Origin of the sequence: Pseudomonas sp. B3(2017) (assembly GCF_002113595.1) — a bacterium.
Taxonomy (GTDB): Bacteria; Pseudomonadota; Gammaproteobacteria; order Pseudomonadales; family Pseudomonadaceae; genus Aquipseudomonas; species Aquipseudomonas ekonensis.
This window is the reverse complement of record NZ_NEIU01000009.1, coordinates 57,672-115,342: the sequence shown is the minus strand read 5'-3', so window position 1 is coordinate 115,342 and position 57,671 is coordinate 57,672. Positions and strand designations below refer to the sequence as shown.

Sequence of the window (57,671 nt, the reverse complement as noted above, 5' to 3'; positions counted from 1 at the left end):
AGGATCTCGACATCACCCATCAACTGTTCAAGAACTTCGTGGCCCGCTATCGTCCGCAACTGGCCATCGACGAGGTGGCCACCGGCGAGATCTGGCTGGGCGTCGCCGCGCTGGACAAGCAACTGGTGGACGAACTCAAGACCAGCGACGAGTACCTGGCCGAGCGGGCCAGGCAATCGGAGCTGTATCACCTGCACTACGCCGAACGCAAAAGCCTGCAGGAACGCATCGGCATGGCGGCCAGCGGTTCGGTGGACCGTGTGCTGCTGAACTGGTGGAGCCGCTTGACCCAGCAACGGTTCTGGTGAGTCCCGTCAGGCGCCTTGTCCGCATCGTCGCAGACAGGGCGCCAGACACATTCAAGTGTTGAATGTGCGGTGCTTATCTATTTCAAACTTCCATATTGTTGTTGCCTGACTCGGTTCAATGATCAGGTATTCCCGCTTTTTCCATGAATGTCTAAACCATAAGCTGTTTGTTCAAAATGGCATGAAAGGTTGTTTTACATGGAAGTTGAAAAGACCCACTCCCCTCCGCAGATGACCCCAGCTCAGCAAGGCGTATTCTTCGACCTGCTGAAGAATCAAATACCGGCCTGGGTGCTGGAATCATCGCAAGAGTCCAGGGCGGCGCTGTATGGAAGTCTGAAATCCGGTTTCCGTTCCCGATTCGCGGTGCTTGAAGAGTTGCGTGCCTTCAAAAGTCCGGAAAGTTTTTGTGCGCCGCTGCTCGCCAAGGCGTTGTCGGCAAAGCTGGTCGAGCCTGTACAGGTTGAAGGCGTCATTTTTCAACATGTTCGCTCCACCTCAAGCCTGCTCGGACTGAGAAGGAAACTGGTGCTGCCAATCGACCGCGATCTGTTGGGGGCCGCTTGCGAAAACTTCGAACTCAGCGAAACTCGCGCAGAAAACTATCATGAAAGTTCATTGATCTATATTCCGGAACGGGTCAGCGGACACCCCCACAGGATTCTCCCGATCCGGCCCCATGAGTTTGCGCAACTTTGCCGTGTGCTGGATCTGGGCAAAAGCTATCAGGCCCATGTGTCTGAGTTCTTTGGAAACAAGACGCAACTTGGCAGGCTGCGAAAGAAGGCGGTCGCTTGCCTGAAAGACCGGTTTGAGGTTGAACGGCATCTCGCGTATATGCAAAGGCATATAGGAAAGGATGTCTATGAGATGTTGAGGTCCGTCGTCGAGCGCAAGCCGTCGATCATCTTGGGCAAGAACACCTTGGGCTATCAACAGCTGAAGATGCTCGACACGACACTCAATGGCCCGATGTTCATCGGGCCCGTCAGTGAACATGAAGATGATGACTACCGGTGTGTTGTGTACGTGCCCGGAGATCCATTGCACCCCTTGAAGGAATATGCCTCGTTCTCCCACTTCGAGGGAGAGCTGAGCCGTCGCTTGAAGTCACCTGCATTCCGCCAGTTCTTCATGCGCTTCATCAAACTGGAGGATCGGGCCGAGTTTCTTGGAAGCCTGGATCAGAGCCTTTCAGTCAAGGTTTCCCTCTGGAGCAACAATTACGTGCAGGTCGATGGACTTGACCTGGACGCCGAAAGCAACAACGACCTGTTTCTGGCGATCTATCGACAGCATGCCGAGAAAGTGCTGGCCGATGCCCGCTTGCTCGTTGTCCCGACCGACGACGAGGATGAGAAAAGCCGGCTGGCGAGGCTCGAAACCTACAAGGCCATTGGCATCAATGCGTTGCTGTTCATGGGGGCATTCGTTCCGATAGTGGGCGAGGTCCTGTTCGCCGTCGCCGGCATCCAGCTGCTGGCGACGGTCTACGAAGGGGTTTCCCATTGGGCCGCCGGGGAACAGGAACTGGCGGCGGACTGCCTGTTCGATACCATCGAGAACCTGATCTTGATGGCGGCACTGGGTACGGCCGCCAAGGGGGGAAGCAGCCTCTTCAAAGTCGTGCGCCAGAGCGATTTCGTCTTGAGCTTGCGCAAGGTGCCGATTTCGTCCAAGGGTATGCGCTTGTGGAAGCCCGACCTTACGCCTTATCGCGCAAGGCAAAGTCTTCCCCAAGGACTTGAGGTGAGCGAGCAGGGGCTTGTCACGTTTGGCCAGGACCGATACTTGAATATCGGCGCGGATCACTTTGCGGTCCAGCCCAAGAAAGACACGAATGTCTGGGAAGTGCGCCCGCAACAGTCCGAACGCTATCTGCCGGTACTCGAAACCAACGGAGCCGGTGCGTGGCGGCACGACTCCGAGCTGTTCCAGGACTGGAGTCCGCTGACGTTGTTCCGGCGCCTCGGTTACCGCGCAGAACGTGTGCCGGATGCCCAGGCCTCGCAGATTCTGGGTGTCGTCGGCGTGGGAGAGCCTCAACTGCGCCGATTGTTTGCCGAACGCCGCAAGCCGATGGCGACATTGGAGGACACGGTCAGGCGATTTAGCGCCGACAGTGCCGTCAATCGGTTCATCGAGCAGATGGGCAAGCCGACATCCGCCCCTGCGGCGGATGCTGACCTGCAACTGTTCCTGCTGACCGCTTCCGCGAAATGGCCAAGAGACACGGCCGTGAGCGTTGTCGACGCCCTTGGCAACGAACTCAAGCGCTACGGCCCGGCAACGGCGGAACAAGAGCTGAGGCTCGGCCAAGAGCTATTGCGTAAGGGAACGTTTTACCCATCGCTGTTGGCAGGCCTCAAGGCCCCGCAACGACATCGGCTGCTGGGCATCACATCCCAAGACTCGGCCAGCCACACTGCAGCGCTCGTGGAAATGCTAGCCAACGACGCCGAACGCTTGCGGCTGAATGTGTTTGAGCGGTTGTATGAGCGCACCGACATCAGCAGTGAACCGTTGGCGGCTGCGGTGAAGCAAGCGTTCCCCGAATTGCCGGGGGCGGTCGCCGATGAGTTGGTTCTCAATGCCGACGCCAGTGAGTGGCAACAGCTCGAAGCCGGCAAGCTGCCATTGCGCATCGACGAGGAGGCGCGGCGATACACGCAGGTGGTGAACTTGAATCGCGCGTATGAGGGGCTCTACCTGGATGCTCCGCGTGACTTGAGCACTGACCTGATAGTGCTCGACACCTTGGCCAGGCTGCCGGGTTGGCCGGAGGATGTGTTCTTCGAAATCACGGAGCAGAACGCGGCCTCCAGCGACAGGGCCCAGACGGGCCCGGCCGAAGCCCGGCACAAAGTGTCGTTCAAGGCGCTTGAGGCGCGTTACCGGGCGGTCGATGCCAATGGGCAATTGCTGGCAGAGTCCGCCTCGAACACCCGCGCGCATTATTTCCAGACGTTGTGGCAGAGCCTGCCTGCCCACGCAAGAAAGGCGCTGGGTGTAGAGAGAGACGAGTCGGGCGCGCAGTTGCGCCAGAAAATCACCACGTCGGCCCTGCAACAGCGTGACGATATCGCCCGTTTGGTGGCTGGGCAGTCGTGGCGGGCAGGTTATCGTTCGCCAATGGGATTGGCCGACCCTCGCGGTGAACCTGTGGTGGAGTTCAAGCAATCGACTCCCGCCTCCGCGATCGCCGAAGTGGCAGCGCTGCGACAGCGGGCCCGTGAACTGTACCCCTTGCACTCACTTGCGCGGATCGAAAGTTTTCTGATGACGCTGGGCGACGACGAGGTGCTGGCGACGCGATCCCTCGAAGCGCTCAGGCAGCAATACCTGAAGATGCGCAATACCCTGGAGCAGTGGATAAACAGCCAAACCCATTACCAGAAAGCGGATGACGCCCGGCACACGGTTCCCCGGCGCAGCAAAGCCCTGGCTGCGCAGGCGATCCTGCGGGCATGGCGCAAAGAGCCGGGAACCGTCGGGCAGCTCCCTGAAATATTCGACAGACTGACGTTCGATGCGCAGCCGCTGGGATCGCTGCCGACGATCATCGCAGACTTCAGGCACATCGGCGCACTGGAAATGAACAACGTCGGAGAGAGCGCGGGGCTGAATGCGTTTCTGAAAAACTTCCCGAACCTGCACACGCTGAGCCTGACCGGAAACGGCCTGACCCGGCTGCCCCTGGCGATCCATGACATGCCGCGCCTGACCCACCTGGACCTGAGTGACAACCAGATCGTCCTGACGGCAGAGGCAGCGGCCGCATTGGGTGCCAAAGAACATCTGCAATCGTTGAACCTGAGTTTCAACCCCGGCCTCAGGCGGCTGCCGTCCTTTGCTTCGATGCGCAACCTGCAGCATTTGGCCTTGCGCGGCAGCGGAATCGACGAATGGCCGACGGGCCTTGAAGAGCATCCGATGCTTCGGACCCTTGACCTGCGCGACAACCAGATCAAAGTGCTGGCGGACGCGATCTTCAAGGCGCGGACGGAGCTGAACCAAGGCACCAACATCGACGGCAATCCGTTGTCGGCCAAGGCGCTGGAGGATATTGCCCGATATCAGCAGTCCACCGGCGTCAATCTCGGCGTGATCACCGTCGACTATACCCATCCGCCCGTCGACCTGTTGCCCGACAGTGGTCCCGGCGCCCATTGGGAGAGCGGGCTGGCGCAGGAGGACATTGCGCAGATGCAGGCCGCATGGGCCTCGTTGTCGGCTTATCCACGTTCCCGGGACTTCTTCCTGGTGCTCGATCAGATGCGCGATTCGGCCGATGACGTGCGTGAGCATTCGAACCTGGCCGCTCGCGTCTGGAACCTGCTGCGGGCGGCCGCGGAAGATGACAGCTTGCGCAGCGAACTGTTTCGCATGGCACGGATCGGACGGGTCAGCGCCGATGAGGCCGGCAGTGTGTTCAATGATCTGGAGATCAGGGTGCTGGGCTATCGCGCCATGAGGGCGGCACGCACGGGCGAGCGATCGCTGGAGGGCGAACTGGTGCGGTTGCTGCGAGGGCTGTTTCGCCTGCAGGAACTGAAGAGGCAGGCTCAGATCGAGATCGGCCATCGCCTGCGCGACAACACCCTCAGCCGCCGGCAGGCGTCGGAACTGAGCCTGATCTATCGGGTCAGGCTGGCGCGCCGCCTGGAACTTTTGGCCCAGCCAAGTGCGATCGACACCGCGTTCGACGTCGACGTGACCGAGCAGCAACTGGACAAGGCTTACGCAGAAGTGGTCAAGGCGGAAAACTCACCCGCGTTGCTTGATCTGATCGATACCCAGCCTTTCTGGACGGAGTATCTGCATTCGACCCATCAAGAGCTGTTCTTCGGCGTGGAGGAACGCGCCGCCCAAGCGTTTGCCGAGCTGGAGACGCAAAACGATCTGTCGCGTGAGGCCGCGACGCAGAGGACGATGGCGATCGTGGACAATTTCCGCAATGAAAACCGGAGCCTGTACCAACGACTGACGCAAGAGGCGCTGGCTCGGCATCCGGGCCTGGCGCTGCCCGAACCGGCGACGGCCGGGCTCCGATGAACGCTCTTGCCCTCGTCGGCGCCTGAACGAACCGTGGTCCTGCCACGGTTTTTCTTTGCCCGGCGCTTGCGGGCGACAAGGAGAAAAATCCATTCGGTGCCGCTGACCGTTCCTACTTTCAAATCACATGCGTCGGGTTACGTTGCGCTATCTCCAGCACCGCAAAGGATTGCATTGCGACCATGACCGACAACAACGACGAATCCCTTTCCCTGAACCCTCCCGGCCCGGACATGCGCTCGGCGCTGAACGCCACGGTGGCGTCGGCGCTGCCCTTGACGCCGGAAGCCTTCGGCATCGCCCGGATCCGCGCCCGGTGGGGCGCCGACATCGACCCGCAGACCGCCCGGATGGTCACGCTCGACTACGACCGTGACTGGGATCAGGGCAAAAACGGCGTGCATCACGGCAAGGTGCGGCGTTCGCACACGCTCATCCGGGCCTTGCTGGACAATGACCAGACCGTGGCGGACGGCGCGTTCGGCGAAAACCTGTTCGGCCTGTATACCCCGCCGGACATCGGTCCGACCGTCGTGATCCAGGACGAAAGCGCAGCGGACGCGACGAATGAGCCGGGTTGGCTGCGCGACTACGAAGGCATCTACCGCCAGACCACGCCTCAGGTCTACGGCCCTGCCACGCAATTGCCCATCCGTGCGGCGGACTTCAAGCGATGGGTCTGGACCCTGGAGCTGCGCCCGCTGTACCAGGACTACCTGGACAGTGTCTGGCCGTCGGACAGGATCCTGTTGGCCGATGCTCCCTATCCCTTGAGAACCACCGTGAAAGCGGCCTTCATCATGAGTGCCTTTCTCCAGCGCAGAGAGCGCAGCCTGAGCCGTGAAGGGTTGGCGCTGGCGTTGCGTTGCGCCGGTCTGGCGCCGGATCTGCGCTGGAAAGATCTGACCTTCGCGCAATTGCAGGCAGCCACCCGGCCGGCGGAAGGGATCGAAACCGGGCGTCTGGCCATCTACCGCTATACGTCAAAGGACATCTGGTACTTCCATGACCGTGCCAGCCACCGGGTGCTTCTGCACATTCCCGGCAACTCGTCGCCGCTGCACGAATTCACGGACACCGGCCGGTTGCGCCAATGGCTCGCGGCTCAAGGCCGGACCGAAGGAGGACGGCGGGCATTGGGGACGCATTTTGCCGAGGACGACATCGAGGACGGGCTGTTCCACGCCGGTGTCCTGACCGCGCTGGACGGCATCGGGCTGTATCCGAAGGAGCACTGGCTGGGCCGGACGGCCGGATTCTTCAACAATGACGGTTACTGGAACCCCGACGACTACGTCGTGCTGGAGCCGTTCAAGGGACGCTGCGATCCGTTCGCCCAATGGGTGCTGACGATGAAACAGGACGCGCTGGCCAGTGCCGACGGCATCCGCGACGACGCCCAGGTCAATCGCGATGAACTCAGCGCCGTGGTCGAGCCGGTCGTGCAATGGATCAACCGTCTGGCGCCGTTGGCCTTGTTCGTGCCCGGGGGCGAGGGCGTGCTGGCGCTGGCGGGGCTGATCGATGCGGGCTATGGCCTCGATGCCGCCGTCAACGGCAGCTCCGCGCCAGCCCAGTCCGAAGGGCTGGCGCGCACGGTGTTCGGCCTGCTGAACGCGTTGCCGGTGGCCGGGGAGCTCGCGGCGGTGAAGAGTGAAGCGCGGGCCTTGCGGGCGTCGGAGGAGGGGGCTGCTGTCCTGCTGCCGGCCGGCAAGGTCTCCGGCGATGCATGGGTGCCTGCCGCCGCGCGCCTGGCTGCGCTGCGCGGACTGGGCGAGCCTGTCGCCGCCTTCACCGATGAGGTGCTGATGCAGATCGGCCGGGTGATCGACTGGAGCGATGAGGAGCGGCCGCTGACCGGCGACGGTTCGACACCGTTTCCTTTGCTGGCGGACGCCATCGACCGGTTCAGGCTTGAGCAGAGCATTGATCCGACGCTGGATCCCGCCGTGCGCACAGAGCAGTTCAACAGGCGCTACCGGGCGCTCCAGCGCTCGGAGCACGCGTGGGTGCGGTTGTGTCAGGAACAGTACCCGGGATTGCCCAAGGCGGCCATCGAACAGCTACTCGCACGCCTGGACATCGATGCCGCACGTCCTTTCGATCCGAATGAAGCCCGGCGTGCGCTCCGGGCGCTGGACGGCAAGGCCCGTCAGTACCAGGCCCATGCCCGCCTGGATCAGGCCTATGCGGGGCTGTACCTGCGCGCCGTGAACCATCCCGACACGGACAGGCTTGCGCTGCACACCCTGAGGCATCTGCCGGGCTGGCCATCGGGTGTGGCCGTGCAGGTACTGGACAGCTCGATCAGCGGTCGTGTGCTGGAGCGTGCCGGGGTGCCGGGCGGCCATGACATCCGCCGGTTGATCAAGGCAGGCAGCCGTTACCGCGCCAGTGATGGGGCACCGGATGAAGCCGGCGATCTGTACCGGGCCTTGTCTGCCGTGCTGACGGAACAGGAGCGTTCCTCGCTGGGCCTGGCCTCGGCGGATCCTGCCGGTGCCTTGCGCCTGAAGCTGGGCGAGCATGCGTTGCCCCGCGACGAACTGCAGCGGGGCCTGCGGCGAACGGACGCGGGCCTGGCGTTCGAGTCCTGGGGGCGGCTGGCGGGGGGCGGCTTTCCCACAACCCTTGAAGGGCGGAGCTTGACGGTCGAGGTGGATCGCCTGCAGGTCCAGGAACTCTATCCCGAGTTCGACGCTGCCCAGGCGGATGCCTGGCTGCTTCAGGCCGGCCCGCAGGCGCAGTCGACGCTGGCGGCGTTGCGCCTGGAGCTGGATCAGCTGAACCTCGACCTGAATGACTGGATCGGCCTGTCGGCGACCGACGTCGATGAAATGGACATCGACTTTCTGGCGCCGGGCGACGCCGAGGCGGCGCACATGCCTCCGGCGCAACTGGCCGAGCACAACCAGAACCTGCTGGAGGAAGCCATTGCCCAGGAACGCGTCATGCGCACCGAACTGGCCCAGGAGTTGATCGCCATCTGGCAGAAGCGGCCTCCCAGGGTCAATCGTGTGACGGCCGGTGAGCAGAGGGAGGTGTACCGTCTCGATCTGGATTTCGAGGACTATTTGCGCCTGCCGACCACCCCGGTCCGTTTCGGGGAAGTGTTCGAGCTGTCGATGCGAGGCTTGCATGTGATCGAGCAGGAAAGCCTGGACGGTTTCCTCGAGAGCTTCCCGAATCTGCGCACCTTGAACCTGGAAAGCGTGGACATCCGTCGCCTCAACGGCAACAACGTGCTGGAGGGGGCATTGCCGCCATCGATCCTGAGGATGCGCCATCTGACCCGGCTGAACCTGCGCTCGACCTTCCTGGAGCTCAAGGAGTCCACGGCCTCGCAGTTCCGGGAACTGACGCACCTGCAAGAGCTCGACCTGAGCGACAACCCGCTCACGGAGGCGCCGGTGGTGCTGGGGATGGGCGAACTGCGCGTCCTGAACCTGAGGAATGCCGCCATCACCCGATGTCCCGTCGGGATCCCGGAGCAGCCTCGCTTGGCCCTGCTGAACCTGGCCGAAAACCGGATCGAACGGGTGCCTGCGGCGGTGTTCAGCCAGGCCGTCTCGCGTCAGCGGGTCATGCTCTGGGGCAATCCGCTGTCCGACGAAGAGACGCTGGAAAGGGTCGTCGAACACCGCAGGCGCACCGGCATCAACCTGTGGCTCGATCCCTCCCGGGAGGAAAGCGGCGCAGAACCCTGGCTTGGGGAAGGCAATGAGGTGCTGAACCGGGCACGCCGGTCGATATGGGCGAGCGTGGCCGCGAAACCGTCCGGCCCGGATCTGCTGCGGATGGTGAGCGGTTTGAGCCTGACGGCGGACTTCCGGGTGGCCTATCGGGATCTTCAGGTGCGCGTATGGTTGCTCCTGGTGCAGGCCGATGCCAGCGATGAGCTGTGGGGATTGTTGAGCGGTTGGCTGGCGAGTGCGTTCGGCGATGCCGAGAACCCGTTCGTGGCGTTCGAGGCGTTGGAGGGCCGGGTGAAGTTCTACAGGGACTGGGTGGCGTCGGGGCGGCCTGTGCCGATGATCGGCTGAGCCGGTGGTGCGTCGTTGTCCTGCCCGCTTCGGTCAAAGCGGGCAGGACGGACGTTCAGCGGCGACGGAACAGCGGCAGCGGTTCGTCGGTGGCGGCCTGGTAGGTCACCGAGAAGTCCTTGAGGCTTTCCAGGGCTTCGTAGGGATCCTTGTCGGCGCGCAGCGCGTAGGCGTCGAAACCGCAGCGGCGCATGTAGAACAGCTGGTCGCGCAGCACGTCGCCGATCGCCCGCAGTTCGCCCTTGAAGCCGTAGCGGTCACGCAGCAGGCGGGCGTTGGAGTAGTTGCGCCCGTCCGTGAAGGCCGGGAAGTTCAGGGCGATGACCTGGAACTGGTCCACGTCGTCGCCGATCTCCTCGGCTTCTTCGTCCGCGTCCAGCCAGACGCCCAGGCCGCCGTCGCGGGCCTTGAGCGCATGGGCGTGGTCACGCCACAGGGCCAGCGGCACGATCAGGTCGTCGCAGTTGGAGATGCCGTCGAGGGTCGAGTCCTTGGGCAGCAGGTGCCAGGTTTCGTCGATGACCTCGTTGTTCTTAATGATTCGCTGCATAGACGCGTTCCTTGAAGAGGTCGATGCCGATACGCTGGTAGGTGTCGATGAAACGCTCGTCTTCGGTGCGCTGTTCCACGTACACGTCGATCAGCTTGGAGATCACGTCGGGCATGTCTTCCTGGGCGAAGGACGGGCCGAGGATCTTGCCCAGGCTGGCGTCGCGGCTGGCGCTGCCGCCGAGGGACACCTGATAGAACTCTTCGCCTTTCTTGTCCACCCCGAGGATGCCGATGTGGCCGACGTGGTGGTGGCCGCAGGCGTTCATGCAACCGGAGATGTTCAGGTCCAGCTCGCCGATGTCGAACAGGTAGTCCAGGTCGTCGAAACGGCGCTGGATCGATTCGGCGATCGGGATCGACTTGGCGTTGGCCAGGGAGCAGAAGTCGCCGCCCGGGCAGCAGATGATGTCGGTCAGCAGACCGATGTTCGGCGTGGCGAATCCTTGCTCGCGCAGCTCGCCCCACAGGGTGAACAGCTGGCTCTGCTCGACGTCGGCCAGGATGATGTTCTGCTCGTGGGAGGTGCGCAGCTGGCCGTAGCTGTAGCGCTCGGCCAGGTCGGCGACGGCGTCGAGCTGCTTGTCGGTGATGTCGCCCGGCGCGACGCCGGTCGGTTTCAGCGACAGGGTGACGGCCACATAGCCCGGCTTCTTGTGGGCCAGGGTGTTGCGGGTGCGCCAGCGGGCGAAGCCCGGGTGCTCCTTGTCGAGCGCGGCCAGTTCGGCGGCCTGGTCGTCCAGGGCCTTGTAGTCCGGGTCGACGAAGTGTTTGGCGACGCGATGCACTTCGGCTTCGGTCAGGGTGGTCTGGCCGCCGCGCAGGTGCTGCATTTCGGCTTCGACCTTTTCGGCGAAGACCTCAGGGGTCAGCGCCTTGACGAGGATCTTGATCCGCGCCTTGTATTTGTTGTCGCGACGGCCGTAGCGGTTGTAGACCCGCAGGATGGCGTCGAGGTAGCTCAGCAGGTCCTGCCACGGCAGGAACTCGTTGATGAACGCCCCGACCACCGGAGTACGGCCCAGGCCGCCGCCCACCAGCACGCGGAAGCCCAGCTCGCCGGCGGCGTTGTGCACCGGCTCAAGGCCGATGTCGTGGACTTCGATGGCGGCGCGGTCGGAGGTCGAACCATTGACGGCGATCTTGAACTTGCGCGGCAGGTAGGCGAATTCCGGGTGGAACGTGGTCCACTGGCGGACGATCTCGCACCACGGGCGCGGGTCGATCAGTTCGTCGAAGGCGACGCCGGCGAACTGGTCGGTGGTGACGTTGCGCAGGCAGTTGCCGCTGGTCTGGATCGCGTGCATCTGCACGGTGGCCAGTTCGGCGAGGATGTCCGGGATGTCTTCCACCGCCGGCCAGTTGAACTGCACGTTCTGCCGGGTGCTGATGTGGGCGTAGCCCTTGTCGTAGTCGCGGGCGATCTTGGCCATCATGCGCACCTGACGCGAGGTCAGCTGGCCGTAAGGCACCGCCACCCGCAGCATCGGGGCGAAACGCTGGATGTACAGGCCGTTCTGCAGGCGCAGCGGCCGGAATTCCTCTTCGCTCAGCTCACCTGCCAGATAGCGTCGGGTCTGATCACGGAACTGCTTGACGCGGTCCTCGATGATCCGCTGATCGTATTCGTCGTATACGTACATATAAGTCCTGTTCTCAGGCTTGGGCCACTCGGAAAACGCTGCTTTTGTTTGCTTGCTTGAGACCGAGGGATGCTCTGCAATTCTGCGCGCACGGCCGCGCACTCCCAACGGAGCCGGGGCAATATACCCGTTTGCGTTTATGCGCAAAAGTGATGTTTGAGTATATGTAAAGAACCAAATCGCCTAACAGGGGCGGGTATCCGCTAACCCACATTTGTCGTGCGGACAATCATCGTCTTAACTGTGGTCGAGTCTTCTGCAATCACCGACAAAACCGACAAGAGGCGATGCAATGAGCAACCCAACCAAAGCAAGGAAGAGCGACAGCACCGTTGATGCCTGGGCCATTCTGTTCCTGATCATTCTGGTCGTGGGCACGGCGGTGTTCTGGGTCAGTCATCAATAAGCGACCCGTCCGGGCCCGCTACCGACGGTTGTCGGACAAATTGCAGGATCAAGCGCCAGTGGCCGGTTGATCGAAGGCTATAATGCGCCGCCGTTTTTCCTATGGGCCCGGATGTTTCATGTTGAAGATTCTCCACCTCAGCCTGCTGCTGTTCGGCGCGGTTTTCGGATCCTGCGCGCGGGCGGAATCGGTGCTGTTCCTCAATCCGGGCACGGAACAGGAAGCCTTCTGGGTAAGCTATTCGCAATTCATGCAGGCCGCCGCCCGGGATCTGGGCATCGACCTTGAGATCGTCTATTCCCAACGCCTTCCCGAACAGACCCTGGCCCAGGCACGGCTGGCGCTGCAGGGCACCCGCCGTCCGGATTACCTGATGTTCGCCAACGAGCAGTACGTGGCGCCGCAGATCTTGCGCATGGCGTACAACAGCGGCGTGAAGCTGTTCATGGTCAACGCTGCCTTGACCCCCAATCAGCAAAGCCTGGTGGGCGAGCGCGCCGACCGGATCGGCAGCCTGGTGCCCAACGACGAGGAGGGCGGCTACCTGATGATGAACGAGCTGATCCGCCTGCATCCGGCGGTGGCGCCCGGTGAGGAGATCGAGTTGCTGGCGTTCTCCGGGCTCAAGATCACGCCGTCGGCGCAACTGCGTGAAAGCGGCATGCAGCGGGCGCTGGCCGAGCATCCCCAGGTACGGCTGCGCCAACTGGTCTACAGCGGCTGGACACGCCAGCGCGCCTACGAGCAGGCCAAGCAGTTGCAGGCGCGCTACCCGAAGGTGTCGCTGGTGTGGTCGGCCAATGACGAAATGGCGTTCGGCGCGATGCAGGCCTTCGCCGAAGCGGGCAAGGTGCCGGGCAAAGACGTGCTGTTCAGTGCGGTCAATACTTCGCCTGCGGCCTTGCAGGCGTTGCTCGACGGTCGTCTGAGCGCGTTGCTCGGCGGGCATTTCACCTTGGGCGGCTGGGCGCTGGTGGAATTGCACGACCATGCGCAGGGCGTGAACCTGGATCGGTACGGCGGACGCGACCGGCAGATCCCGCTGATGCAGTTGATCGACAAGGCCCAGGCCCGGCAGATGCTGGCCATGGGCAATTCGCCGGACTACGGCGTGCCGTTCCGCAAGCTGTCGGCCAAGGGGCGGCCGGCGTCCTACCGTTACCCCTTCAGCCTGCAGACATTGATGCACTGATCCGCGTCAGACCCCCGCCAGATGCACCACCAGCTTGACGATGGCGAACAGCGTCAGCGCGAACAGCGCCGTAAAGGCAATGCCGAGGATCACGAAGTGGCTGGGCTTGCCGTGGGTGAAGTCCCGGGCGCGGTTCTTCCCGCTCTGCACCCCGAACGCGGCGGCCATGACGCTGTGCACCATCTGCCAGAAGGTCGGTGGCTTGTTGTCGACTGGATCGTCCATAAATCCCCCGTCTGTGTGTTTGCCCTTTGAGCATAGCCAATCCTGCTCCCGTTGCCTGGAGCCTTGGCCGAGCCCGCACGGCGCGGGGACGATGCGGGGGAGGGAAGCCCGGAGAGGCCGGCCCTTGCGCCTTGGGCGGGCACAAGGGCGGCGAGGCCGGTCTCAGTCGTCGTAGCCCAGGTTCGGCGCCAGCCAGCGCTCGGTGACGCTCAGTTCCTGGCCCTTGCGCGAGGTGTAGCTCTGCACCTGATCCTTGTCGACCTTGCCCACGGCGAAGTACTGCGCCTGCGGGTGGGCGAAGTACCAGCCGCTGACCGCCGCCGCCGGGAACATCGCGTAGTGCTCGGTGAGGAACACGCCGCTGCGGCCGGCGCGCATCTCGCTGGACTCGGGGTCGAGCAGGGCGAACAGCGTGGCCTTCTCGGTGTGGTCCGGGCAGGCCGGGTAGCCCGGTGCCGGACGGATGCCGGAGTACTGCTCCTTGATCAGCGCTTCGTTGTCCAGGGCTTCGTCCTTGGCGTAGCCCCAGTGCTCCTTGCGCACCTGTTCGTGGAGCCATTCGGCGCAGGCCTCGGCCAGGCGGTCGGCCAGGGCCTTGACCATGATCGCGTTGTAGTCGTCGCCGGCGTCCTGGTAGGCCTTGGCCACTTCCTCGGCGCCGATGCCGGCGGTGGTGATGAAGCCGCCCACGTAGTCGGTCACGTCGCTGTCCTTCGGCGCGACGAAGTCGGCCAGGGAGAAGTTCGGCTTGCCGTCGGTCTTGATCGCCTGCTGGCGCAGGTGGTGCAGGCGGGCCAGCGGCTTGCCGTCGTCGCCGTACAGCTCGATGTCGTCGTCATGCACCTGGTTGGCCGGCCAGAAGCCGAACACCGCGCGGGCGCTGATCAGCTTCTCGTCGATCAGTTTGCTCAGCATTTCCCGGGCGTCCTTGTACAGCACGGTGGCGGCCTCGCCGACCACTTCGTCCTCAAGGATGCGCGGGAACTTGCCGGCCAGGTCCCAGGAGATGAAGAACGGCGTCCAGTCGATGTATTCGGCCAGCACGTTCAGGTCGATGTCGTCCAGCACTCGGGTACCGGTGAAGGTCGGCTTGACCGGCGCGTAGGCGGCCCAGTCGAACTGCGGTTTCTTGGCGATGGCGGCCGCGTAGCTCAGGCGCTCGGTGCGGGCGCTGCGGTTGGCGGTGCGCTCGCGCACGTCGACGTATTCGGCGCGGGTCTTCTCGACGAAGCCGGCCTTCAGCTCTTTGGACAGCAGCTGGGTGGCGACGCCCACCGCGCGGGAGGCGTCGGTGACGTAGACCACGGCATCGTTGCTGTACTTGGGCTCGATCTTCACGGCGGTGTGCGCCTTGGAGGTGGTGGCGCCGCCGATCATCAGCGGCAGGTGGAAGTCCTGGCGCTGCATCTCGCGGGCCACGTGCACCATTTCGTCCAGCGACGGGGTGATCAGGCCGGAGAGACCGATGATGTCGCACTTCTCGTCGCGGGCCACCTGGAGGATCTTCTCCGCCGGCACCATCACGCCCAGGTCGACGATGTCGTAGCCGTTGCAGCCCAGCACCACGCCGACGATGTTCTTGCCGATGTCGTGCACGTCGCCCTTCACGGTGGCCATCAGGATCTTGCCCTTGGCCTCCGGCTTGTCGCCTTTTTCCAGCTCGATGAACGGGATCAGGTGAGCCACGGCCTGCTTCATCACGCGGGCGGACTTCACCACCTGCGGCAGGAACATCTTACCGGCGCCGAACAGGTCGCCGACGATGTTCATGCCCGCCATCAGCGGGCCTTCGATGACCTCGATCGGCCGGGCGAACGACAGGCGCGACTCTTCGGTGTCTTCGACGATGTGGGTGGTGATGCCCTTGACCAGCGCGTGTTCCAGACGCTTGTTGACGTCCCAGCTGCGCCACTCTTCGGTTTCGGCTTCCTTGACGCTGCCGTCGCCCTTGAACTTGTCGGCGATGGCGAGCAGGGCGTCGGTGGCGTCGCCGTTGCGGTTGAGGATCACGTCCTCGACGGCGTCGCGCAGCTCCTGCGGGATCTGGTCGTAGATCTCCAGCTGGCCGGCGTTGACGATGCCCATGGTCAGGCCCGCACGGATCGCGTACAGCAGGAACACCGAGTGGATGGCCTCGCGCACCGGGTTGTTGCCGCGGAACGAGAACGACACGTTGGACACGCCGCCGGAGCTCAGGGCGTACGGCAGCTCGTCGCGGATGTAGGCGCAGGCGTTGATGAAATCGACGGCGTAGTTGTTGTGCTCTTCGATGCCGGTGGCGACGGCGAAGATGTTCGGGTCGAAGATGATGTCTTCCGGCGGGAAGCCGACTTCGTTGACCAGGATGTCGTAGGAGCGCTTGCAGATTTCCTTCTTGCGCGCCTCGGTGTCGGCCTGGCCGACCTCGTCGAACGCCATCACCACCACGGCGGCGCCGTAGCGCTTGCACAGCTTGGCGTGGTGGATGAACTGCTCGACGCCTTCTTTCATGCTGATCGAGTTGACGATGCCCTTGCCCTGGATGCACTTGAGGCCGGCTTCGATCACGTCCCACTTGGAGGAGTCGATCATGATCGGGACGCGGGAGATGTCCGGCTCGCCGGCGATCAGATTGAGGAAGGTCACCATGGCCTTCTTCGAATCGAGCATGCCCTCGTCCATGTTGATGTCGATCACCTGGGCGCCGGCCTCGACCTGCTGCAGGGCGACTTCCAGGGCTTCGGTGTAGTTGTCCTCGCGGATCAGGCGGGCGAACTTGGCCGAGCCGGTGATGTTGGTGCGCTCGCCCACGTTGACGAACAGCGAGCTGCGGTCGATGGTGAACGGCTCCAGGCCCGACAGGCGGCAGGCCTTGGGGATGTCCGGGATCTGCCGCGGCGCGTAGCCGGCCACGGCCTTGGCGATGGCTTCGATGTGCCCCGGCGTGGTGCCGCAGCAGCCGCCGACGATGTTGAGGAAGCCGCTCTGGGCGAATTCTTCGATGACTTTGGCGGTGTCCGCCGGCAGTTCGTCGTATTCGCCGAATTCGTTCGGCAGGCCGGCGTTCGGGTGCGCCGAGACGTGGGTGCTGGCCTTGTCCGACAGCTCTTCCAGGTACGGGCGCAGCTCGCGGGCGCCGAGGGCGCAGTTCAGGCCGACGGAAATCGGCTTGGCGTGAGCCACGGAGTTCCAGAACGCTTCGGTGGTCTGGCCCGACAGGGTGCGGCCGGAGGCGTCGGTGATGGTGCCGGAGATCATGATCGGCAGTTCGAGGTTCAGTTCCTCGAACACCCCTTGCACGGCGAAGATCGCGGCCTTGGCGTTGAGGGTGTCGAAGATGGTCTCGATCAGGATCAGGTCGGCGCCGCCCTCGATCAGGCCTTTGGTGGCCTCGGTGTAGTTCTCCACCAGTTCATCGAAGGTGACGTTGCGGTAGCCGGGGTTGTTCACGTCGGGCGACAGCGAGCAGGTGCGGCTGGTCGGGCCGAGGACGCCGGCGACGAAGCGCGGCTTGGCCGGGTTCTCCAGGGTTTTCGCGTCGGCCACCTTGCGGGCCAGGCGGGCGCCTTCTACGTTGAGTTCGTAGACCAGCTCTTCCATGCCGTAGTCGGCCATGGAAATCCGGGTGGCGTTGAAGGTGTTGGTCTCCAGGATGTCGGCGCCGGCATCCAGGTAGGCCTTTTCGATGCCGCCGATCACGTCGGGGCGGGTCAGCACCAGCAGGTCGTTGTTGCCCTTGACGTCGCTCGGCCAGTCGGCGAAGCGCTTGCCGCGGTAATCCTGCTCTTCGAGCTTGTAGCTCTGGATCATCGTGCCCATGCCGCCGTCAAGTATCAGGATGCGCTCTTTGAGAGCTTGCTTGAGGGCCTGGAGGCGGACGCTGCGATCGGACATTGGGACTACTCGAAAAGACCATGACGAAGGGCCGGAATCATAACAAACCTGCGCGGATTTAGAGCAGGCGGCGCATTTGCATGAATATCGCTCATGTTGGAGCGGGCGTACCGGCGGTAGAATCGCGCGGTTTTCTTCAGGATCGGAATCAGGGATATGTTGAACCGCGTCATCGGCACCGTGTTGCTGCTTTTAAGCTTTGGCGCGGGGGCGCAGGGGACGGCCATTTCCTACACCCGCGACATCCAGCCGATCTTCACCGAGAAGTGCGTGGCCTGCCACGCCTGCTACGACTCCGCCTGCCAACTGAACCTGGGCAGCGGCGAGGGCGCGGCCCGCGGCGCCAGCAAGATGCCGGTCTACGACGGCGAACGCACCCAGGCCGCGCCGACCACCCGGCTGTTCTATGACGCCTTCGGCAAACGGCAATGGCAGGAGAAGGGCTTCTATTCGGTGCTCGACGCCCAGGGCAGCCAGGCCGCGCTGATGGCGCGCATGCTGGAGCTGGGCCACAAGACGCCCCTGCAACCTAACGCCAAGCTGCCCGAAGACATCGTGCTCGGCCTGCAGCGCGAGAACCTCTGCGCCATGCCCGCCGAGTTCGAGGGTTATGCCCAAAGCCATCCGACCGAAGGCATGCCGCTGGCCGTGACCGGCCTGACCCAGCAGCAGTACCAGACGCTGCAGCGCTGGCTGGCGTCCGGTGCGCCCATCGACGAGCAAGGGCTGACGCCCAGCGCCAAAGAGGCGATGCAGGTCGTGCAGTGGGAAAACCTGCTCAACACCCCCGGCGCCCGGCAGAGCCTGGTGGGGCGGTGGCTGTTCGAGCACTGGTTCCTGGCGCACATCTACTTCAAGGACGGCGAGCCGGGTCACTTCTTCCAGTGGGTGCGTTCGCGCACGCCGACCGGCCAGCCGATCGACCTGATCGACACCCGTCGCCCCAACGACGACCCGGGCACTCAGGTGTACTACCGCCTGTGGCCGGTGCAGGGGGTGATCGTGCACAAGACCCACATCACCTATCCGCTGAGCGCGGTCAAGCTGGCGCGGGTCAAGAGCCTGTTCTACAACGGCAAGTGGCAGGTGCATGCCTTGCCGGGCTACGGGCCCCAGAGCCGGGCCAACCCGTTCGCCACCTTCGAGGCGATCCCGGCCCAGGCGCGCTACCAGTTCATGCTCGACAACGCCGAGTACTTCGTGCGCACCTTCATCCGCGGGCCGGTGTGCCGCGGGCAGATTGCGACCGACGTGATCCGCGACAACTTCTGGGCGCTGTTCCAGGCCCCGGAACACGACCTGTACATCACCGACCCGAACTACCGCGGCCAGGCCACGCCGTTGCTGGCGATGCCGGGGCAGAACGACGACGTCGGCAGCGTGCTGAGCCTCTGGCACGACTACCGCAACAAGCGCAACCAGTACGAAGCCCTGCGCCGCGACAGCTACGCCGAAATGCCTGCGCCGAGCTGGTCCACGCTGTGGGCCGGCAACGACAACGCGCTGCTGAGCATTTTCCGTCACTTCGACAGCGCTTCGGTCACCAAGGGCCTGATCGGCGAAGTGCCGCAGACGATGTGGCTGTTCGACTTCCCGTTGCTCGAGCGCACCTATTACCAGTTGGCGGTCAACTTCGATGTGTTCGGCAACGTCTCCCATCAGGCGCAGACGCGCCTGTACTTCGACCTGATCCGCAACGGCGCCGAGCAGAACTTCCTGCGCCTGATGCCCGCCGACTCCCGCGAGGGCTACCTGGACGATTGGTATCAGAGCAGCGGCCAGTTCAAGATGTGGCTCGACTACGAGGCCATCGACGACGACAAGCCGACCGCGCTGAAGCTCGACGCCAAGGACCCGAAACGCGATTTCGCCCGCCAGTTGCTGGCCCGCTACGGTGACCTGAACGCCCGTCCCGACCCGATCAACCGCTGCGAGGACGCCTATTGCTCGCGGCCGAACATCGACCCGGCCCTGCAGAACGCCGAGCAGGCCCTGAGCCGCCTGGCATCGCGCCCGGCCGCCGGGCTCAAGGTGATCGATCAGTTGCCGGAAGCGACCCTGCTGCGCGTCGAGACCGCCAGCGGCAAGCGCGAGGTCTACAGCCTGCTGCGCAACCGGGCCCACAGCAACGTGGCGTTCCTGCTCGGCGAATCGCTGCGCTACCAGCCGGGGCTCGACACCCTGACGATCTACCCGGGCGTGCTCACCAGCTATCCGAACTTCATGTTCAACCTGCCGGCGGACCAGGTGCCGGCATTCGTCGATGCGATGGAGGGCGCGAAGGATCAGGAGCAGTTCGAGAAAATCGTCGAACGCTGGGGCATCCGCCGCAGCCATCCGCAATTCTGGTTCTATTTCCATGACCTGAGCCGCTACATCCACGATACGGATCCGGTGGAAGAGGGCGTGCTGGACATGAACCGCTACGAGAACCTCTGAAGCGGCGATGTCGCCACCCATCCTGCGGGAGCCACTGGAGGCTCCCGCAGGGTAGGGGCTGCCACCCGGCGATTTGCGAACTATTCCTACGTAAATACTAGGACTTTGTCCCGGGCGCCGATTGGCGTAAACTCCGCCCAAGCCTGCGAGGAGTTTCCATGACCGCTATCACCATCACCGACGCCGCCCACGATTATCTGGCTGATCTGCTTTCCAAGCAGAACACCCCGGGCATCGGCATCCGCATCTTCATCACCCAGCCTGGCACCCAGTACGCCGAAACCTGCATTGCCTACTGCAAGCCGGGCGAAGAAAAACCCGAAGACAAGGCGCTGGGGCTCAAGAGCTTCACCGCGTACATCGATTCGTTCAGCGAAGCGTTCCTCGACGATGCCGTCGTCGACTACGCCACCGACCGCATGGGCGGCCAGCTGACCATCAAGGCACCGAACGCCAAGGTGCCGATGGTCAACGAAGACAGCCCGATCAACGAGCGCATCAACTACTACCTGCAAACCGAGATCAACCCGGGGCTGGCCAGCCACGGCGGCCAGGTCAGCCTGATCGACGTGGTCGACGACGGCATCGCCGTGCTGCAGTTCGGCGGCGGCTGCCAGGGCTGCGGCCAGGCGGACGTGACCTTGAAGGAAGGCATCGAGCGCACCCTGCTCGAACGCATTCCGGAGCTCAAGGGCGTTCGCGACGTGACCGACCACACGCAGAAAGAAAACGCCTACTACTAAGGCGTTCCCTGCGGACACAAAAAAAACGGCGCCCCGTGAGCGCCGTTTTTTTATGGGTGAACATCACGGATGCCATCACCGGCAGGCTGGCCGCTAAGGCCGATACAAATGCGCATGCCCCGCACGGTACAGCGACGATTCGCTGAAATGGTCGCTGCCCAGCACCCGCCCCACGATGATCAACGCCGTACGCCTGAAGCCCTTGGCGGTCACCTTCGCGGAGATGTCCTCCAGCGTCCCCATCACCCAGTCCTGATCCGGCCAGCTCGCCCGGTGAACCACCGCGATCGGGCAGTCCGCGCCGTAGTGCGGCAGCAGTTCGCCGACGATCTTCTCCAGATGATTGACCCCCAGATGAATGGCCATGGTCGCGCCGTGCTGCGCCAGGCTGCCGAACTCCTCGCCGGCGGGCATCGCGGTCTTGTCCGCGTAACGGGTCAGGATCACGGTCTGCGACACGTCCGGCAGGGTCAGCTCGGCCTCCAGCAGCGCAGCGCATGCCGCCGTGGCGGTCACGCCGGGGATGATCTCGAATGCAATGCCCAGCTCGCGCAGGCAGCGGATCTGCTCACCGATGGCGCCGTACAGGCTCGGGTCGCCGGAATGCACCCGGGCGACGTCCTGGCCATTGGCGTGGGCGGTCTTGATCAGGTCGATGATCTGTTCCAGGTGCAGTTCGGCGCTGTTCACCACGCTGACCGCCTGATGCCCCTCCAGCACCGCCGCCGGCACCAGCGAGCCTGCATAGATGATCACCGGGCAACTGCGGATCAGCCGTTGGCCTTTGACGGTGATCAATTCGGGATCGCCGGGGCCGGCGCCGATGAAGTAGACGGTCATTGTTCCATCCTGAAAAAGGGAGCGGTGCAGGGCGTCATGAGCCTCCCGCATGAGCGTTGTTCATGATCGAAAGCGGGGATTATCGGGAATTCAGGCCGCGCCGGCCAATGCCAATGTGGCCTGGGCGTACTTTTGCCGCGGAATCAGCAGCTTTGCCGGCGCCTGGATCAGTTGCTCGGCCAGCGCCAGGGCGGCGCTTTCCGCCACGCCGTAGCAGCCGGTGCGCTCGAAGGCGATCTGCGACTGGTGGCTCAGGCGCGGCCGGTAACCGGCCAGTTCCGCGCTGCTGAAGTACAGCAAGGGCAGCGCCAGTTGCGCGGCCAGTTCCCGCAAGCCGGGCTCATCGCGCTTGAGGTCGATGCTGGCGAGCGCCTTGACCGCCGCCAGTTCGATGCGATGTGCCTGCAGGGCCTGGTCGAGCAAGGCCCGCAGGGTGGCGGCCGGGCAGCCGCGCTGGCAGCCCAGGCCGACCACCAGGGCCGGCGCTGCGCCGTCCGCAGTCATGCGTGGTGTTGGCCTTCGCCGTTGCGGCGGAACAGCCACGCGCTGATCAGCCCCAGGGCCAGCCAGAACGCAACGTTGGTCAGCTGCGAGGCGATCTTGAACTGCGCTTCCAGCGCCTCCGGCGCCAGCATCGAGTGCACTTCCGGTTGCGGTGCGCCGATCACGTGGGGCACGGCGAGGATGGCCGCGCCGAAGATCTTCATCAGCCAGTTCCGGCTGAAGGCGATCAGGGCCAGGCCCACGGCGGTGGACGCCGCGGTGCCGATCCACCACGTCTGCCGCGAGGCCAGGTCGGCGGCGGCGGTGCCGGGCAGTTCGGGCGGCAGGCCAAGGGTCGGCGCCAGCACGAAGGTGGCGTAGCCGGCCAGGCCCCAGAGCAGGCCCTGTGCGGTCTTGGTCGGTGCGCGCAGGGTATAGAGGCCGGCGAGCATCAGGGCGAAGCCCACGGCCACCACCAGGTTGCCGCCGGTGGTCGACAGCACGCGCTGCCAGCCGTCTTCCGGCTCCCAGGCTTCGGCGTCATGGGTGTGGGCCGGGGTGCCGGCGGCGTGTTCGTGGACTTCGGCCGCAGGTTCAGCCTTCTCGTAGGTCTCGGCCTGCAGAATCAGCGGGGAGACCCAGAAGCTTTGCAGCAGGGTGAGCAGCAGGGCGGCCAGCAGGCCGGTGAACCCGGCGGTCCGGGCAATGCGCTTGATCATGTCGGCAGGTCTCAGTGGCACGGGAACGCGGCGCTGTGGCGGGTATCGTGGGCGGCGTTGTGCACCGCTTCGATGTGCGAGAACCCGGCGAAGTAGACGAGGCAGGCCCCCAGGATCGACGCGCAGACGGCGGCGGTCAGGCGTTGGCTCAGGGTAGTGGTGCCGGCGGAGCTCTTGTCAGTGCTGCCGGTGCTGGTGATGATCGACATGGCGCTTCCCTCTGTGGTGTCAGCGGGTGAATAGAGCGCATGGAAACCCTGCGGGACGGGCACGCAGGGTTCGAACAGCGCCCGCCCACCGCGGGTTTGTTATGTTCAGCGGCGCAGGTGCGCGCTGTGTGTTGCGGGCCGGTCTCCGGGCTCGCGAGGGGTCGGCGTCGGCCGACCTGCAAGCGTCACCTTCCCATGCCGCAGGCACAGTGGATCTGACGCTTCGCTCGCTTACCGTTGCGGGGGCAGCACCGGACTGACATGGCCTTGAAGTAAAGCACATGATTCACCGGTTTCCCGTTTCACCCTGTGAAGGGCACCCGTAACAAGTTGTGTAGGAGAGCATGGGCGCACGATCCGAGTCAATCGACGGCTAACGCATGGCCAGCAGAACGTAGGCGCCCAGCGCGATCAGAAAGGCGTAGTAGGACTTCATGCGCGTCAGGCCCAGCAGCCAGGCCAGCGCCACAGGCCCGATCCACAGGTGCGCCGACGGCTGCTGGCCGGCCAACGGTTGCAGCGAACCGGCCAGCAGGCTGATCAGCATCGCCACGGAAGTGTATTTGCCCAGCCGGTCGATGAACGCCCGGGCCCCGCCGGACAAACGTTCGACATCCACCGCCAGCGGCAGCAGCCGGCAGGTGGCGGACACCAGCGCGCAAATCAGCACATACAGCCAGAACACACTAGGCTCGATCATAGGCGTAACTCGTCAGGACGGTCACCGCGAGCACCGCCATCAGGCTGATGTCCCCCAGCCACAGCAGGCTGGCCGCCGCGGCGAGCCCGGCGATCCATTGCGCGTGCAGGCTATGCCGGTCGCGAGCCATCTTGCCCAGCGAAGCGCTGATGAAAATGGCGATCACCACGCTGACATGCTCCATCAGCCCGTTGGCGGCCAGGCTGGCGAAGCCGTAGCCGGCGGCGGTGCCGAGCAGGGCGGCGGCGTACAGCGCAAAGCACACGGTGTTGGCGTAGGGGCGGCTGACCGGCCCTTGTTCCTTGCGGATCGACATCAGGGTGAAGGCCGCGTTGGCCATCACCGCCAAGGCCGGGACAAAGGACCTGACGGAGCCTTTGAGGCTGGATTTGAGGCTCAGGGTGAAGACCAGAAAGCGCAAGTTGATGCTCAGCGCCGAGACCAGTACCCCGAAGGCGTTCAGCAGGTGCGCCGGCGTCTCCAGCAATGTCAGCTGCAGCGGCGAGGCCATCACCGTGCCGCTGAACACCACCATCGACGGCAGATCCAGGCCGTGACGCCGGCCGAGCATGCCGATCAGGGTGAAGGTCAGCAGCAGCGAGAACACGAACGGCAACGCATCGCGCAGGCCGGTCGTGATCTCGCTGTGGGTGGCCGGTTCGGCCAGCGCGGACTCAGCCGGCATGGGCGCTCTGCCGTGCGCCCGCCAGCAGGCCTTCGACACCGTCCTTGTAGGCCAGCGCCTTCTCCAGGTAGTACTCGGTGGAGAAGCGCGGGATGAACTCCTCGACCACCGCCACGCCGCGGTAGCCGTTGACGGCGAAGCGGTTGAGCACATCGCTCAGGCGCAGGTTGCCTTCACCGATGGGCAGGTGCTGGTGGTGGGTGTCGTTGAGGTCGGCGATGTGCAGGTGACGGGTCACCGGGGCCAGCTCGGCGATGGCCTGGAACAGGCTGTCGCCGTAGGGCATCAGCGAGCACAGGTGCGTCACGTCGATGGTCACGAAGCAGCCGGTCTCGCGGTGGAAGCGCAAGTGCTCGCCGACGCTGAACACCGGGAACTTCGGTCGCTGGCCGCCCATGTTCTCCAGGCACAGGTCGATGCCACGGGTGTCGACGCGCTGTTTGACCTCGTTGATCGCCACGATCAGGTTGTTCAGCAGTTCGGTGTTCTCCAACTGGTCCTTGTAGCCCGGATGGAACGTCACGCTGGTGGCGCGGGCCTGGCGCGAGAAGTCCACGGCGGCGCTCAGGCAGTCCACCGCCTGACCCCGTTCGACCGGATCGGGCGAGCACAGGTTGTACTGGCGGCCCCACCAGCCGGCGTGCACCGTCAGGGTGATGCCGTTCTGCTCGGTGAAGGCGCGGACTTGCCGCGCCAGTTCGCTGCGCTCCTCGGCGCTGAGCGACCAGAACACGGTCTCGGCGTCTTCGCCGATCTCGAACTCCACGGCCTTGAAATGCCTGGAGAGGTCGGTGATCGACCCGAGAATGTCCGCCGGGTTGTCGTACACGTTGGTGGAAAAGGAGATCAGCGGGAAGTTCGGGCTGATCGGGCCGTCGATGTGGAACAGGGTCTCTTGGGTGCTCATTGCGCCAGTCCTTGGGTGGTGAAACGAGGGTGGGAGATCGCGGCGCTGAAGACGTTCGGGTCGTCTTCGGCGGCGCAGGCCAGCAGCACGTAGCCGTGCCGGTCGGCGGAACGGCGGATGGGCCGGCCGAATTTGCCCTGGTCGAGCGTCGCGCGCAGGGCGAAGGGGTGCCGCAGCAGTTGGTCGCGCAGGTGTTCGGGGTCGGTCGTGCCGTCGGTCTCGATGTAGCGGATCGCCATTTGCACGAAGGCCTGCTCGGGGGCCGGCAGGTCGGTGCCGGTCATCGCCGCGAGGGTGCTGGCCGCCAGGTGCACGCCGGTGGTTTTCCAGACCATCTCCCAGATCTGGTCGCCGCCGAAGCGGGTCTGGGTCTCGATGAAATGCAGGCGCGATCCGTCGAGCTTGACCTCGGTGTGCGCCGGCCCCCAGCGGTTGCCCATGCGTTCGAGCAGCCACAGCACCGCGTCTTCGATCAGGGTGCGGCTGGCATCGTCCAGCGCGGCCGGAAAGTCATGGCCGGTCTCGACATAGCCCGGCGCGCCGCTGGTGTGCTTGCGGGTGATGCCGAGGATCCGGTGGCGGCCGTCGAGGCTCAGGGATTCCACGCTGTATTCGTCGCCGCCGGCGAAGGCTTCGATCAGGTTGCGGCCCTGCAGGGGCAGGGCGTCGACGTCTTCCGGGCGATTGACCGCGTAGACCCCTTGGCTGCCCGAGCCGCTGACGGGCTTGACGATCGAGGCGCCGTGGCGCTCGACGAAGGCGCGCACGGCCTCGGCGCTGTCCGCCGCCGCGCTGTGCAGTTCGTAGGGGCTGCCTTGCAGGAGCCTTCGGAACAGCAGCTTGTCGCGGCTGACCTCGACGCTGCGCACGCTGTTGTGGGGGATGCCCAGCCGTTCGCCCAGTTGCGAGGCTGGCAAAAGGCCCAGTTCCGAGAACGACACCACGGCGTCGAACGGCCGCTGACGGTGCAGGCGTTCGACCGTGTCGCCGTAGCCGGCCAGGTCTGCGATGTCGGGCGTCAGCACCAGCGCCGCGTGTTCACGCTGATAGTCGGACAACTGGTCGGGTTGCTGCACCAGGGTGAAGTGGAAGCGGTGCGCGGTGTCCCAGTCCAACCCTGAATCCCGCCCGCCGATCAGCAGGATGCGTTTGGCAGGCTCGGGGTCGGTGCGCTCGCCATACACGTCGATGTCGGTGACCGCCAGCAGCGATTCGCGCAGCCGGGCGGTGTCGGGCTGGCGGAACTCGACGTACAGGTAGTTCTGGAACCCGTTGCTGGCCGGGCCGATGGTGTCGCCCGGCGCGGCGTAGGCGTACCAGCGCTGGAAGCCCGGCAGGCTGCGCAGGCGTTGGGCGTGATGCAGACCGTCGTAGATCCGGTGGGTGCGCGCGAAAGGCGTGGCGATCCCGAACGGCTGGGGGACGTCGCAGGCGGGCGGCAGCGCTTCGCCGGACAGGGCGCGGTGATAGCAGACATCCAGCGGCAGTCGCCACGCCTGGCGGATCACGTGGATCCGGCTGCCGCCGGGTCGTGCACCGACCTCCAGAACCCTCGGCCCGCGTGCGGTGAGGATGAACTCGACATGGGCGAACGTGCCCTTGAGGCCGAGGGCCTGCACGGCGTCGTGGGCCAAACGGTGGCAGCGCGCTTTGAGCGACGCGTCCGGTTCGATGGTCGAGGGCGTGTAGCGGGCGAAATGGTGGAAGTCGTCGCGGCCGATGTCGACCCCGGCGATCACATCGACGATGGGAAAGCTGCTGATGTTGCCGTCGGAACCGATGGCGCAATCGATGGAATGGTTGGAGCCGTGCAGGTATTCCTCCAGCAGCAGTTGGTCGGTTTCCCGCTGCTTGCCGGCGACGTAGCGTTGCAGCGCCGGCCATTCGCGGCGGCTGTAGTCCAGCAGTTCGTGGCGGTCGCGGATGCAGCGCACGAACAGGCTGCTGTACAGGTTCGCAGGCTTCAGGACGAACGGGTAAGGCAGCGCATCCGGTGCGGCGAGCAGTTCGTCGATGCCCGTTTCGCGGGAGATCACGTGCAGGTCGGGATTGGCCGACGCCTGGAAGCGCTGGCGCTGCAGCACCTTGTCCAGCGTGTGCTCGACGTTGCGGTGCAGATGGGCCAAGGCCGGCACTGCCGCGCACAGGCGGCCGGTGACGGCGACATAACCTTCACGGAAGTTCAGCACGCTGGTGAACCTGTGCTCATCCAGCAGGCGTTGGGTCAGGTCGATCAGTTCCGGTGTCAGGCCTTTGGAAAAGTCGTAACGGGCCACCGGCGGCACCTTGGCCGCGTCGGCGATCTTGCTGGTGGCGCGGCTGTCGGCGATCAGCAGCGGTGTGATGCCCTCGGCGACCAGGCCTTCGTATTCGCCGTCGCGGATGTTGCCGACAATCAGGCAAGCGGCTGCGCTCATCGGCAGGACTCCTCGTCGAAACTGTAGTGAACCCGGTTCAACCGGTGACAGATGTGGGCCAGGCGGATCCGGTCGGCGGCGTTGACGCTGTCGGTCAGCACGTTGCGGATGATGTGGGCGAGGGCGTCCAGGTCTTCGCCGGCGATCCCCAGGCGGGTGATTTCCTGCACGCCGAACCGCAGGCAGTCGCGCCCGCCGATGCGTTTGTTGTTGACCCGTATCCCCAGCTCGTTGAGCTGCTGCGCCGCGTGCTGGCTGAAGGCGCCTTCGAGCAGCAGCATATGGGTGTCGGTGGCGTGCGCCGTCCAGCCCGGCAGCCCGGCCAGCGCATCGCGCAGTTGGCGGGCGTTGGCGCACATGCGTTCGGCGTAGGCCTGGCCGTGGCGTTCCATCTCCATCAGGGTGACGAACAGTTGCAGCAGGCCGGGCAGGTTGGGGGAGGACACCAGCGCGCCGCCGACGTTGTGTTCGATCTGCCGGGCCAGGTCGGCGCGTCGGCAGACGATCAGCGCACGGTGCGGGCCCGGCAGGGATTTGTGGGTGTTGCCCTGGAGGATGTCCGCGCCTTCGTCGAGCGGGTTGGGATAGGCCTGGCCGGCGATCAGCCCCAGCGTGTGCGAGGCGTCGCAGATGATCAGCGTGCGGTCGAGGCCGCGCCGGTTGAGCAGCTTGCGCAGCGGCTTGACGGCGATCGCCCGGGTGGTCAGGCCGTGGTCGAGCAGCACGGCGGCCGGCGGTTGCCCGAGGGACTGAAGTTGCGCATCGAAGGCGTCGAGATCGATCTGGCCGTCCGTGCCGAGCCCGAAAAACACACTCTGGCGACCGATCTTCTGCACCAGCGGCCCGGTGGCGAAATGACCGCCGCTCTCGGGCGCCAGGGACATGACGATGTCCCCCGGCACGCTCAGCGCCGCCAGCACGCTCAAGGTGCAGTGGACGCCGGACAGCACGCGGTACTCGACGAACTCGGCGTTGAACATCGTCTGCGCGGCCCGGGTCGCGAGCGCCTTCAGCGTTTCGACCTCCGGAAAGTGCTCGACCTGCATCCCGCCGAACTCGGCGGCGTAGCGCTGGCCCGCAATCGGCCGGACGTTGAACAGGTAACGGTCGTAATGGCGGTTTTGCCCCAAGGCCCGGGCCGTGTCCGACAATACATTTTCATTGGCGGTCAGAGACACTGTCGAGGTTCGGCGCGCCAAGGCCTCTTCGAACTGTTCGATAATGAAACTGTGCGCGCTGGGCGCGACGGAGGGCACTGCATAAGTTGAATGGTTCATTAGTAATCCGCCAGGTCGAAGTCGATGATCAACATGTCGCGAGTGCTGTGATTTGAACTAATGCCTAACTTCTGCAAGGGTGAAACTTCATGCAGAAGTATTCGGTCATTCAATACGACGGTTTCCAGGTAGTTCGTCAAAGTTGCGCTGAAAACATTGTCGCCGTTCTCGGTGAATATCCGGCTTTCGCCGCCGATGACGTGCTGGCGCTGGATCAGGTGCTGAAAGACGAAGTCGTGGCCGTCGCGGTGGCGGCCTTCGGGGGTGGCCTGGCCTTCGCGGGTTTCGTCGCACAGGATGCGAAACTGATGGCAGGTCACCAGCCAGTCGCGGTGGCCGACGGCCAGGTCCATCAGCGCCAGGTCCGCCGCCAGCAGGCTGCGCAGCACCGGCGATCCGGTGAAGGCCGGCTCGCTGTGCGCATAGGTGCGCTGGACGCCGCCCAGCAGCGGGTTGTGGGCCTGGGCCTGGAAGAAATGGCAGTCGTCGAGGGGCGTCCAGTGGCGCTCCCGCTGGCGGTACTCGAACTTGCAGATGCGCCGCTCGCGGCGGCCGTTCTCTGCGTTCAGGTAGGTGTCCGGCGGCAGGTTGTCCCAGGTGCGGTCGAAGGCGCGGCACGCTTCGCGGCCCAAGGACGCCACCTGCGCCGCCGGAAAGACGTCGCTGTCGGCGTAGTGGTCGTTGCGCAGCCGTTCGGACAGTTCGAACAGCACGGCACTGCCGGGATGCCCGATGGCGCTACCGGCACTCATGGCGCAGGCACACAGGCAGGTTTCAGAGGAATAGACAGGCGCGGACACTGACGATAATCAGGCATGCAAGACGTCCTTTCTTATGAAATACATATTCCTTATGTGGGGTCATGGTTCATTTCCTGTTTTGAATTATCAATTCTGTTTTTGTAAAGATATGTAATTTTGCTGTTCGGACGCTCTAGTCCGAGGGGAAGCGGGGTGTAGGAAAAGTTTCTGTTTTGTGAACTTGTAGGAAATAACTTACGTTGAACTTTTTAGTTGAGAAAAGGTCGCGGCCTATATATGAAAAAATAAAGTCTATATAGCGATAACGCACTAGACATTGACCCGCCCGCCGACCATGCGTAGCCTTGCGCTTTCGAGGTTCTTCGGCGGCTGCCGAAGCTAAGAAGGGAACGCGGTCCAAGCCGCGGCTGCCCCCGCAACTGTGAACGGTGATGTTCGCTGCCATGCCACTGCAAGCCTGCTTCAACAGGGCCGCGGGAAGGCGCAGCGGATGCCGGGCCCCAAGGCCGGCGCGCCGTCAGCCAGGAGACCTGCCTCGACACAGATTCTCACTACAACCGGGCGGGGTGATCCGGTGGCGAACGCTCCCGGCGCGCAAGCGCGTCGCCGGCTCTCGTCCCGCATGCCCGCCACCTCGCCAAAGGTCATCCGATGAAAACACTGGCCAAACTCCCCGTCACCATCGTCACCGGCTTCCTCGGCTCGGGCAAGACCACCCTGCTGCGGCACATGCTCGACAATGCCCAGGGCCGCCGCATCGCGGTGATCGTCAACGAGTTCGGCGAACTGGGCATCGACGGCGAAATCCTCAAGCAATGCACCATCGGCTGCACCGAAGAAGAGGCCACCGGCCGCGTCTACGAACTGGCCAACGGCTGCCTGTGCTGCACGGTGCAGGAAGAGTTCTTCCCGGTGATGCGCGAGCTGGTGGCCCGTCGCGGCGACCTCGACCACATCCTGATCGAAACCTCCGGCCTGGCGCTGCCCAAGCCGCTGGTGCAGGCCTTCCAGTGGCCGGAAATCCGCAACGCCTGCACCGTCGACGCGGTGATCACCGTGGTCGACAGCCCGGCCGTGGCCGCCGGCACCTTCGCCGCGTTCCCGGACCAGGTCGACGCCCAACGCAAGCTCGACCCGAACCTGGACCACGAATCGCCGCTGCACGAACTGTTCGCCGACCAACTGGCCAGCGCCGACCTCGTCATCCTCAACAAGGCCGACCAGGCCAGCGCCGAAGACCTGGCCCGCGTGCGCCTGGAAGTCGCCGAAGAGCTGCCGCCGGCGGTCAAGATCGTCGAAGCCAGCAACGGCCGCCTGCCGTTGGACGTGCTGATCGGCCTGGGCGCCGGTTCCGAGGAGCACATCGACGGTCGCCACAGCCATCACGACCATCACCATGAAGGCGATGACCACGACGACCATGACCATGACGCCTTCGATTCGATATCCATCGAACTGCCGCAAGCCGACGAAAGCCTGCTGCTCGACGCCTTGACCCAACTGGTGGTTCAGCACGGCATCCTGCGGGTCAAGGGCTTCGCGGCGATCCCGAACAAGCCGATGCGCCTGCTGATCCAGGGCGTGGGCACCCGTTTCGACAAGCACTTCGACCGCCAGTGGGGCGCAGACGAGGCGCGCATCACCCGTCTGGTGCTGATCGGCCAGAAACTGGACGCCGCCCAGCTCGAAGCGCAACTGCGCGCCGCGCTCAGCGTGTAAGCCATGCACCTGCTCAGGACCCAGCCCGGCGGTTTCGTGTCGGATGACAATATTGCCGACCTTGGACAGACCCCCGCCGAACTGGTGATCCTGTGCAGCGGCGATTCCAGCCTGGCGCTGCTCGCCGAAGCCGCGCAGCAGTTGCCCGACGACTATCCGAGCCTGCGTCTGGCCAACCCGATGCAGGTGCAGAACCATGCCTCGGTCGACCTGTACGTCGACGAAGTGCTGCGCCACGCCAAAGTGATCCTGATCTCCCTGCACGGCGGCATCGCCTATTGGCGCTACGGCGTCGAGCGCCTGGTGGAGCTGGCCGGGGGCGGGGTGCAGGTGATCCTGGTGCCGGGCGACGACCGGCCCGACCCGGAACTCAGCGGCCTGAGCACCGTCGGCGCCGAGGACCGCGACCGGCTCTGGCAGTTCCTGCGCCAGGGCGGCCTGGGCAATGCGCTGGACTTCTTCCGTTGCCTGGCCAACCGCTGGCTGGATCGCCCCTACGCCTGGGGCGAACCGCAGGCGCTGCCGCGCACGGCGATCTATCACCCGAATAAAAGCACCGCCGCCCTGGGCGACTGGCAGGCCGATTGGCAAGCCGGCCGGCCGGTGGCGGCGGTGTTGTTCTACCGCTCGCATTTGCAGGCGGCCAACACGGCGTTCATCGATGTGTTCTGCCAGCGCTTGCAGGCGGCGGGGCTCAACCCGTTGCCCATCGCGGTGGCGAGCCTGAAGGAGCCCGGCTGCCTGACGGTGGTCGAGGACTGGCTGGACGAAACCGAAACCGGCGTGATCCTCAACACCACCGGGTTCGCCCAGTCCAGCCCGGAGGCGCCGCACCTGCGGCCGTTCCGCCGCGACATCCCGGTGATCCAGGCCATCTGCGCCCAGGACAACGAACCCGGCTGGCGCGCCAGTGAACAAGGCCTGGGCCCGCGCGACCTGGCGATGCACATCGCCTTACCGGAACTGGACGGGCGGATCATCAGCCGGCCGATCAGCTTCAAGGACCTGGCCTGGCGCAGCGAGCGCAGCCAATCGGACGTCGTCTGCTACCGGGCGCAACCGGAACGCATGGATTTCGTCGCCGAACTGGCGCGGCGCTGGGCTGACCTGGCCCGTGTGCCGAACCACGAAAAGCGCGTGGCCCTGATCCTGGCCAACTACCCGACCCGGGACGGGCGCATCGGCAACGGCGTCGGCCTGGATACGCCGGCGGCGGCCCTGAACATCCTCAGGGCGCTTCATCAGCACGGCTATCCGCTGCCCGCCGAACTCCCGGCCAGCGGCACCGACCTGATCCGCCAGTTGCTCGGCGGCGTCAGCAACGATCTGGACACTCTCGACCAGCGCCCCTGCCAGCAAAGCCTGGGCATGGACGAGTACCTGGCGATGTTCGACGCCTTGCCCGACGCCAACCGCGCGGCGGTGCTGGAGCGCTGGGGCACGCCGCAGCAAGACCCGATGTGCCGCGACAACCGCATGATGGTCGCCGGCCTGCGCTTTGGCCTGACCTTCGTCGGCATCCAGCCGGCGCGGGGTTATCAGGTCGATCCGAGCGCGGTCTACCACGACCCGGACCTGGTGCCGCCCCACGGCTATCTGGCGTTCTACTTCTGGCTGCGCCGCACCTACGGCGCCCACGCGCTGATCCACGTCGGCAAGCACGGCAACCTCGAATGGCTGCCGGGCAAGGGCGTGGGGCTGTCCGATCAGTGCTGGCCGGACGCGTTGCTCGGGCCTTTGCCGAACATCTATCCGTTCATCGTCAACGACCCCGGCGAGGGCGCCCAGGCCAAGCGCCGCACGCAGGCGGTGATCATCGACCACCTGATGCCGCCGCTGACCCGCGCCGAAACCTACGGCCCGCTGCGCAACCTGGAGTTGCTGGCGGACGAGTACTACGAAGCGCAACTGCTCGACCCGCGCCGCGCCCGCGAACTGCAGCGCGACATCCTGCAACTGGTGCGTGACACGCAGATCGACCGCGAACTGCAACTGGATGCCGCGCTCGACAGCGATGCGGATGCGGCGGTGTGGCTGCCGCGCTTGGACACCTACCTGTGCGACCTGAAGGAATCGCAGATCCGCGACGGCCTGCACGTGTTCGGCGAGTCGCCCACCGGGCCGCTGCGCACCGACACGTTGCTGGCTTTGCTGCGCATCCCCCGGGGCGACGGCAAGGGCGCGCAGTCGAGCCTGCTGCGGGCGCTGGCCAAGGCGTTCGGGCTGGGTTTCGACCCGTTGGATTGCGCATTGGCCGAACCGTGGGCCGGCCCGCGCCCGGATGAACTGCAAGCGGTCAGCGACGAGGCCTGGCGCACCTGCGGCGATACCCGCGAACGGCTGGAGTTGTTCGCCGCCCAATTGATCGCCTCGACGACGCCGTCCCCCTGTGGGAGCGGTGTGTCCGTTGAACGCAATGCTGAAGGCACGACCGATTCGCATCCAAAGGAACCTCGCTGGGCCCCGGTCAATGAGATCCTGGCGAACCTGCGCGAGGTCATCGCCCCGCGCCTGGACGCCTGTGGGCCGGCGGAGATGCGTGGCCTGCTCGATGCCCTGGACGGTCGTTTCGTGCCCGCCGGCCCCAGCGGTGCGCCGAGCCGCGGCCGCCTCGATGTGTTGCCCACCGGGCGCAACTTCTATTCGGTGGACGTGCGCAACCTGCCGACCACCACTGCGTGGCGCATCGGCTTCCAGTCCGCCAGCTTGATCCTTGAGCGGCATTTGCAGGACCATGGCGACCACCTGCGCCAGATCGGCCTGTCGGTGTGGGGCACGGCAACCATGCGCACCGGCGGCGACGACATCGCCCAGGCCATGGCGCTGATGGGCGTGCGCCCGGTGTGGGCCACCGGCAGCCAGCGGGTGGACGATTTCGAGATCCTGCCGCTGAGCCTGCTCGACCGGCCCCGGGTCGACGTGACGCTGCGGGTGTCCGGGTTCTTCCGCGACGCCTTCGCCAACCTGATCCGCCTGTTCGACGCCGCCGTGCAGGCGGTGGCCGAACTCGACGAGCCGGACGACCTCAACCCGCTGGCCGCCAAGGTGCGCGCCGAACGTGCAGCGCTGGTGCAGTCGGGTCTGGACGAAGAGGCCGCACGGCGCCAGGCCGGCTGGCGGATCTTCGGTGCCAAGCCGGGCGCCTATGGCGCGGGCGTGCAGGGCGCCATCGACGCACGCCTGTGGCAGACCCGCGAGGACCTGGCCGAGGTCTACCTGAACTGGGGCGCCTACGCCTACGGCGGATCCGATGAAGGCACCGCCGCCCGTGACCGGTTCGCCCGGCGCCTGAGCCAGGTGCAGGCGGTGCTGCACAACCAGGACAACCGCGAACACGACCTGCTCGATTCCAACGACTACTACCAGTTCCAGGGCGGCATGCTCGCGGCGGTGGAGAGCCTGCGCGGCGAGGCCGCCGCCAGCTATCACGGCGACCACAGCCAGCCGGACCTGCCGAAGATCCGCACCCTCAAGGAAGAGCTCAACCGGGTGATCCGTTCCCGGGCGGCCAATCCGAAGTGGATCGACGGGGTCAAGCGCCACGGCTATAAAGGCGCGTTCGAACTGGCGGCGACCGTGGACAACCTGTTCGCCTTCGATGCCACCACGCAGCTGATCGACGACCACCAGTACGCCTTGCTTGCCGACGCCTATCTGCTGGATCCTTCGACCCGCGAGTTCGTGCGCGAGCACAACCCCCATGCCCTGCGGGACATGACCGAGCGGATGCTGGAGGCGCAGCAGCGGGGGATGTGGCAGGATCCGGGCGCGTACCGCGAGGCGCTGGAGAACCTGTTGCTGGATATAGAAGAAGAGACCTGACCCATACCCCTGTAGGAGCGAGCCTGCTCGCGATAGCCTTGCCCCAGTATCCCTTGGGTTGCCTGCTCCACCGCGATCGCGAGCCTGCTCGCTCCCGCAGTTGCCCCAGGCCCGACCTTGATTGAGTACCGATAGATGACCGACACCTACCATTTCCCTCTGTCCGCCGTGGTCGGCGCCGATGACCTGAAACTGGCCCTGTGCCTGACCGCCATCGACCCGAAGATCGGCGGCGTGCTGATCGAGGGCCCGCGGGGCATGGCCAAGTCGACCCTGGCCCGGGGGCTGGCGGACCTGCTCAACGGCGGTCAGTTCGTCACCTTGCCGTTGGGCGCCACCGAAGAGCGGCTGGTGGGCACGCTGGATCTGGATGCCGCGCTGGGCGAAGGCCGCGCGCAGTTTTCGCCGGGCGTGTTGGCCAAGGCCGACGGCGGCGTGCTGTACGTCGATGAGGTGAACTTGCTGCCCGACCATCTGGTGGATCTGCTGCTCGACGTGGCCGCCAGCGGCACCAACCTGATCGAGCGCGACGGCATTTCCCACCGGCACTCGGCGAAGTTCGTCCTGATCGGCACCATGAACCCGGAGGAGGGCGAACTGCGGCCGCAGTTGCTGGACCGCTTTGGCCTCAACGTCGCCTTGGGCGGGCACACGGCACCGGCCGAGCGCGGGCAGATCATCCGTCGCCGGCTCGACTTCGACAGCGACCCGGAAGGCTTCTGCGCGCAATGGGAAGGCGAGCAGCAAGCCCTGCGCGAGCGCTGCCGCAGCGCCCGCGACAGCCTTGCGGACATTCCGCTGGACGATGACGCCCTGGCGCAGATCACCGAGCGTTGCTTCGCCGCCGGCGTCGATGGCTTGCGGGCGGATCTGGTCTGGCTGCGGGCGGCCCGGGCCCATGCGGCCTGGCGCGGCGCCGGCGCGATCGAAGGGCAGGATATCGACGCGGTGGCCGAATTCGCCTTGCGCCACCGCCGTCGCGTACAGCCTTCGCCGCCTGCGCAGGCACCGGCGCAGTCTCCCGCCGACAGCCAGGCCGACAGCCGCGAAGGGCAGGGCCAATGGGGTGAGATGCCTGCGCCGGCGCAAGCCACCGGTGCCCGCCGCGAAGTGCCGCACTGGCCAAAAAAGCCCTAGGCATTCGCCCCCGGTCCGACGCGGGGGCGAATGCCAGACCCCGCGCCGGACGGCTCGACAACGGCAGGCAAGGGCGGCGCCACGCCGCCCGCAGCGGCTCGGTGAACTGGCCGGGTACCTTGCTCAACGGTCGGCCACGGTGCCGGGCGGACCTGCTGTTGCAGATGCGCACCCGCACGCCCCATGAACTGTGGCTGGTGATCGTCGATGCGTCCGGCTCGACCCGTCGCCATCAGGCCCTGAGCGATGCCAAGGGGCTGCTCGCCCAGGTGTTCGACGACGCCTACCGGCAGCGCGCGCGCCTGGCCTTGCTCACCGCCAGCGGCGCAGCGCCGAAGTGGCAGGTGCAGGGGCTCAAGTCCGGCAGTGGCCTGCGGGCCTGGCTCGACGGCTTGGGGGCCGGGGGCGGCACGCCGCTGCTGGCGGCGCTCGCAGAGGCCGAGCAATGGCTGACGCTGCGCCGCCAGCGTTTCCCGGCGGAACGGCAACGGTTGCTGGTGGTGACGGACGGGCGCCTGAAGGATCTGGGGGGCCTGCCGGCGCTGGCGTGCCCGGGCCTGTTGATCGACATCGAACGCGGACCGATCCGCCTGGGCCGCGCCCGGCAGCTGGCGACGGCGCTGGAGGCCGAATACCGGCACATCGATGAGCTGCACCTGAGCTGACCCAGCGCCATCGCCAGCAGGCTGGCTCCCACAAGGGATCCCGGTTATCCGCAATATCCATGTACCCCACAGAACCCTGTAGGAGCTTGCCTGCAAGCGATGAGGCCAACACAGTCGACATCTCTGCTAGCTGACCCACCGTCATCGCTGGCAAGCCAGCGATGACGTCGGCACATTCCGCATCGCTTTCGCCTGATCCACCGCGTAAAACCCCCCGCGCTGCTCTATGCTGCACCCCAGCCCATCACAAGGAGTGAACCATGCGCGTACTGGTCGCCAACCCCCAGGACGATTTCCGCGTCAAGGCCTACGCCGGCACCAACGGCGTGCTGCTCGCCATGGACGTCGCCGAACCCCGGCGCAAGGGCCTGCTCGGTTTCGCCATCGAGAAGCAGCAGGGCGACAAGCCGTGGCTGTTCCTGTTCAACAGCCTGACCTTCCCCGGCAAGGCGCACACCCGGCCGGAATTCCACGCCACCCCGAGCGACCTGGCCCCTTTGCAGAAATTTCGCTGGGCCGACTACGCCGTGAACCCCGGCATGACGATCCATTACCGCGTGCACCTGGCCTACGGCACGCCGGACGCCCCAGCGCTCGGCGAATCGCTGGAGCTGACCATCCGCTCCGACGACGGCCACCCGGCCAACCAAAGCGTGATCTTCAACCGTGCCGTCGCGGCCAGCCAAGCCTTCCAGCGCAAGTTCCCGGACCTTGACGCGCAGATCAGCGCCAACCGCAACCTGCCCATCGAGGCCTGGCCCGACGCGGCGCGCCAATGGCTGGAGAACGGCCTGCTCGGGCGTCTGCAAGGCTTCATCCAGCGCGCCACCGACGGCCAGTGGGCGCTGGACATCGCAATCTACGAATACCAACTGCAAGCCATCATCGACACGGTGAACGCGGCATTCGACCGTGGGGTGCAGGTGCGGGTGCTGTACCACGCCCGGCCCGACGACGAAGACACCACGATCAACCAAGCGAGCCTGGCGCACCTGCCAGAGGCCAGCAAGCGCGGGCGGGTCACCCACAACATCTTCCACGACAAGTTCATCGTCTTGAGCCGCCTCGATGCCGGCGGCGTGCGCCAGCCGCAAGCGGTGCTGTGCGGCAGCACCAACTTCACCGCCAACGGCGTCTACCGCCAGGCCAACGTGGTGCATGTGCTGGACGATCCGGCCATCGCCGCCAGCTACCTGCGCACCTTCGAGGAAATCTGGACGACGCCTGCCGATGTCGGCGCCACCCGCGACTGGATCACCGACGTCAATCCGATGGATCCGGCCAAACCGCTGTTCGCCGGGTTTTCGCCGCGCTCCGGCGGCGCCGACCTGCGCGAGTTCGTCGACATCATCAACGCGGCGAAAAAGGACGTGCTGTTCGTCACCGCATTCGACTTGCCCGACCCGATCCTCAACGCCTTGCTCGGCCAGCCTCACGACGACATCCTGCGCTACGGCCTGCAGAACACCGCGAGCCGGATCACCGGCTTCCATGCCGACCGCACCGCCGAGTTCGCCGCCACTGCGCTGCTCAACACGGGCCTTGAAGGCTGGCTGCGGGAAAACATGAAAGGCCAGAAGGGCAACCTGCTGGTGCACACCAAAGCGGTGGTCACCGACTTCACCACGGACGCCCCGACCATCATCAGCGGCAGCCACAACCTCAGCACCTCGGCCAGCAACGGCAACGACGAAAACTTCCTGATCATCCGCGGCGACACCGACCTGGCGGACCGCTACGGCCTGGAATTGCTGCGCTTCTACGAGCATTACCGCTTCCGCTATTTCGCCAAGAAACTGGATCTCAAGCAGGTGCAGCCGCTGGCGGCGGATGACAGCTGGACGGATGACTATTACGTCGACGGGGATTTGCGGCAGTTGTCGCGGTTGCGGTTTTCCGGGCGGTAGCAAGCCGGAACGGGACGTTCAGGCCTGTACATCTGAATGCGTTTTTTATGTTGTGGATGCGATGGAGTGTTACGTGGACAGAGAAAGTGATGAACCCGTAAACCGTGACGACGAGCCGAGCTCATCGGTGTCCCCAAGGAATCAAAGAGCAAAGTTCTACACGACCTCGCTATCGCCTTCCGATCTGAATAATGACCAGCAGCGAGTGCGGGATCCAGACCAGGGGGCTTCTGCGCCACCGGAAAACAATCCGAACGGGCTGTCATCGTCAGACGACAAAAAGAAGACTGACGAGGTGACGAACGTCCCGGGGGGGAAGGGAAACACACGGGGTTCCCGTCCCGGCACCACCTCTATCGCCGTCACCCAAAACGACGATCCATGGGCGTCTGACCTGGATGACCGTCTGGGCGCCAACGATGAGGCGAAAGCCTTTGCGCGCCTGGCCGTAGCGAAAGATGTCATGCCGCCGCTTGCCATTGGGCTGTTCGGCAACTGGGGCAGCGGCAAGTCCTTTTTCATGCGCCTGATCCATCAGCACATCGAACGCCTCAGCCAAGGAAAGGCAAGTGCCCAGGCCCCGGAAGCAGGCTCGAAGGAATTCCATACGGATGTCGTGCAGATTCGGTTCAATGCCTGGCATTACGCGGAGACGAACCTGTGGGCCAGTCTGGTCAGCCATATATTCGTCGAGCTGGACCGTTGGTACACGAAGCACAATCCCGAGGTTCGCGACCCGTTGCTCGAACACCTGTCCACTTCGCGAATGCTGACGCTGGACGCTGCCAAGGAGCTGGTTCGTCGCCGTCGAGACCAGCGTGCGGCCGCAGAGCAACTGCTCAAGGCCCGCCAGGCGCTCGAAGAGGTTCAAGCCAAGACCGCGACTACGCCGTCTGTCTATCTTGCGGCGTTGAGTGAGGTGTTCAACGGTGCGGATGCCGGCCAAGAGATCAAAGACGCAAAAGACGAGTTCGCGAAGGCGGCCAAGATCCTTGGAATCGATGCCTTGACCGAGCGTGCCGAGGCTTTCCAGAGCGTATCCGATGCCCTGCATGAGGAAGCGGGAAAGGCTAGGTTGCTGGCCCGCGGATACAAGTCCCAACTGCTGAGCTGGTGGAACGTCGGTGCCTTTGTCGTGTTGGTCTTGGCGATGCCTTGGATGGCGACAGAGGGTGTGGCAATCCTCAAGGCACGACTCCCTTTCCTGCAAGGTCTGCAGGACGGCTTGATGTTGGCGAGTGTAGCGGTGGCAGCGGTGACTGCCCGACTGCGATGGGTCTGGGGCAAGGCCCGCGGGGCGCTGAAACAGTTGGAGGCGGGCAAGAGGGCGCTGGACAAAGCCATCGATAGCCGATTGGCCGAACAGAAGAAAGCGCTAGAGCACGCCGTTCAGAGGCAAGCCAAGGCGAATGCCAGCGTCGACGAGGCAAAGGCCTTGGTGCAAGTCACCAGCGAACAATTGGCGCTCGCCACTCACGATTTCTCTCAAGGAACCGGTGCCGGGCGCCTGAAGAAGTTCGTCCGGGCCCGCGCGACGGACGGCGACTATGCGCAACATCTTGGATTGATCGCCACGGTGCGCAAGGACTTCGAGGAGTTGGCGTTCAACGTGACGGAAGCGGGCAGCCTCCGGGATTCGGTCGAGGCGGAGCGCGCTGCATTTCTGCTGAAAATGGATGCGTTCCTGGAGGCCAACAAAACGTTCCTGGACGACGGAGACATCCAGAAGCTGCGGGCGGCGGCCACGCATTCCCCTGAGGAAGTCCGATCCTTCAAACGGATCGCCCTGTACATCGACGACCTGGATCGCTGTCCGCCGGACAAAGTCGTCGAGGTGCTGCAGGCGGTGCATCTGCTGCTGACCTTTCCCTTGTTCGTGGTGATGGTCGCGGTGGATGTGCGTTGGGTGCGTCAGGCCTTGCTCGATCACTACCCCAACTTGATGGCTGCGAACGGCCAGCAGCAACAGACGGCCTCTGTGTCTGACTACCTGGAAAAGATCTTTCAGATCCCTTACTGGATGCGCCCGATGGACAGCGTAGCCAGTGAGCAGTTTCTGCAAGCACAGTTGAAGAGGGTAAGGGGCGCTGATCAGACTGACAAAGTGCCAACGGGTCTAAACGAAACGGAAGGAGCCGTCGGCATTCAAACTGTTCCAGCCGAAATGTTGAAGATCTCCTCCGGTGAGACTGAGGCGCTGCAACTGCTGGCAAGGTACATGGGGTCCTCCCCTCGACGCGCGCTGCGTTTCCTGAATGTCTATCGCCTGATCAAGGTCAGCCTCAAGCCCGATGACCTCCGGGCACTCGAGGGGGGTGAATACAAAGCGCTGCTGACCTTGCTGGCGGTGGCGCTGGGCACCCCGTTGTGTTTTTCGAGTTTGCTGCAGCCTCTCAGATCGAAGAGTGACACCTTTGAAATGAACGAGCTGAAAGGACTGGTCAGCCTCGACCCATCCGCTGAGAATCTCGCCGAATTTGAGCGCTTCAGGGAAATAATGGCGATATACGCGGACTTGATCGCCAAGCAGAAGAAGCCGCCTCGCCATCGAGTGAAGAAGTACGTCGCCATCATCCAGCGCTACTCGTTTGACGGCTGACGCACCGCCGGAGCGGTCTGGTGACGGCGAGCGTCGCAACCACGGGCGTCAGTCAGACATCGCCTGCCGGTACTGCCGCGTACGTCGCCCCAGGTACAACCGGTCGAGGATCAGCGCCCACAGCGCCGACACCTCGGGCCTGGTCTTGCGCCCCCGGCTCAGGCGGGCCATCTGGAAGCGCACCACGGCCATGTTGGCCAGCGACGCCAGCGGTTTGCGCTTCCAACGGATCGGCGGCAGTTGCGGCTCGCTCGGACGGCCGGCGCGCCAGTGGTTGACCAGGCCCGGCTCGATGGCCAGCGCCGTGGCGATGCCCGCCATGTCGAGGCCGCTGTCGAGCACCTGTTCGACGATCGGCAGGCGGCGGATGCCGCCGGTGACCATCACCGGCATCCGTGCCACGCCGGCCAGTTCGCTGGCCATCTCCAGGAAGAACGCCTCGCGGGCCAGGGTGCGGCCGTCCCGCGCCTCGCCCTGCATGGCCGGGGCCTCGTAGCTGCCGCCGGACAGCTCCAGCAGATCCACGGGCCGCTCGTTGAGCCATTCGATCACTTGGCGCGCATCGTGGGTGTCGAAGCCGCCGCGCTGGAAGTCCGCCGAATTGAGCTTCACCGCCACGCAGAACTGCGGCGACACCGCCTGACGCACCGCTTCGATCACCGACAGCAGCAGGCGCGCGCGGTTTTCCAGCGAGCCGCCCCAGCGGTCGGTGCGGCGGTTGGTCAGCGGCGACAGGAACTGGCTGAGCAGGTAGCCGTGGGCCGCATGGATCTGGATACCGGTGAAACCGGCCTTTTCCGCAAGGGCGGCGCTGGTGGCGAAGCGCTGGATGACCTCTTCGATATCGCTTTCGCTCATCGGCCGGGGTTCGGCGAACAGCTTGGAGAACGCGCCCATCTCCAGCGCCACCGCCGACGGCGCCAGGGCCGGCTGGCCCAGGTTGGCGAAGGTCTGGCGGCCGGGGTGGTTGAGTTGCATCCACAACTGCGCGCCGCCGGAGCGGCCGATCTCGGCCCAACGGCGGAACTGCGCCAAATGACGCTCATCCTCCAGCACCACGCCGCCGGGGCCGGTCATGGCGCGGCGGTCGATCATGACGTTGCCGGTCAAAAGCAGGCCGGCGCCGCCGTCGGCCCAGGCCTGGTACAGACGGTACAGGGCGGCGGAGGGGGCCTGGTCGGCGTCAGCGAGGTTTTCCTCCATGGACGCCTTGGCGATGCGGTTGCCGACGGTCTGGCCGTTGGGCAGATTCAGGGTGTTGAAGGGCGACATGCTTGACTCCTCATCAGTGATGAAGCGAGGCTAAGCTTAAAGTCAAGTTTAAGGTCAAGCAGGAATGCGAGGTGTCCATGAAAATCGGTGAACTGGCGCAACAGAGCGGGCTGAGCGCCTCAAGGATCCGCTTCTACGAGGCTCAGGGCCTGATCCCCAAGGTCGAGCGGCTGGGCAACGGCTACCGGCGCTACTCGCCGCAGGTGCTGCAGACCCTGCACATCATCCAGAGCGCCCAGCGCGCGGGATTCTCCCTGGATGAACTCAAGCTGCTGCTGCCGGACGCCGTCACCGGCGAGTACGACCAAGACGAACTGGTGACCAGCCTGCGGGGCAAGGTCCAGGAGATCGAGGCCATGCAGCGGCACCTGGCGCAGAGCCGGGCACGGTTGCTGGAGGTGATCGACGGCATCCTGTCGCGGCCCGAAGGCATGAGCTGCGGGGCGAATGCCGAGCGGCTGCTGTCGTCGATCAAGCGTTAGTCTGTGGCGGCCCCATCCCGGCCACCGCTCCGGCGAGGTGCTTTACAGATTTTGAAATGATTTGCCGCTGTGGCGATGGCCGCCTCAGCCTGTACTCTCCAAGTCCTTTTTCCCATTCAGGACTTGCATGAACACCCTCACGGAGCCTCCCAGTCGCCCCTTCCTCTCGCGCCCAGGCGCGGTCTTGACGCACTCGCAGCATCCGGTCTTCCGACTCCCGACTATCGTTGATGGCGCAGCCTTCGGGCTTTCGCGTCGCACTTTGCCGTGCCCGGCAGCCCGAAAACACTGAAGAGAGACCGAGACAGAATATGGAATGGTTAGCGGATCCCACGGCCTGGCTGGGCCTTTTGACATTGATCGTGCTGGAGCTGGTGCTCGGCATCGACAACCTGGTGTTCATCGCGATCCTGGCGGACAAGCTGCCGCCGCATCAGCGCGACCGCGCACGGATCATCGGCCTGTCCCTGGCCTTGATCATGCGCCTGGGCCTGCTGGCGAGCATCTCCTGGCTGGTCACCCTGACCCAGCCGCTGTTCGAGGTGTTCGGCAAGAGCTTCTCCGGCCGTGACCTGATCATGCTGTTCGGCGGTGTGTTCCTGTTGTTCAAGGCCACCATGGAACTGCACGAACGGCTGGAAGGCCACGTCGGCCAGCGTTCGGCCAACACCGCTTACGCGTTGTTCTGGCCGATCGTGGCGCAGATCGTGGTGCTCGATGCGGTGTTCTCGCTGGACGCGGTGATCACGGCCGTGGGCATGGTCGATGAGCTGGCGGTGATGATGATCGCGGTGATCGTCTCCATCGGCCTGATGATCGTGGCCAGCAAGCCGCTGACCCGCTTCGTCAACGCGCACCCGACAGTGATCATGCTGTGCCTGGGCTTCCTGATGATGATCGGTTTCGCCCTGACCGCCGAAGGCTTGGGCTTCCACATCCCTAAAGGCTACCTGTACGCCGCCATCGGTTTCTCGATCCTGATCGAGGTGTTCAACCAGATCGCCCGGGCCCGGCGCAAGCGTTCGATGCAGGGCCTGCGGCCGCTGCGCGAGCGCACGGCCCATGCGGTGATGCGCCTGCTGGGCGGGCGCAAGCTGGCGGTGGAGGAGGTGGGCGAGGAAATCTCCGACCTTCTGGATGACGGCGACGCGCCGAGCGCCGAGCTGTTCGACCGCCGCGAGCGGGTGATGATCAGCGGCGTGCTGCAACTGGCCGAGCGTCCGATCCGTGCCCTGATGACCGTGCGCGCCGACGTCGACCACATCGACCTGGCCGACGATGCCGAGACGATCCGCACGCGGTTGATGCATTCGTCCTACTCGCGTTTGCCGCTGGTGCGCAACGGCGCGGTGGACGAGCCGCTGGGCTTCGTGCACAAGAAGGAGCTGCTCAAGGAATACCTGGCCGGTCACGAACCGAACCTCGAACACCTGGCGCGCCAGACGATCAACCTGCTCGACAGCTACTCGATCCTCAACGCGCTGGAGCAGATGCGCGCCGCCTCGACCCACATCGCGTTCGTGGTCAACGAGTTCGGTGATTTCGTCGGCGTGCTGACCATGACCGACATCCTCGAATCGATCGCCGGCGAGTTGCCGGACGCCAGCGAGATCGAGGGGCCTGACGTGGTCGAGGAGCAGGGCGGTTTCCTGGTCAACGGTGCGTTGAACCTGGCGCGGATCCGTCAGCGCACCGGTTTCGGTGCGCCCGCCACCGAGGACTACCAGACCCTGGCCGGCCTGGTGATGAGCCTGCTCGACCGGTTGCCGATGATCGGCGACCGGCTGGAGCACGACGGCTGGCGGATGACCGTGATGGCGGTCGAGGAGCGGCGGGTGACGCGGGTGTTGCTGGTGCGCGAGGTGGTGTGAGTGTGAGGGCGGCGTTGAGCGAAGACGCCGCGTGCACCTGTTACTTCTGACAGTAGACGGTTGTGAGCGGGGCTTTTAGATTCGTCTGGGCGAAACGAGTGACGGGGCAGTCGATGCGTCACCCGTGGGTACCGACGATCTGCAATGGAGCACTGTGATGAACAATACCGTCGACGGTTCCTTTGTTCCGGCCGCCCCCATGAACGTTTTGCGGGCCTATCACTCGGCGACCGTGCTGCCCGATGGCGATGTGCTGGTGGTGGGCGGAACCAATGGCATGGAGCCCGCTTCATGGCTGACGGACGGTACACGCGGGGCGAGCGGTCAGGTGCCTTGGCATCATCTCGGCCAGGGGCTGTCCGGCACGCTGTCAGACGTCGAACGCTACAGCCCGTCAAACAATGCCTGGACGCGGGTGGCTGTGTTGCCTGGACCCCGTTTGGGGCATCGCGCTGTCTGTCTGAACAGCGGGCAGGTCATGGTCATTGCCGGCAGCGGGGCGGTGGGCTCGATCAACGGCGTCGAGCTGTATTCCCCGGCAACGGATCAATGGGTTGCGGCGGCGACGCTTGAGACTCCGCGCTTTGCCCATACCGCAACGCTCCTGGACAGCGGACATGTCATGGTCTGCGGGGGCAACCATCAGTCCCAAGGGCAGGGGCAGGTGCTCGCCAGCGTCGAAATCTACGATCCGGTCGCCAACCGGTGGCGTGCCGCCGCCGATGTTCCGTTCGCCCGCATGGATCACACAGCGACCTTGTTGGCGTCCGGAAAATTGCTGGTGTTGGGAGGGTATTCGGCGCAACTGAATGCGGCGATCGATGACGCTTCGTTGTTTGATCCGGCCACGGGTGGGTGGAGTACCGTCCAGCCGTTGCCCGAAAGGCGCATGCAGCACACGGCAACGCGGTTGGCCGATGGCCGGATCCTGGTGGTGGGCGGGGCTGATGCCCCGTTCAATCCTGGACGGGCGGATGCGTACCTCTACGACCCGCAAGCGGACAGCTGGAGCCTTGGCGGGACAATGGTTCATGGCCGCAAGGGGCACAGCGTCACACGACTGGCTTCAGGGCATGTACTGGTGATCGGAGATGGCCTAAGCGTGGAGTCCGGCAACATGACCGAAGTTTTTGACCCTGACACCCATGAATGGGCCATCGGCGCCGAACTGGCACACGCTCGGTTCATACACACGGCCAGTCTGTTGCCTGGAGGGCAGTTGTTGGTGGCGGCCGGCCTTCGGCCCGGAACGAGTCATCCGTCGTATCTGTCCAGCACTGAGCGTCTGATTGAGTGAAGGAGTGCGGTCAGAACGACCGCACGATCCGCCCCAGGGTTTCCATCGCCTTCTCCGACGCTTCGGTCCACGGGCTGCCGTAGTTCAGCCGGATGCAGTTGCGAAAGCGCTGGGTCGGCGAAAAGATCGGTCCCGGGGCGATGCTGATGCCCTGGGCCAGGGCCATCTGGAACAGTTTCAGCGAGTCCATCTGCGGCGGCAGTTCCAGCCACAGGAAGTAGCCGCCCGCCGGCTGGCTGACCCGGGTCTGCGCCGGGAAGTACCGGGCGATGGCCGCCAGCATCGCGCTTTGCTGTTCCTCCAGGGCATAGCGCAGCTTGCGCAGGTGACGGTCGTAGCCGCCGTGCTGCAGGTAGTCGGCGATGGCCGCCTGGGCCGGCATCGAGGCGCACAGCGAGGTCATCAGTTTCAGCCGCTCGATCTTCTGCGCGTAGCGCCCGGCGGCGACCCAACCGATGCGGTAGCCGGGGGCGAGGCTCTTGGCGAACGAGCCGCAGTGCATCACCAGGCCTTCGGTGTCGAACGCCTTGGCCGGCTTCGGCGCCTGCTGGCCGTAGTAGAGCTCGGCATAGACGTCGTCCTCGATCAACGGCACCTGATGCCGGCGCAGCAGCTCCACCAATTCCTGTTTTTTGGCCTCGGGCATGGTCGCGCCCATGGGGTTCTGGAAACTGGTCATGCACCAGCAGGCCTTGATCGGATGGCGTTCCAGGGTCTGGGCGAGCACGCCCAGGTCGATGCCGTCGCGCGGGTGCACGGGGATTTCCACGGCCTTGAGCTTCAGGCGCTCCAGCACTTGCAGGCTGGCGTAGAACGCCGGGGCTTCGATGGCCACCAGGTCGCCGGGCTCGGTCACCGCTTGCAGGCACAGGTTCAGGGCTTCGAGGGCGCCGTTGGTGATCAGCAGTTCTTCCATCGGCAGCATCAGCCCGCCGACCATGTAGCGCAGGGCGATCTGCCGGCGCAGCTGCGGGTTGCCCGGCGACATGTCGGTGACCACCATGCGTGGGTCCATCTCCCGCGCCGCGTGGGCCAGCGAACGCGACAGGCGCTGCAACGGAAACAGGGTCGGGCTGGGGAAGGCCGAGCCGAACGGCACGGTGCCCGGATCCTTGATCGACTCCAGCACCGAGAACACCAGTTCGCTGACGTCGACCTCGGTGGATTCGTTGACCTGGCTGCTGATCACCGGCTCCGAGAACGGGCTCGGGGCGTGGGTGTTGACGAAGTAGCCCGAGCGCGGCCGGGCGCGGATCAGGCCGCGACGCTCCAGCAGGTAATAGGCCTGGAACACCGTGGACGGGCTGACGCCGTAGGTCTGGCTGGCATAGCGCACCGACGGCACCCGCTGGCCGGGCCCGAGGACGCCGGAGCGGATCAGTTCAGCGATGTCGTCGGCGAATTTTTCGTAGCGTTTCATCGGTATCCCACGATGGACTGAATTCGAAAGGCGTTGCTTGCGCACGGAGCAGAGGGGGGCGCAAGCGCCCTCGCCACAGGGCAGCCATCTTACTGGCTCAGCGGTTCATTGGCGCGACAAACCGGCTCTTGGCCACGCTGTAGACCTGCGGGTCGTCGCTGTCGGCGATCCTGAAGCTCAAGGTCTGCGAACTACTGGCGGCGCGTTCGGTGGTCATGGCCACCGACACCGGCACATCGACGATCTCGCCCGCGGCCAGGCTCAGTTCGGTGCGGCCCTGCAACTGGAAGCCGTCGCCGTCCTCCAGGCTCAAGGTGTAGTCCTGGCGCTGCTGGGTCTTGTTGATGACCTTGAGGGTGTAGATGTTCTCGATCTGGCCCTGGCCGTTCTCGCGGAACAGCCCGCGGTCCTTGGTCACGTCCAGCGACACCATCGGCCGCTCGGCCAGCGCCAGGGCTAGGGCGCCGATCATCACCACCAGCACGGTGGTGTAGCCGATCAGGCGCGGGCGCAGCAGGTGGGTCTTGCCGCCTTGCAGTTCGCGCTCGGAGGTGTAGCGGATCAGGCCGCGTGGGTAGCTCATCTTGTCCATGATCGAATCGCAGGCGTCGATGCACGCCGCGCAGCCGATGCATTCCATCTGCAGGCCGTCGCGGATGTCGATGCCGGTCGGGCACACCTGCACGCACATCTGGCAGTCGATGCAGTCGCCCAGGCCAGCCTCGGCAGGCTTGACGTCGCGCTTGCGCGGGCCACGGTTCTCGCCGCGGGCCGCGTCGTAGGAAATGGCCAGGGTATCCTTGTCGAACATCACGCTCTGGAACCGTGCGTACGGGCACATGTGCATGCACACCGCTTCGCGCAGCCAGCCGGCGTTGATGTAGGTGGCGGCGGTGAAGAACAGCACCCAGAACAGGCTGACCCCGCCGATCTGCAAGGTGAACAGCTCTTGGGCCAGCGGCCGGATCGGGGTGAAGTAGCCGACGAAGGTCAGGCCGGTCAGCAGGCTGATGCCCAGCCACAGCGTGTGCTTGGCCGCACGCCGCGCCAGTTTGTTCACGCCCCAGGGCGCCGCCTGCAGCTTGATCCGCTGGTTGCGTTCGCCTTCGGTGACCTTTTCGCACCACATGAAGATCCACGTCCACGAACTCTGCGGACAGGTGTAGCCGCACCAGACCCGGCCGGCGAACACGGTGATGGCGAACAGGCCGAAGGCAGCGATGATCAGCAGCGCCGACAGCAGGATGAAGTCCTGCGGCCAGAACGTCGCGCCGAAGATGTGGAACTTGCTCTCCGACAAGTCCCACAGCACGGCCTGGCGGCCGCCCCAGTTCAGCCACACGGTGCCGAAGAACAGCAGGAACAGGAACCCGGCGCCGCTCATGCGCAGGGTGCGGAACAGGCCGGTGAAGCTGCGGGTGAAGATCTGGTTGTCGCTGGACTTGGCCGTCGCCTTCATTGGGCGTGCGGGCACACTTTTTATGTCGGGTGTTGGATCTAGGGTTCGGACGGGGATTTGTTCGCTCATGGTCGTTCGCTCATCAGCCTCCATCAGGCCAATGCACTATGAGCGCCGATCTGTTTGCATAACAGACTCAGGTATTTCCATAAAAAGCGTATCAGATGCGTTCTGCGCCCGGCCCTGCGACAACTTGAAGCAGCCCGCCGGCCAAGGCGCAAACGCCTATCGCAGGCGTCTGCGCTGGGTCTTGACCGGGGTCAGTCAAATCACCGAATCACTGTCGCTGGCCTTCAGGTGCTGGCGGCCGTCCTTGGCGCCGGCGACGGTCAGCGCGTCGGCCTCGGCTTCGGTGATGTAGATGCGCCGGCCTTCGATCTCGACGGCGGACATGGCCTTTTCGCTGTCGGTGATGACGGTGAGGTCGCCGCACAGACGGATCTGCTCACCGTTTTCGGTGGGGAAAAAACAGGTCTGGTTCTCGATGCGCACGGTCATGGGACGATCCTTTGGCAAAGGCTGTTGAAAGGTTAGGGCGCCGCGGCGGCGCAGGGTTCTGCGCAACCGATCAGCGGTCGGCGCTGTCCATCCCTTAAGGGCTCCTGGCGAGGACGGTGCGATGAACGCGTGGTGGCATGAAGTGTGGCAAACCCTGCAAGCGGAGTTCGCCGATGTCGGCGACGCCGCGCAAGTGACGCGCATCACCGTGCGCCTGCTGATGGCGGCGCTGCTGGGTGGGATCCTCGGCTTTGAGCGCGAGCACAAAGGCAAGGCCGCCGGCGTGCGCACCCACATGTTGGTGGCGCTCGGTGCGGCGCTGTTCGTGTTGGTGCCGCAGGTGTCCGGGGCCCAGGCCGACGCCATGAGCCGGGTGGTGCAGGGGGTGATCGCCGGCATCGGCTTCCTCGGCGCCGGCACGATCCTGAAGAACCACGAAGGCGACGAGGGCCACGTCAAGGGCTTGACCACCGCCGCCGGCCTGTGGATGACCGCCGCCATCGGCGTCGCGGCCGGGTTGGGCCGCGAGGCGACGGCGGTGCTCAGCACGTTGCTGGCGCTGGGGGTGTTCAGCGTGATGCCGAAGATCGTCAATCTGTTCGAAAAGGATCACAAACCCTGATCAGGCTGGACGATCACCGGCGGCATGGTCGTCGGCGGTTCCTCCTTGGCCGGCGGGGTGGTGCCGGGCGGATCCTGCTCCGGAACCTGCGACGGTTCGGTCTCGGGCAGCACGGGCTTGTCGATGTTCGGATCGGGTGTTTCGGCCGGGATCGGGATACTCATCGTGAACCTCCATATGGCACATGGCGCAAGAAGTGCTTAAGTGGATTGACCGCTGCAGGGCGGATTCGATCCGGTCTCGGCGCGCGGCAAATCCCGGTGAACTTTTCCCGAGGGCGTTCGCTCGGAACCTAAGTGAGTGCGCGGCGGGTGGATCCGCCGCCGCTTTCCGACAGGCACACGAGCGTCCTTGGGGCGTTAAGGAGAGATGCTCAATGACCGCTGAAAACCCTTCCGCTCCGGGCTGCAACCCGCACATGCCGCTGTCGCAGGCGTTGCTGCTGCCGCGGATCGTCATCGAGAACACTCGCCCGGTCATCGACGGCGGACAGTTCGCCGCCAAGGCCATCGTCGGGCGCGAGGTCGTCGTCACCGCCAAGGTGTTCGCCGACGGCCACGACAAACTGGCGGTGCGCATCCGCTGGCGCGAGGACGGCGAAGAGTCCTGGCACAGCCAAGTCATGGCCGACCAAGGCAACAACGGCTGGGAAGGGCGGTTCCGGCCCGGGCGCCAGGGGCGCCATTGGTTCCTGATCGAAGCGTGGATCGACACGTTCGCCAGTTTCCAGTACGAACTGGAGAAAAAGCACGTGGCGGCCGTACCGGTCAGCCTTGAGCTGCAGGAGGGCCGCGCCATGGTGCAGCAGGCCGCCGAGCGCAGCGAAGGGCCGCTCAGCGAACGGCTGGCGGCGCTGCACCACGAGCTGTCCGGCCTGCCCGAAGCCGAGCAGGTCGCGCTGTTCCTGCACCCGCGCAGTGCGCAGCCGATGGCCGAGGCCGACCACCGCGCCTTTTTGAGCATCAGCAATCCTTACCCGCTGGACGTCGAGCGCGAGCAGGCGGAGTTCGCCAGTTGGTACGAACTGTTTCCCCGCTCGGTCACCGACGATCCCGTCCGCCACGGCACCTTCAACGACGTGCACGGGCGCTTGCCGATGATCCGCGACATGGGCTTCGACGTGCTGTATTTCACGCCGATCCACCCGATCGGGCGCAGCCACCGCAAGGGCCGCAACAACGCCCTGACCGCCGGCCCCGACGACCCTGGCAGCCCCTACGCCATCGGCAGCGAGGAGGGCGGGCACGAGGCGATCCATGCCCAGCTCGGCACCCGCGAGGACTTCCGGCGGCTGGTGGCCGCCGCCGCCGAGCACGGCCTGGAGATCGCGTTGGACTTCGCCATCCAATGTTCCCAGGATCACCCGTGGCTCAAGCAGCATCCGGGCTGGTTCAACTGGCGGCCGGACGGCACGATCAAGTACGCCGAGAACCCGCCCAAGAAGTACCAGGACATCGTCAACGTCGATTTCTATGCGCCCGAGGCGATTCCGAGCCTGTGGCTTGAGCTGCGCGACATCGTCGTCGGCTGGGTGAAGGAAGGCGTGAAGATGTTCCGCGTCGACAACCCGCACACCAAGCCGCTGCCGTTCTGGCAATGGCTGATCGCCGATGTGCGCGCGCTGCACCCGGAGGTGATCTTCCTCGCCGAAGCCTTCACCACGCCGGCGATGATGGCGCGGCTGGGCAAGGTCGGCTACAGCCAGAGCTACACCTATTTCACCTGGCGCAACACCAAGGCCGAGCTGGCCGCCTACTTCACCGAACTCAACGAATCGCCGTGGCGCGAGTGCTACCGGCCGAACTTCTTCGTCAATACGCCGGACATCAACCCGGCGTTCCTCCACGAGTCGGGGCGGGCGGGGTTTCTCATCCGCGCGGCGCTGGCGACCATGGGCTCGGGCCTGTGGGGCATGTATTCGGGGTTCGAGCTGTGCGAGTCGGCGCCGGTGCCCGGCAAGGAGGAATACCTGGATTCGGAGAAGTACGAGATCCGCGTCCGGGACTTCAACGCGCCCGGCAACATCATCGCCGAGATCGCCCAGCTCAACCGCATCCGCCGGCAGAACCCGGCGCTGCATTCGCACTTGGGGCTCAAGGTGTACAACGCCTGGAACGACCGGATCCTGTACTTCGGCAAACGCAGCCCGGACGGCGGCAACTTCGTGCTGGTGGCCGTCAGCCTCGATCCGCACAACGTCCAGGAAGCGAATTTCGAACTGCCGTTGTGGGAAATGGGCCTGCCGGACGACGCCACCACCCACGGCGAGGATCTGATGAACGGTCACCGCTGGGACTGGCACGGCAAGCACCAGTTCATGCGCATCGATCCGGCGCACCAGCCGTTCGGCATCTGGCGGATCAGCGCTTAGGTACATTCCTGTGGGGCGGGCCTGCTCGCGATGACGAGGCATCAGGTCATGAACGGGTGACGGGCAAACCGCCATCGCCAGCAGGCCCGCTCCCACAGGGCATCGGCTGTTCTCGGGGCGGGCGGTCTGCCCGGCAATCCTCAGCACTGACAGGAGTTTCACATGGCGAAGAAAACCAGGTCAGCCACCTTCATCAAGGATCCGCTCTGGTACAAGGACGCGGTGATCTATCAGGTTCATGTCAAATCCTACTTCGACTCCAACAACGACGGGATCGGCGATTTTCCCGGCCTGATCGCCAAGCTCGACTACATCGCCGAACTGGGCGTCAACACCATCTGGCTGTTGCCGTTCTATCCCTCGCCACGGCGCGACGACGGCTACGACATCGCCGAATACCGGGGCGTGCACAGCGACTACGGCACCATGGCCGACGCCCGGCGCTTCATCGCCGAGGCACACAAGCGCGGCTTGCGGGTGATCTCGGAGCTGGTCATCAACCACACCTCGGATCAGCACCCCTGGTTTCAGCGTGCGCGCCGGGCCAAGCGCGGGTCGGCGGCCCGGGACTTCTACGTGTGGTCGGATAACGACCAGAAGTACGACGGCACCCGGATCATTTTCCTCGACACCGAGAAATCCAACTGGACCTGGGATCCGGTGGCCGGCCAGTATTTCTGGCACCGCTTCTATTCCCACCAGCCGGACCTGAACTTCGACAACCCGCAAGTGATGAAAGCCGTGCTGGCGGTGATGCGCTATTGGCTGGACATGGGCATCGACGGCCTGCGCCTGGACGCCATCCCGTACCTGATCGAGCGTGACGGCACCAACAACGAAAACCTGCCGGAAACCCATGACGTGCTCAAGGTGATCCGGGCGGAGATCGACGCCAACTACCCTGACCGCATGCTCCTGGCCGAGGCCAACCAGTGGCCGGAGGACACCCAGCTGTACTTCGGCGACACCGACGCCCAAGGCCTCAACGGCGACGAATGCCACATGGCGTTCCATTTCCCGCTGATGCCGCGCATGTACATGGCCCTGGCCCAGGAGGATCGCTTCCCGATCACCGACATCCTGCGCCAGACCCCGGAGATCCCGGCCAACTGCCAATGGGCGATCTTCCTGCGCAACCACGATGAGCTGACCCTGGAAATGGTCACCGACAAGGAGCGCGACTACCTGTGGAACCATTACGCCGCCGACCGCCGGGCGCGGATCAACCTCGGCATCCGTCGCCGGCTGGCGCCGCTGATGGAGCGCGACCGCCGGCGCATCGAGCTGCTCAACAGCCTGCTGCTGTCGATGCCGGGCACGCCGACCCTGTACTACGGCGATGAGATCGGCATGGGCGACAACATCTACCTCGGCGACCGCGACGGCGTGCGCACGCCGATGCAATGGTCGATCGACCGCAACGGCGGGTTCTCCCGCGCCGACCCAGCCAGCCTGGTGCTGCCGCCGATCATGGATCCGCTGTACGGCTATCAGTCGGTCAACGTCGAGACCCAGGCCGGCGACCCCCACTCGCTGCTCAACTGGACGCGGCGCCTGCTGGCGGTGCGCAAGCAGTCCAAGGCGTTCGGCCGCGGCAGCCTGAAGATGCTGTCCCCGGCCAACCGCCGCGTGCTGGCCTATACCCGCGAATACACCGGCGCCGACGGCAAGCACGAAATCATTCTGTGCGTGGCCAACGTCTCGCGCAGCGCCCAGGCGGTGGAGCTGGACTTGTCGGCGTACGTCGGCATGGTGCCGGTGGAGATGCTCGGCGGTAATGCGTTTCCGCCCATCGGTCAGCTGAGCTTCCTGCTGACCCTGGCGCCGTACGGCTTCTACTGGTTCGGCCTGGCGGCGGAGAACCAGATGCCGAGCTGGCACGTGGAGCCGGCCCAGAGCCTGCCGGACTTCACCACGCTGGTGCTGAAAAAGCGCATGGAAGAGCTGCTCGAAGCGCCGGTCCGCGCCACGCTGGAGCAGGGCATCCTGCCGGACTGGCTGCAGAACCGCCGCTGGTTCGCCGGCAAGGACGCTGCCATCGAGCGGGTCGAGCTGGCGTACGGGGTGCGTTTCGGCGACGCCAGGCATCCGGTGTTGCTCAGCGAGATCGAAGTGATCGCCGCAGGCCAGGTCAGCCGCTATCAATTGCCGTTCGGCTTCATTTCCGAGGATCAGGTCGGCCCGGCGTTGCCGCAGCAACTGGCGCTCGCCCGCGTGCGCCGGGGGCGTCAGGTCGGGTTGATCACCGACGCCTTCAGCCTGGAAGCGTTCATCCGTGCGGTGCTGCAAGGCCTGCAGGCCGGGACGGCGCTGGCGTGCGAGGCCGGCGAGATCCGTTTCGAGGCCACACCGCACCTGGCGGCCCTGGGCCTGGGGGACGAGCCCGATGTGCGTTACCTGTCCGCCGAGCAGTCCAACAGTTCGGTGGTGATCGGCAACGGCCTGGTGCTCAAGCTGATCCGCAAGGTCGCCCCGGGCGTGCACCCGGAACTGGAGATGAGCGCCTACCTGACGGCGGCGGGATTCGCCAACATTTCACCGCTGATGGGCTCCGTGGTTCGCCGCGACGCCCAGGGCGAAGACAACCTGCTGATGATCGCCCAAGGCTACTTGAGCAATCAGGGCGATGCCTGGGAATGGACGCAGAACAATCTGGAGCGGGCGCTGCGCGATGAGCTGGCCGCTGCCCGTTCCGAACAGGAGCAGCACTACAACGCGCTGGGCGAGCTGAAGGACTTTGCCGGGATGCTCGGCCAACGCCTGGGCGAGATGCACCAAGTGCTGGCGGCCCCGAGCGACAATCCGGATTTCGCGCCGCAGGTGTTTTCCGCCAAGGAGGCCAAGGCCTGCGGCAAGGACGTGGCGGCCCAGGTCGAGCATGCGCTCACGCTGCTCAAGGCCCACCAGGGCGAGCTCGGCGAGGCGGACCGCGGACTCGTCACGCGCTTGCTGGAACACCGCAAGGCTATTCTCGGCCACGTCCAGGCGCTGGCGGAACAGTCCGTCGGCGGCCTGCGCATCCGCGTCCACGGCGACCTGCATCTGGGCCAGGTGCTGGTGATCAAGGGCGATGCCTACCTGATCGATTTCGAGGGTGAACCGGCGCGGCCGCTGGCCGAGCGGCGGGGCAAGCACAGCCCGTACAAGGATGTCAGCGGCGTGCTGCGTTCCTTCGGTTACGCCGCCGCGATGGCCCTCAACGTGCATGCCGTCGACAACAGCCCCGAGGCCGAGGCGGCGCGCCGGCGGGTGGCCGGGCGCTACCTGGAGCAATCCTGCGAGGCATTTGTCCAGGCGTATCGCCGGGCGGCAGCTAGTCTTGATCATGCCTGGCAAGATCCTGAAGGTGCCGACGCCGCACTGGCGTTGTTCGGCCTGGAGAAAGCGGCCTACGAAGTGGCCTATGAAGCCGAAAACCGCCCCGCCTGGCTGGCCGTGCCGTTGCGCGGCCTGCACGGGCTGCTGAGGGGGCTCAAACCCTTTTCCGGTCTTGATGGAGAGCAGTCATGAGTGTCTCGAACAGGGAACAGGGTCACGTCAAACACACCGCGCTGCCGCGCGCCAAGGACATCGAAGCCCTGGTGCGCGCCGAGCACCACGATCCCTTCGCCATCCTCGGCCCCCACGGCGACGGCGCCGGGGGGCAGTTCATCCGGGCGTACCTGCCGGGCGCGTTGAGCGTCTCGGTGCTGGACCGCGACAGCGGCGAGGAACTCGGCCCGCTGGAGGCGACGGCGACGCCGGGGCTGTACGTCGGCCATTTCGGCCAGGTCCGGCCCTATCTGTTGCGCACCCAGTGGGCCGGCGGCGAACAGGTGGCGGAAGATCCCTACAGCTTCGGCCAGTTGCTGGGCGAGATGGACCTGTACCTGTTCGCCGAAGGCAATCACCGCGACCTGAGCGCCTGCCTCGGCGCGCAACTGAAGACGGTCGACGGCGTCGACGGCGTACGTTTCGCGGTGTGGGCGCCGAATGCCCGCCGGGTGTCGGTGGTCGGCGACTTCAACGTCTGGGACGGGCGCCGCCACCCGATGCGCCTGCGCCATCCATCCGGGGTCTGGGAGCTGTTCGTTCCGCGCCTGGGGGCCGGTGAGCTGTACAAGTACGAAATCCTCGGGCCCCACGGCATCCTGCCGCTCAAGGCCGACCCGATGGCGCTGTCCACCAGCCTGCCGCCGGACACCGCATCGAAAGTCGCCACGCCGCTGCGCATCGACTGGCAGGACGAGGACTGGATGAGCGGCCGCGTCGAGCGCCAACGGCCTGCGGCGCCATTGGCGATCTATGAGCTGCACGCCGGTTCCTGGCAGTGCGAGCTGGACGACCTGGGCGAAGTCGCCCGCCAGTACACCTGGCCGGAACTGGCCGAGCGGCTGATCCCCTACGTCAAGGATCTGGGCTTCACCCACATCGAACTGATGCCGATCATGGAGCACCCGTTCGGCGGTTCCTGGGGCTATCAGTTGCTGTCGCAGTTCGCGCCGAGCGCACGCTACGGCACGCCGGACCAGTTCGCCGCGTTCGTCAACGCCTGCCACCTGGCAGGGCTGGGGGTGATCCTCGACTGGGTGCCGGCGCATTTCCCCACCGACACCCATGGCCTGGCCCAGTTCGACGGCACGGCCCTGTACGAGTACGGCAACCCGCTGGAAGGTTTCCACCAGGACTGGGACACGCTGATCTACAACCTCGGCCGCACCGAAGTGCACGGCTACATGCTGGCGTCGGCGCTGCACTGGCTCAAGCATTTCCATGTGGACGGGCTGCGGGTCGATGCCGTGGCGTCGATGCTCTACCGCGACTATTCGCGCAAGGCCGGCGAGTGGGTGCCCAACCGCCACGGCGGGCGGGAGAACCTGGAGGCCATCGACTTCCTGCGCCACCTCAACGATGTGGTGGCGCTGGAGGCGCCGGGCGCGTTGGTGATCGCCGAGGAATCCACCGCCTGGCCCGGCGTCAGCCAGGACACCCAGCAGGGTGGCCTCGGGTTCGCCTACAAATGGAACATGGGCTGGATGCACGATTCGCTGCACTACATCCAGCAGGATCCGGTGTA

38 protein-coding genes and 2 riboswitches (2 of these 40 cut by a window edge) are annotated in these 57,671 nt (G+C 65.1%); of the genes, 19 read left to right on the top strand and 19 right to left on the bottom strand.

Annotated elements, in window-relative coordinates; translation table 11 throughout:
* The 3 genes from sohB to CAG33_RS15230 form a co-directional block, all read left to right on the top strand.
* A protein-coding gene (sohB, locus tag CAG33_RS15240) for a protease SohB (protein ID WP_085586180.1) crosses the window boundary here: on the top strand, positions 1-308 show its end. It extends 715 nt beyond the left edge of the window; 308 of the gene's 1,023 nt are visible here — the last part of the coding sequence; its start codon lies off the left edge, out of view; the stop codon is at positions 306-308.
* Positions 309-506: 198 nt separating this feature from the next.
* Complete coding sequence (locus CAG33_RS15235) at positions 507-5,363, top strand: dermonecrotic toxin domain-containing protein (RefSeq protein ID WP_085639108.1); 4,857 nt, start codon at positions 507-509, stop codon at positions 5,361-5,363.
* 182 nt (positions 5,364-5,545) lie between these two features.
* Entirely contained in the window at positions 5,546-9,406 is a 3,861-nt protein-coding gene (locus CAG33_RS15230; protein WP_085639105.1) for a dermonecrotic toxin domain-containing protein, read from the top strand.
* A 55-nt stretch (positions 9,407-9,461) separates the two neighbouring features.
* Here the strand turns inward: CAG33_RS15230 and CAG33_RS15225 are convergent, their stop codons facing one another.
* Positions 9,462-9,956: a DUF934 domain-containing protein gene (locus CAG33_RS15225; RefSeq protein WP_085586176.1), complete on the bottom strand. Its 495-nt coding sequence runs from the start codon at positions 9,954-9,956 to the stop codon at positions 9,462-9,464.
* Positions 9,940-11,598, bottom strand: coding sequence for a nitrite/sulfite reductase (locus CAG33_RS15220; protein ID WP_085586174.1), 1,659 nt, complete (start codon positions 11,596-11,598; stop codon positions 9,940-9,942). The genes CAG33_RS15225 and CAG33_RS15220 overlap by 17 nt, the downstream gene beginning before the upstream one ends.
* A gap of 524 nt (positions 11,599-12,122) precedes the next feature.
* Between CAG33_RS15220 and CAG33_RS15215 the strand changes: the two genes are divergently transcribed.
* Positions 12,123-13,196 carry an ABC transporter substrate-binding protein gene (locus CAG33_RS15215; protein ID WP_085639101.1) on the top strand — a complete coding sequence of 358 codons (1,074 nt, stop codon included), beginning with the start codon at positions 12,123-12,125 and terminating at the stop codon, positions 13,194-13,196.
* Positions 13,197-13,202: 6 nt separating this feature from the next.
* Here CAG33_RS15215 and CAG33_RS15210 read toward each other — a convergent pair whose 3' ends face one another.
* Complete coding sequence (locus CAG33_RS15210) at positions 13,203-13,421, bottom strand: DUF2970 domain-containing protein (protein WP_085586170.1); 219 nt, start codon at positions 13,419-13,421, stop codon at positions 13,203-13,205.
* A gap of 162 nt (positions 13,422-13,583) precedes the next feature.
* Entirely contained in the window at positions 13,584-17,294 is a 3,711-nt protein-coding gene (gene metH, locus CAG33_RS15205; RefSeq protein WP_085639098.1) for a methionine synthase, read from the bottom strand.
* A 156-nt stretch (positions 17,295-17,450) separates the two neighbouring features.
* Between metH and CAG33_RS15200 the strand changes: the two genes are divergently transcribed.
* Positions 17,451-19,733 (top strand): fatty acid cis/trans isomerase, encoded by a 2,283-nt coding sequence (locus tag CAG33_RS15200; protein WP_085639095.1) that lies wholly within the window; start codon positions 17,451-17,453, stop codon positions 19,731-19,733.
* Positions 19,734-19,891: 158 nt separating this feature from the next.
* Positions 19,892-20,476, top strand: coding sequence for a Fe-S biogenesis protein NfuA (nfuA, locus tag CAG33_RS15195; protein ID WP_085586164.1), 585 nt, complete (start codon positions 19,892-19,894; stop codon positions 20,474-20,476).
* 93 nt (positions 20,477-20,569) lie between these two features.
* Here nfuA and cobM read toward each other — a convergent pair whose 3' ends face one another.
* From cobM to CAG33_RS15145, 10 genes are all read right to left on the bottom strand, one after another.
* On the bottom strand, positions 20,570-21,316 hold the full coding sequence (gene cobM / locus CAG33_RS15190) for a precorrin-4 C(11)-methyltransferase (RefSeq protein WP_085586162.1): 747 nt from the start codon (positions 21,314-21,316) through the stop codon (positions 20,570-20,572).
* 90 nt (positions 21,317-21,406) lie between these two features.
* On the bottom strand, positions 21,407-21,820 hold the full coding sequence (locus CAG33_RS15185) for a cobalamin biosynthesis protein (protein WP_085586160.1): 414 nt from the start codon (positions 21,818-21,820) through the stop codon (positions 21,407-21,409).
* Positions 21,817-22,518, bottom strand: a complete 702-nt coding sequence (locus tag CAG33_RS15180; RefSeq protein ID WP_085639091.1) for a CbtA family protein — start codon at positions 22,516-22,518, stop codon at positions 21,817-21,819. Before CAG33_RS15180 ends, CAG33_RS15185 begins: the two co-directional genes overlap by 4 nt.
* An 11-nt stretch (positions 22,519-22,529) precedes the next feature.
* The gene (locus CAG33_RS15175; RefSeq protein WP_085586156.1) at positions 22,530-22,727 is read right to left on the bottom strand and encodes a CbtB domain-containing protein; all 198 of its coding nucleotides are present in this window, start codon (positions 22,725-22,727) and stop codon (positions 22,530-22,532) included.
* A gap of 118 nt (positions 22,728-22,845) precedes the next feature.
* Positions 22,846-23,066, bottom strand: a riboswitch (cobalamin riboswitch).
* Positions 23,067-23,100: 34 nt separating this feature from the next.
* Complete coding sequence (locus tag CAG33_RS15170; RefSeq protein ID WP_139833010.1) at positions 23,101-23,427, bottom strand: AzlD domain-containing protein; 327 nt, start codon at positions 23,425-23,427, stop codon at positions 23,101-23,103.
* The gene (locus tag CAG33_RS15165) at positions 23,414-24,112 is read right to left on the bottom strand and encodes an AzlC family ABC transporter permease (RefSeq protein WP_170930009.1); all 699 of its coding nucleotides are present in this window, start codon (positions 24,110-24,112) and stop codon (positions 23,414-23,416) included. Before CAG33_RS15165 ends, CAG33_RS15170 begins: the two co-directional genes overlap by 14 nt.
* Complete coding sequence (locus CAG33_RS15160) at positions 24,102-25,019, bottom strand: sugar phosphate isomerase/epimerase family protein (RefSeq protein WP_085639088.1); 918 nt, start codon at positions 25,017-25,019, stop codon at positions 24,102-24,104. The genes CAG33_RS15165 and CAG33_RS15160 overlap by 11 nt, the downstream gene beginning before the upstream one ends.
* On the bottom strand, positions 25,016-27,436 hold the full coding sequence (locus tag CAG33_RS15155; RefSeq protein ID WP_085639085.1) for an acetyl-CoA carboxylase biotin carboxylase subunit family protein: 2,421 nt from the start codon (positions 27,434-27,436) through the stop codon (positions 25,016-25,018). The genes CAG33_RS15160 and CAG33_RS15155 overlap by 4 nt, the downstream gene beginning before the upstream one ends.
* Positions 27,433-28,713 carry a hypothetical protein gene (locus CAG33_RS15150; RefSeq protein WP_085586146.1) on the bottom strand — a complete coding sequence of 427 codons (1,281 nt, stop codon included), beginning with the start codon at positions 28,711-28,713 and terminating at the stop codon, positions 27,433-27,435. The genes CAG33_RS15155 and CAG33_RS15150 overlap by 4 nt, the downstream gene beginning before the upstream one ends.
* Complete coding sequence (locus CAG33_RS15145) at positions 28,713-29,465, bottom strand: 2OG-Fe dioxygenase family protein (RefSeq protein ID WP_085586144.1); 753 nt, start codon at positions 29,463-29,465, stop codon at positions 28,713-28,715. Before CAG33_RS15145 ends, CAG33_RS15150 begins: the two co-directional genes overlap by 1 nt.
* Positions 29,466-29,812: 347 nt before the next feature.
* Positions 29,813-30,027: riboswitch (cobalamin riboswitch) on the top strand.
* A 98-nt stretch (positions 30,028-30,125) separates the two neighbouring features.
* On the opposite strand from CAG33_RS15145, the gene cobW reads away from it, so the two are divergent.
* From cobW to CAG33_RS15115, 6 genes are all read left to right on the top strand, one after another.
* Positions 30,126-31,193, top strand: a complete 1,068-nt coding sequence (gene cobW / locus CAG33_RS15140) for a cobalamin biosynthesis protein CobW (RefSeq protein ID WP_085633138.1) — start codon at positions 30,126-30,128, stop codon at positions 31,191-31,193.
* 3 nt (positions 31,194-31,196) lie between these two features.
* Positions 31,197-35,015: a cobaltochelatase subunit CobN gene (gene cobN / locus CAG33_RS15135; protein ID WP_085639082.1), complete on the top strand. Its 3,819-nt coding sequence runs from the start codon at positions 31,197-31,199 to the stop codon at positions 35,013-35,015.
* Between the two features lie 135 nt (positions 35,016-35,150).
* Positions 35,151-36,152 carry an ATP-binding protein gene (locus CAG33_RS15130; protein ID WP_085639079.1) on the top strand — a complete coding sequence of 334 codons (1,002 nt, stop codon included), beginning with the start codon at positions 35,151-35,153 and terminating at the stop codon, positions 36,150-36,152.
* On the top strand, positions 36,134-36,817 hold the full coding sequence (locus CAG33_RS15125; protein WP_371857684.1) for a VWA domain-containing protein: 684 nt from the start codon (positions 36,134-36,136) through the stop codon (positions 36,815-36,817). Before CAG33_RS15130 ends, CAG33_RS15125 begins: the two co-directional genes overlap by 19 nt.
* A 260-nt stretch (positions 36,818-37,077) precedes the next feature.
* Positions 37,078-38,724, top strand: a complete 1,647-nt coding sequence (locus CAG33_RS15120) for a phospholipase D-like domain-containing protein (protein WP_085639072.1) — start codon at positions 37,078-37,080, stop codon at positions 38,722-38,724.
* Positions 38,725-38,797: 73 nt separating this feature from the next.
* The gene (locus tag CAG33_RS15115) at positions 38,798-41,323 is read left to right on the top strand and encodes a P-loop NTPase fold protein (RefSeq protein WP_170930008.1); all 2,526 of its coding nucleotides are present in this window, start codon (positions 38,798-38,800) and stop codon (positions 41,321-41,323) included.
* Between the two features lie 48 nt (positions 41,324-41,371).
* Here CAG33_RS15115 and CAG33_RS15110 read toward each other — a convergent pair whose 3' ends face one another.
* Positions 41,372-42,595, bottom strand: coding sequence for an NADH:flavin oxidoreductase/NADH oxidase family protein (locus CAG33_RS15110; RefSeq protein WP_085586129.1), 1,224 nt, complete (start codon positions 42,593-42,595; stop codon positions 41,372-41,374).
* A gap of 77 nt (positions 42,596-42,672) precedes the next feature.
* Here CAG33_RS15110 and CAG33_RS15105 point away from each other — a divergent pair, with 77 nt between their 5' ends.
* The 3 genes from CAG33_RS15105 to CAG33_RS15095 all read left to right on the top strand — a co-directional run bounded on the left by CAG33_RS15105 (position 42,673) and on the right by CAG33_RS15095 (position 46,245).
* Positions 42,673-43,077: a MerR family transcriptional regulator gene (locus CAG33_RS15105; protein WP_085633150.1), complete on the top strand. Its 405-nt coding sequence runs from the start codon at positions 42,673-42,675 to the stop codon at positions 43,075-43,077.
* A 311-nt stretch (positions 43,078-43,388) separates the two neighbouring features.
* The gene (locus tag CAG33_RS15100) at positions 43,389-44,948 is read left to right on the top strand and encodes a TerC family protein (protein ID WP_085586125.1); all 1,560 of its coding nucleotides are present in this window, start codon (positions 43,389-43,391) and stop codon (positions 44,946-44,948) included.
* Positions 44,949-45,105: 157 nt separating this feature from the next.
* Positions 45,106-46,245 (top strand): kelch repeat-containing protein, encoded by a 1,140-nt coding sequence (locus CAG33_RS15095; RefSeq protein ID WP_085633154.1) that lies wholly within the window; start codon positions 45,106-45,108, stop codon positions 46,243-46,245.
* A 10-nt stretch (positions 46,246-46,255) separates the two neighbouring features.
* Here the strand turns inward: CAG33_RS15095 and mapR are convergent, their stop codons facing one another.
* The 3 genes from mapR to CAG33_RS15080 form a co-directional block, all read right to left on the bottom strand.
* The gene (mapR, locus tag CAG33_RS15090) at positions 46,256-47,665 is read right to left on the bottom strand and encodes a GntR family transcriptional regulator MpaR (RefSeq protein ID WP_085586121.1); all 1,410 of its coding nucleotides are present in this window, start codon (positions 47,663-47,665) and stop codon (positions 46,256-46,258) included.
* 97 nt (positions 47,666-47,762) lie between these two features.
* Positions 47,763-49,193: a cytochrome c oxidase accessory protein CcoG gene (ccoG, locus tag CAG33_RS15085; RefSeq protein WP_085586119.1), complete on the bottom strand. Its 1,431-nt coding sequence runs from the start codon at positions 49,191-49,193 to the stop codon at positions 47,763-47,765.
* Between the two features lie 195 nt (positions 49,194-49,388).
* Positions 49,389-49,622, bottom strand: a complete 234-nt coding sequence (locus tag CAG33_RS15080; protein ID WP_085586117.1) for a DUF3203 family protein — start codon at positions 49,620-49,622, stop codon at positions 49,389-49,391.
* A gap of 121 nt (positions 49,623-49,743) precedes the next feature.
* On the opposite strand from CAG33_RS15080, the gene CAG33_RS15075 reads away from it, so the two are divergent.
* Complete coding sequence (locus tag CAG33_RS15075; protein ID WP_085586115.1) at positions 49,744-50,244, top strand: MgtC/SapB family protein; 501 nt, start codon at positions 49,744-49,746, stop codon at positions 50,242-50,244.
* Here the strand turns inward: CAG33_RS15075 and CAG33_RS28510 are convergent.
* On the bottom strand, positions 50,232-50,408 hold the full coding sequence (locus CAG33_RS28510; RefSeq protein ID WP_170930007.1) for a hypothetical protein: 177 nt from the start codon (positions 50,406-50,408) through the stop codon (positions 50,232-50,234). The two genes, CAG33_RS15075 and CAG33_RS28510, sit on opposite strands and share 13 nt — an antisense overlap.
* A 212-nt stretch (positions 50,409-50,620) precedes the next feature.
* Between CAG33_RS28510 and CAG33_RS15070 the strand changes: the two genes are divergently transcribed.
* The 3 genes from CAG33_RS15070 to glgB form a co-directional block, all read left to right on the top strand.
* Entirely contained in the window at positions 50,621-52,615 is a 1,995-nt protein-coding gene (locus CAG33_RS15070) for an alpha-1,4-glucan--maltose-1-phosphate maltosyltransferase (protein WP_085639065.1), read from the top strand.
* A 162-nt stretch (positions 52,616-52,777) separates the two neighbouring features.
* Positions 52,778-56,125 carry a maltose alpha-D-glucosyltransferase gene (treS, locus tag CAG33_RS15065; protein WP_085639062.1) on the top strand — a complete coding sequence of 1,116 codons (3,348 nt, stop codon included), beginning with the start codon at positions 52,778-52,780 and terminating at the stop codon, positions 56,123-56,125.
* A protein-coding gene (gene glgB, locus CAG33_RS15060; protein WP_085639059.1) for a 1,4-alpha-glucan branching protein GlgB crosses the window boundary here: on the top strand, positions 56,122-57,671 show its 5' portion. 682 nt of this gene lie beyond the right edge of the window; 1,550 of the gene's 2,232 nt are visible here — the first part of the coding sequence; it begins with the start codon at positions 56,122-56,124; the stop codon falls past the right edge of the window. The genes treS and glgB overlap by 4 nt, the downstream gene beginning before the upstream one ends.

What these genes read in the sequence shown, in the direction of transcription:
- CAG33_RS15225 (WP_085586176.1), bottom strand. Translation starts at nt 9,956, where the DNA reads ATGCAGCGAATCATTAAGAACAACGAGGTCATCGACGAAACCTGGCAC.
- CAG33_RS15095 (WP_085633154.1), top strand. Translation starts at nt 45,106, where the DNA reads ATGAACAATACCGTCGACGGTTCCTTTGTTCCGGCCGCCCCCATGAAC.
- CAG33_RS15215 (WP_085639101.1), top strand. Translation starts at nt 12,123, where the DNA reads ATGTTGAAGATTCTCCACCTCAGCCTGCTGCTGTTCGGCGCGGTTTTC.
- CAG33_RS15170 (WP_139833010.1), bottom strand. Translation starts at nt 23,427, where the DNA reads ATGATCGAGCCTAGTGTGTTCTGGCTGTATGTGCTGATTTGCGCGCTG.
- metH (WP_085639098.1), bottom strand. Translation starts at nt 17,294, where the DNA reads ATGTCCGATCGCAGCGTCCGCCTCCAGGCCCTCAAGCAAGCTCTCAAA.
- CAG33_RS15150 (WP_085586146.1), bottom strand. Translation starts at nt 28,713, where the DNA reads ATGAACCATTCAACTTATGCAGTGCCCTCCGTCGCGCCCAGCGCGCAC.
- cobW (WP_085633138.1), top strand. Translation starts at nt 30,126, where the DNA reads ATGAAAACACTGGCCAAACTCCCCGTCACCATCGTCACCGGCTTCCTC.
- CAG33_RS15105 (WP_085633150.1), top strand. Translation starts at nt 42,673, where the DNA reads ATGAAAATCGGTGAACTGGCGCAACAGAGCGGGCTGAGCGCCTCAAGG.
- CAG33_RS28510 (WP_170930007.1), bottom strand. Translation starts at nt 50,408, where the DNA reads ATGAGTATCCCGATCCCGGCCGAAACACCCGATCCGAACATCGACAAG.
- ccoG (WP_085586119.1), bottom strand. Translation starts at nt 49,193, where the DNA reads ATGAGCGAACAAATCCCCGTCCGAACCCTAGATCCAACACCCGACATA.
- CAG33_RS15145 (WP_085586144.1), bottom strand. Translation starts at nt 29,465, where the DNA reads ATGAGTGCCGGTAGCGCCATCGGGCATCCCGGCAGTGCCGTGCTGTTC.
- CAG33_RS15075 (WP_085586115.1), top strand. Translation starts at nt 49,744, where the DNA reads ATGAACGCGTGGTGGCATGAAGTGTGGCAAACCCTGCAAGCGGAGTTC.
- CAG33_RS15110 (WP_085586129.1), bottom strand. Translation starts at nt 42,595, where the DNA reads ATGTCGCCCTTCAACACCCTGAATCTGCCCAACGGCCAGACCGTCGGC.
- CAG33_RS15180 (WP_085639091.1), bottom strand. Translation starts at nt 22,518, where the DNA reads ATGATCAAGCGCATTGCCCGGACCGCCGGGTTCACCGGCCTGCTGGCC.
- cobN (WP_085639082.1), top strand. Translation starts at nt 31,197, where the DNA reads ATGCACCTGCTCAGGACCCAGCCCGGCGGTTTCGTGTCGGATGACAAT.
- CAG33_RS15185 (WP_085586160.1), bottom strand. Translation starts at nt 21,820, where the DNA reads ATGACTGCGGACGGCGCAGCGCCGGCCCTGGTGGTCGGCCTGGGCTGC.
- CAG33_RS15175 (WP_085586156.1), bottom strand. Translation starts at nt 22,727, where the DNA reads ATGTCGATCATCACCAGCACCGGCAGCACTGACAAGAGCTCCGCCGGC.
- CAG33_RS15100 (WP_085586125.1), top strand. Translation starts at nt 43,389, where the DNA reads ATGGAATGGTTAGCGGATCCCACGGCCTGGCTGGGCCTTTTGACATTG.
- CAG33_RS15070 (WP_085639065.1), top strand. Translation starts at nt 50,621, where the DNA reads ATGACCGCTGAAAACCCTTCCGCTCCGGGCTGCAACCCGCACATGCCG.
- CAG33_RS15130 (WP_085639079.1), top strand. Translation starts at nt 35,151, where the DNA reads ATGACCGACACCTACCATTTCCCTCTGTCCGCCGTGGTCGGCGCCGAT.
- CAG33_RS15235 (WP_085639108.1), top strand. Translation starts at nt 507, where the DNA reads ATGGAAGTTGAAAAGACCCACTCCCCTCCGCAGATGACCCCAGCTCAG.
- CAG33_RS15200 (WP_085639095.1), top strand. Translation starts at nt 17,451, where the DNA reads ATGTTGAACCGCGTCATCGGCACCGTGTTGCTGCTTTTAAGCTTTGGC.
- CAG33_RS15210 (WP_085586170.1), bottom strand. Translation starts at nt 13,421, where the DNA reads ATGGACGATCCAGTCGACAACAAGCCACCGACCTTCTGGCAGATGGTG.
- cobM (WP_085586162.1), bottom strand. Translation starts at nt 21,316, where the DNA reads ATGACCGTCTACTTCATCGGCGCCGGCCCCGGCGATCCCGAATTGATC.
- CAG33_RS15160 (WP_085639088.1), bottom strand. Translation starts at nt 25,019, where the DNA reads ATGAGCACCCAAGAGACCCTGTTCCACATCGACGGCCCGATCAGCCCG.
- treS (WP_085639062.1), top strand. Translation starts at nt 52,778, where the DNA reads ATGGCGAAGAAAACCAGGTCAGCCACCTTCATCAAGGATCCGCTCTGG.
- mapR (WP_085586121.1), bottom strand. Translation starts at nt 47,665, where the DNA reads ATGAAACGCTACGAAAAATTCGCCGACGACATCGCTGAACTGATCCGC.
- CAG33_RS15120 (WP_085639072.1), top strand. Translation starts at nt 37,078, where the DNA reads ATGCGCGTACTGGTCGCCAACCCCCAGGACGATTTCCGCGTCAAGGCC.
- CAG33_RS15155 (WP_085639085.1), bottom strand. Translation starts at nt 27,436, where the DNA reads ATGAGCGCAGCCGCTTGCCTGATTGTCGGCAACATCCGCGACGGCGAA.
- CAG33_RS15230 (WP_085639105.1), top strand. Translation starts at nt 5,546, where the DNA reads ATGACCGACAACAACGACGAATCCCTTTCCCTGAACCCTCCCGGCCCG.
- CAG33_RS15080 (WP_085586117.1), bottom strand. Translation starts at nt 49,622, where the DNA reads ATGACCGTGCGCATCGAGAACCAGACCTGTTTTTTCCCCACCGAAAAC.
- CAG33_RS15165 (WP_170930009.1), bottom strand. Translation starts at nt 24,112, where the DNA reads ATGCCGGCTGAGTCCGCGCTGGCCGAACCGGCCACCCACAGCGAGATC.
- CAG33_RS15220 (WP_085586174.1), bottom strand. Translation starts at nt 11,598, where the DNA reads ATGTACGTATACGACGAATACGATCAGCGGATCATCGAGGACCGCGTC.
- nfuA (WP_085586164.1), top strand. Translation starts at nt 19,892, where the DNA reads ATGACCGCTATCACCATCACCGACGCCGCCCACGATTATCTGGCTGAT.